Consider the following 56859-nt stretch of genomic DNA (forward strand, 5'->3'; position numbering starts at 1 on the left):
CGGTGCGGGACAAGCTGCCCGACGCGGACAAGAAGACGCTGGCCTTCCTCGACGAGGCCAAGGGCGAGCTGACCGACCCGCCCGCCGCCCCGCCGAAGGGCGCGAGCGCCATGGAGGACATCCTGACGCGCTACTCGGAGGAGGTCATGTTCGGCCGCATGACCCCCGATGACGCCGCGCAGAAGTTCATCACGGAGGCCAACGCCTCCATCGCAGGCTAAGGAGAGTCATGAAGTACGCGTTCGTCGGGCTCGGGCACCGCGCGCAGATGTACGTCGACGCGCTGCTTGGGGAGTGGCGCGACGCCGGCACCATCGTCGCCCTGTGCGACACGAACCGGACCCGCATGGACTACTACGTCGAGCGGATCGGCCGGCAGGTGCCGTGCTTCGCCCCCGATGAGTTCGGCAAGGTGCTCGAGCTCGCCGACGCGGTCATCGTCACCACCGTCGACGCCGCGCACGCCAAGTACGTGTGCGCGGCGCTCGACGCGGGACGTGACGTCATCGTGGAGAAGCCGCTCACCATCGACGCCGACGGCTGCGCGGCCATCGCCGCGGCCGCCGAGCGCAGCAGCGGCAAGCTGATCGTGACCTTCAACTACCGCTACTCGCCGCGCAACTCCGCGGTGCGCCGCCTGCTGCAGCAGAGCGCGATCGGCGAGGTCACGTCGGTGCACTTCGAGTGGACGCTGGACACCATCCACGGCGCCGACTACTTCCGCCGCTGGCACCGCGACAGGGTCAACTCGGGCGGCCTGCTGGTGCACAAGTCCACCCACCACTTCGACCTGGTCAACTGGTGGCTGGGCGCGGCGCCCGAGATGGTCTTCGCGCAGACCGGGCTGCGCTTCTACGGCGCCGGGAACGCCGGGAAGCGCGGGCTCGGTGAGCGGCCCGAGCGCGCCCACGGGGCGCCGGGGCTGGGCAGCGACCCGTTCCTGCTCGACATCTCCGCCGACGAGCGGCTCAAGCGGCTCTACCTCGACGCCGAGCACGAGGACGGCTACCTGCGCGACCAGGACGTCTTCGGCGAGGGCATCACGATCGACGACAACATGTCGGTCATGGTCCGCTACACCAACCGGGCCGTCATGACGTACTCGCTGCACGCCCACGCGCCGTGGGAGGGCTACCGGGTGGCCTTCAACGGCACGGCGGGCCGGCTGGAGCTGGACGTGGTGGAGCGCGAGTGGACGCCCGTGCACGCCGCCATCGACCCCAGCGCCGCCTCCAAGGAGCACGCCACCGGCTCGTCCGAGCGGCTGCTGCTGCGCCCCCACTGGGCGCCGCCGGAGGAGATCCCGATCGAGAACGGCGCGGGCGGCCACGGCGGCGGCGACCGCCTGTTGCTCGACGACGTCTTCCGCGGTCCGGGCGATGACCCGCTGGCCCGGCAGGCCGGCTACCGCGACGGCATCCGCAGCGTGCTGACCGGCCACGCCGCCAACGTCTCCGCCAGGACCGGCGCCCCGGTCCTGCTCGGGGACGAGGGGACCCGTGTTCTCTGAGCCGGCCCGCATCGACGGGCAGGCCGTGTTCTCTGAGCCGGCCCGCATCGACGAGGCGACCCGTGTTCGCTGAGCTGGCCCCCATCGCCGCGGCGCAGCGCGGGCTCTATCCGGCACTGCCGGGGCCCGAGCTGCGCGCGGCGGCCCGCGACGCCATCGGCGTGCTCGACCTCGCGGCGGACGACGTCCGCGTCGAGCGCACCTGGAACTGGGGCGACCTGTACGGCGAGGAGCTGTCCTGGTCGGTGGGCTTCGGCCCGCGCACGCGGGCGTACCTGCTGCGCCCGGCGAAGGCCGAAGGCCCGCTGCCGGGGGTGGTGGCGTTGCACTGCCACGCCGGCATGAAGTGGGCCGGCAAGGACAAGATCGCCGACGGCCCCGAGGAACCGGCCCCCGAGGTACGCCGCCTGCGCGACGAGCTCTACGGCGGCCGTGCCTTCGCCAACGAGCTGGCCAGGCGCGGCTTCGCGGTGCTGGCCCACGACGTGTTCGTGTGGGGCAGCCGCCGCTTCCCGCTGGAACTCCCCGAGGCGGACGGGCTGAGCGAGGCCGACCGCTACGACCTGGCCGCCCGCGACCACGAGCACGTCGTGGCCAAGCACTGCGCCGCGCTCGGCACCTCGTTCACCGGCGTCGTCGCGGGCGAGGACCTCGCGGCGGCGGCCTACCTGCGCTCGCGCCCCGACGTGACCGAGGTCGGCTGCGCCGGCCTGTCGGGCGGCGGGCTGCGGGCCGCGCTGCTCGGCGCGTTCGACCCGGAGATGCGCGCGGTCGTGGTCGCCGCGATGGCCTCCTCCTTCCGCGACATGCTCGGCGGGCACGTTGAGAAGCACACCTGGATGTTGTGGCCGCCGGGACTGCCGCGCCTCGGCGACTACCCCGACCTGGTGGCCGCTCGCGCGCCCGCGCCGCTCATGGTCCAGTACGCCATGCGCGACCGCCTCTTCCCCGAGCAGGGCATCAGGCGGGCGCACGCCATCATCGCCGAGCGCTACCGCGCCGCGCCCGGCGCGTACGAGGCCGTCTTCGCCGACGTGCCGCACAGCTTCGACGTGCCCATGCAGGAGCGGGCCTTCGACTGGCTGGCCGACAACCTCGCTAGTTCCCCTGCTTCCACGTCGCGATGAGCTTGTCGTAGTCCACGGTCTCCGGCTTGCCCCGCTCGTCGGCCAGCTTCGGCGCGGGCGCGCCCGGCTGGTCGAACCAGTACTGGGCCGGCTGCTCAGGGTTCAGCTTGGGCGCGCACTGGCCGCCGTAGCCCTCCCGCTCGCGCGAGAGCCGCTCAAGCCGGGCCATGATGTCGTCCTGCTGCTTGGCCAGGTTGTCCATCGACTGCTGCGGCGTGGTCTCGCCGGTCACCGCCGTTGCCACGTTCTGCCACCACAGCTGCGCCAGCTTCGGGTAGTCGGGGACGTTCGTGCCGGTCGGCGTCCACTGCACGCGGGCCGGTGAGCCGTAGAACTCGATCAGGCCGCCGTACTTGTCGGCGTTGTCGGCGAAGTAGTCGCTCTTGATGTCCGACTCGCGGATGAACGTCAGCCCGACGATCGACTTCTTCAGCGAGACCGTCTTCGAGGTGACGAACTGTGCGTACAGCCAGGCCGCGGCGCGGCGGTCCTGCGGGGTGCTCTTCAGCAGCGTCCAGGAGCCGGCGTCCTGGTAGCCCAGCTTGTGCCCGTCCTTCCAGTACGCCCCGTGCGGGCTCGGCGCGATGCGCCACTTCGGCGTGCCGTCCTCGTTGACCACCGGCAGGCCGGGCTTGGTCATGTCAGCGGTGAACGAGGTGTACCAGAAGATCTGCTGGGCGACGTTGCCCTGGGCCGGCACCGGGCCCGCCTCGCTGAAGTTCATCCCGGCCGCCTCGCGCGGCGCGTACTTCTTCAGCCAGTCCACGTATTTGGTGAGCGCGTAGACGGCGGCCGGGCCGTTGGTGTCGCCACCCCGGGTGACCGAGGAGCCGACCGGGCGGCAGTTCTCCACCCGGATGCCCCAGTCGTCCACCGGCAGGCCGTTGGGGATGCCGGGGTCGCCGTTGCCCGCCATCGACAGCCACGCGTCGGTGAAGCGCCAGCCCAGCGACGGGTCCTTGCGGCCGTAGTCCATGTGACCGTAGACCTTCTGGCCGTCGATCGTGCCGTTGCCGTCGACCTTGGTGGTGAAGAACTCGGCGATGTCCTCGTAGGCCGCCCAGTTGACCGGGACGCCCAGGTCGTAGCCGTAGGCGTCCTTGAACTGCTTCTTGATCGCCGGGTCGGTGAACCAGTCGTAGCGGAACCAGTAGAGGTTGGCGAACTGCTGGTCGGGCAGCTGGTAGATCTTCTTGTCCGGGCCGGTCGTGAAGCTGATGCCGATGAAGTCGTCGAGGTCGAGCGTGGGGGAGGTGACGGTCCTGCCCTCGCCGGCCATGTAGTCCGACAGCGGCACCACGTAGTCGCCGCGCGAGTGGGTGCCGATCAGGTCGGAGTCGTTGACGTAGGCGTCGTAGATGTTCTGGTCACCCTGGATCTGGGTCTGCAGCTTCTCGACGACGTCGCCTTCCTGGATCAGGTCGTGCTTGATGCGGATGCCGGTGATCTCGGTGAACGCCTTCGCGAGCCGGCGCGACTCGTACTCGTGGGTGGTGATCGTCTCGGAGACCACGTTGATCTGCATCCCCCGGTACGGCGCCGCGGCCTTGATGAACCAGTCCATCTCCGCGAGCTGCTGCTCCTTGCTCAGCGTGCTGGGGGTGAACTCCTGCGACACCCACCGCTCGGCCGCCGCCTTACCGCCGGCCTCCGTGTAGTCGGAGGCCGGCCGCTCGGCGCCCTGCGTGCAGCCGGCCGCCATCACCACCATCGCGGTGAGACCTGCGACCGCCGACCTGCCTGCCCGATGCCTCATCGTTCGGCTCCTTCTCTGTCATCCCCATATGCCGATCACGACCGCCACCAGCACCGCGCAGCCGAGCGCGAGCCACATGGACAGGTCGGTGATCGCGATCCAGCCGGCCAGCACGACGGCGGCGCTGATCAGGCCGATGTAGAGCCGGTCACCGCGATCGGTCTCGATGCGCAGGAACCCCCGCCTCGCGACGGGCGGCGAGATGCGCGCCCACACCGCCATGACGACCAGCAGCAGGGCCAGTCCGGCGAAGACCAGGGCGGTCGGGACGGTCCAGACCATCCACTCGAGCATCTAGACCCTCCCCAGCGCGAAGCCCTTGGCGATGTAGTTGCGCACGAACCAGATGACGACCGCACCCGGCACGATCGTGAGCACGCCGGCCGCAGCCAGCAGCGCCCAGTCCACGCCGGCCGCGCTCACCGTGCGGGTCATCGTCGCCGCGATGGGCTTGGCGTCGACCGAGGTGATCGTCCGCGCGATCAGCAGCTCGACCCAGCTGAACATGAAGCAGAAGAACAGCGTGACGCCGATCGCCGAGCGGATCATCGGCAGGAAGATCCTGATGAAGAAACGCGGCAGCGAATAACCGTCGACGGCCGCGGTCTCGTCTATTTCCCGTGGAATTCCGGACATGAATCCCTCCAGGATCCACACCGCCAGCGGGACGTTGAACAGCATGTGCGCGATGGCCACGCCGAGATGCGTGTCGAACAGGCCGACGCTCTGGTAGATCTGGAAGAACGGCAGCAGGAAAACCGCCGGCGGCGCCATGCGATTGGTCAGCAGCCAGAAGAACAGATGCTTGTCGCCGGCGAAGCGGAACCGCGAGAACGCGTACGCCGCGGGCAGCGCCACCAGCAGCGACAGCACCGCGTTCAGCGAGGTGTAAATGATCGAGTTGAGGTAGCTCGAATACCACGCCGGGTCGCCGAAGAAGGCGGCGTAATTGTCGAACGTCACCCGCTGCGGAATGAGCGAGAAACTGCCGAGGATGTCCTCGTTGGGCCTGATCGACATGCCGAACATCCACAGCAGCGGCAGCATGAGCGTGGCCACGTACAACCAGAAGACCGTGCGCGCCCAGGGGAGCCGCCGGCCGGTGGTCCGCGCCATCCACCTCACCTCCCCGACCTGGTGAGCACGGTGAAGAAGACGTAACAGAAGACCTGCACGATGAGGAAATAGAGCAGCGAGAACGCGCCCGCTGGCCCCAGGTCGAACTGGCCGACCGCGATCTTCGACAGCAGGATGCTGAGGAACGACGTCGCGTTGCCCGGCCCGCCGCCCGTCACCACGAACGGCTCGGTGTAGATCATGAAGCTGTCCATGAACCTGAGCAGGACCGCGATCGTCAGCACCCCGCGCAGCCGGGGGAGCTGGATGTGCCGGAACGTGGCCCACGCCGAGGCCGCGTCGATCTGCGCGGCCTGGAAGTACGGCTCGGGGATCGAGCGCAGCCCCGCGTACGCCAGCAGCGCCACCAGCGGCGTCCAGTGCCACACGTCCATGACCAGCACCGTGATCCAGGCGTCGGTCGAGTCGAGCGTGTAGTTGAAGTTGACGCCGAGCACGTTGTTGACCGTCCAGCCGCCCAGCCCGATGTCGCCGCGGGCGAAGATCTGCCAGATCGTGCCCACCACGTTCCACGGGATGAGCAGCGGCAGCGCGACCAGCACCAGCGCCACCGACACGCCGACGCCCCTGCGCGGCATCACCACGGCCAGCGCCACGCCGAGCGGGATCTCCAGCAGCAGCACCTGCGCCGAGAACAGCAGCGTGCGCAGCAGCGCCCCGCGCACCTCCGGGTCACGCGCGATCGACCGGAACCACTCCAGGCCGACGAACACCCGGTCGTGCGGGCCGAAGACGTCCTGCACCGAGAAGTTGACCACGGTCATCAGCGGGATCACCGCCGTGAACGCCACCGACACCACCACCGGCAGCACCAGCCACCAGGCCCGGTTGTCGCGGCGCTTGGGGGTGACGCGCGGCTCGTCCGCCACCTCCGTCCCGACCGCCGCCTGCTCGCTCACGCCAGGCCCCTCTCATGCAGGGGTGCGAGCGAGCCGCACCTGACCTGGTCCCTGAACAGGAACGTGCGTTCGGCGGGGAAGTGCAGGCGGACGCCGTCGTCCGGCCGGTAGGGCGCGCCCGCCTCGGTCTTGACGATCACGCGGTGCTCGCCGGCCACCGTGTGGACCAGGTCGTACGCGCCCATCCTGTCCACCCCGGTCACCCTGGCCGGCACGCCTGGCGACGTCTCAGGCCCGCCGATCTCCACGAACTCCGGCCGCACCCCGATCCTCACCGGCCCGGGCGGCAGGCCGTCGTCCGCCGCGCCCACGTCGCCGCCGGCCACGCGGACCACGCCGCCGGCGATCTCGGCCGGCACCACGTTCATGCCGGGCGACCCGATGAAGTGCCCGACGAACTCGTGCGCCGGCGACAGGAACAGCTCCGCCGGCTCTCCGGCCTGGACGATCTCGCCGCCGTTGACCACCACCACCTCGTCGGCGAACGTCAGCGCCTCGGTCTGGTCGTGGGTGACGTAGATGAGCGTGTGGCCGGTGTCGCGGTGGATCTCCTTCAGCTTGCTGCGCAGCGTCCACTTCATCGCCGGGTCCACCACCGTCAGCGGCTCGTCCAGCAGCACCGCGGCCACCTGGGAGCGGACGAGGCCCCTGCCCAGGCTGACGATCTGCTGGCGGCCCGGGTCGAGCCGGCGCGACCTGCGGCCCAGCACCTGGTCGAGACCGAGCAACTGCGAGACCTGCCGGACCCGCCGGTCCACCTCCTGCTTCGGCACCTTGCGGTTGCGCAGCGGGAAGGCCAGGTTGTCGTAGACCGACATCTCCTCGTACAGGACGGGGAACTGGAAGACCTGCGCGATGTCGCGGCCCGCCGTCGGCACGCCGGTGACGTCGCGGTCGTCGAAGTAGACGCGGCCCACCGTGGGGGTGATGAGGCCGGAGATGATGTTCAGCAGCGTCGTCTTGCCGCAGCCGCTGGGGCCGAGCAGCGCGTACGCCCGCGCGTCGCGCCACGTCCACGTCATCGGCTTCAGCGCCCAGGTCTGCCCGCCGTCGTAGCTGTGGCCCACGCCGTCGAGCCGGATGTCAGCCATGCCGGCCCACCTCCGCCGTGCTCGTGCCGACCAGCCGGCCGTCCTTGTCGAAGACGAGGACGTGGGCCGGATCGATGTAGGCGCGCGTGGTCTCGCCGGGCGTGAACCGCTGGGTGCCCGGCAGGTGGGCGACCAGGTGGCGGCCGCCCTGGAGGAGCAGGTGCAGGAACGTCGCGCTGCCCGTCACCTCGGCGAGCCTGATCTCGGCGGGCAGCTCCAGCGCGCCGGGCCGGCCCCGGCCGATCGTCACCTGGTGGGGGCGTACGCCGAGCACGACCTCCTGCTCGCCGGCGGCGCCGAGCACCTCGACCCGGCCGTCCCTGACGACGCCGGGCAGCACGTTGAGCGGGGGATCGCTGAGCGTGGCGGCCACGGCCAGCGTGGGCGGGCGGGCGTACATGTCGGCGACGTCGCCGACGTGCCGCACCCTGCCCTCGCCGAGCACCACGGTCGGCGCGGCGAACGTCAGCGCCTCGGCCGGGTCGGCGGTGGCGTAGAGCACGACGCCCGGCGAGCCGGCGAACATGCTCTTCAGGTCGGCGCGCAGCTGCTCGCGCAGCTTGAAGTCGAGGTTGGCCAGCGGCTCGTCGAGCAGCAGCAGATCGACGGGGCGGGCCAGGGCGCGGGCGATGGCGGTGCGCTGCTGCTGGCCGCCCGACAGCTCGGCGGGCCGGCGCCGCAGCAGGCTCTCGATGCCCATCAGCTCGGCCACCTCGCGCACCCGGCGGTCCACGCCGTCGCGCCGGAAGCGGGGGTCGAGGCGGAGCGGTGAGGCGATGTTCTCGTAGACGGTGAGCGACGGATAATTGATGAATTGCTGGTAGACGAAGGCCACCGAACGTTTGCGCACCGACATTCGTGTGACGTCTTTGCCGTCGACCAGCACGCGGCCCGCGTCGGGGGTCAGCAAACCGGCGGCGACCCGCATCGACGTCGTCTTTCCCGCCGTCATCGGGCCGATCAGGGTGGTCATTCCAGGGGATAATTCGAGGTTGACGTCGGCCAGCCAGACTTCGCCGCGCGAACGCACGGAGACGCCGTCGAGAATCACCGTCACGGTGCCCGGTCCTCTCTGCTTCCCTCCCTTCTAACATGATCTGAATGGGCCTGCAAAGGTTGCTGTCGTGGTCTGTGAGGCTGGTGTTACTGGGGTTTTCTGTTCATTGTCAAGGTCCATGAAATGGTGAACGGGAAGTTCTATCGCGGTGGCGATTTCTGCGCTGGTCATGTCGGCGGCGGTGGAAATTTCAGGACGTGTGGGCCATAGGGGCGCGGAGGGTCGGCCTTCGTGTTGTCAACACGTGTTGGCCTACGGGTGTTGACGCTCCCTGAGCGGCGGCGTAGCGTCTACAGGTGTTGGCCAACAGATGTTGGCTTCGTTCCGAGGAGGAGACATGAATGCCACGGAAGTGATCGTCGTCGGCGCCGGCCCCGTCGGGCTCACCGCCGCTCTGGTCCTCACCCAGCGCGGTCACCGCGTCGACATCGTGGACGGGCAGGCCGAGGGTGCGAACACCTCGCGCGCCGCCGTCGTGCACTCGCGCACGCTGGAGCTGCTGGAGCCGTACGGGGTGACCGGCGACCTGCTCACGCGGGGGGTGCCGACACCGCGCTTCACCGTCCGCGACCGGGACCGGGTGCTGGTGCCGGTGCCCTTCGACGGGCTCCCGACGCGGTACCCGTACACACTGATGATCTCCCAAGCCGACACCGAGGCGTACCTGCTGGCCCGGTTCGAGGAGCTGGGCGGGCGGGTGCTGCGGCCGGCCCGCGTCACCGCCGTCACCCAGGACGCCGCCGGCGTCACCGCCACCCTCGACGACGGGCGCACGCTGCGCGCCTCCTACCTGGTCGGCGCCGACGGGATGCACAGCACCGTCCGCGAGCAGGCCGGGATCGGCTTCGCCGGCGGCACGTACGCCGAGTCGTTCGTCCTCGCCGACGTGCGGCTGCACGGCGGGGTGCCCAAGGGCGAGGTCATCCTCTACTTCTCGCCCGACGGCCTGGTCGTCGTCGCGCCGCTGCCCGACGGCATGTACCGGATCGTCGCCACCGTGGACGAGGCGCCGCGCGAGCCCGGCGTCGCGTTCGTGCAGCGGCTGCTCGACACGCGCGGGCCGGAGTCCGAGCCCGCCGTCGTCGAGGAAGTCGTCTGGGGCTCCCGCTTCCGCGTCCACCACCGCATCGCCGACACCTACCGCGACCGCCGCGTCCTGCTCGCCGGCGACGCGGCCCACGTGCACTCACCGGCCGGCGGGCAGGGCATGAACCTGGGCATCGAAGACGCCGTCCAGGTGGGCGAGGCGCTCTCAGAGGTCCTGAACGGCGCCCCGGACGAACGGCTCGACGCCTACGCGGCGGCCAGGCGCCCGGTCGCGGAGAAGGTGGTCGCCCTGGCCTCCCGCCTCACCCGGCTGGCCACCGCCCGCGCCGCCGCCCGCCCCCTGCGCAACGCCGTCCTCGCCCTGGCCGGCCACCTCCCGGCGGTCCGCCGCCGCCTCGCCCGGCAACTGTCGGGCCTCGACCGCCGCTGACCCCGCCATCGTCGAGCCGGTCAAGGTCCTGCCCGGCTACGCCACCTGGGACATCGCAGGAGAGGCCGGACTGGTTCTGTTCGACAGAAGCCCGTCAGGGAAGGATCGAGTCCACGTAGCCGCCGTCCACCCGCACGGCCGCCCCCGTCGTGGCCGAGGCGAAGGGCGAGCTGAGATAGACGACCAGGTTCGCGATCTCCTCGGGCTCGATCAGGCGCTGGAGCAGCGACTGCGGCCGGTGCAGCCGCATGAACTCGCGCTGCGCCTCCTCCCACGGCAGGTCGCGGTCCACGAGCTGGTAGACGAAGTCCTCGACGCCGCCGGTGTGGGTCGGCCCCGCGATCACCGAGTTGATCGTGACCCCGCTGCCCGCCGCCTCCTTGGCGAAGCCCCGGGAGACGGCCAGCAGCGCCGTCTTCGACATGCCGTAGTGGATCATCTCGGCCGGGATGACGACGGCGGAGTCGCTCGCGATGTACTGGATGCGGCCCCAGCCCCGCTCCTTCATGCCGGGCAGGTACGCCCGGGTCAGCCGGACCGCGGCCAGCACGTTCACCTCGAAATAGCGCCGCCACTCGTCGTCCTCGATCTCCAGCGGCGGCTTGGCGCCGAAGATGCCGAGGTTGTTGACCAGGATGTCGACGTGCGGCAGCATCCGCAGCACCTGCTCGCAGCCCTCGTCGGTCGAGACGTCGCCCGGCGCGGCCACCAGGTCGTAGCGCAGGTGCTCGCCGGCTTCGCGCCCGGCGTCGATGCGCTCGTTGTCCATCCGTTCGATGGCCGCCGCCACCGAGCCCTCGCCGCGGCCGTTGATCCCCACGCGGGCGCCGGCCCGCGCGAGCCCGGTGGCGATGGCCGCCCCGATGCCCTGGGTCGAACCGGTCACGAGAGCGGTCTTGCCTGTGAGATCGATGCGCACTGTGGTGTACCCCCTTGCCGGCCATTCTCCGTGATCGCCGGTGATCGCCCGCATGCGGGGGTGGTGCGTAGTCTGGAGGGTGCGCGTGGAAGGGGTGTGGGTGCACCGGATCCTGTGGCTGGTGGTGGCGGCCGCCTTCGTGGCCGGCCTGGTCGTGCCTGACGCACCGGCGCAGAAGGACGACGAGTGCCCGCCGCGCGACCTGCGGGTGGCCGCGCCCTACGCGGTGACCGGCTATTGGGTGATGCCGCGCGCCGACCCGTGCGTCACCCGGCGGATGGTCGAGGCGATCCACGCCATCGGGGGCGACACGCTGATCACGTTCGGGCCCAGGTTCGCGGCCGGGCCGCCCGGTCCCGACTTCGCCGCCTGCCGGGTGGACGGGCGGCCGTGCGCCGAGGTGCCCGGGGTGCGGCGCGTCTACACGTACGTCACCAGCGAGGAGTTCGGCGAAGGGCTGCTGCGCTGCCCCGGCCTCGACCGGCGCGTGGAGAGCGACGGGCGGATCTTCTACCGGCTGACGCTGGCCGGCTCGTGCGCCGCTCCCGCCCATGACCTGGTGCTGGTCGCCACCGACGGTGACGGGCTCGGCAACCTGATGCGGGAGGCGGCCGCGTACGGGATGACCGTCTTCCCCGGGCTGCCCGCCGCTCCGCAGCGCGCGGGCAAGCCGTGGGAGCCGGACCTCGCCCACACCGCCGCGCTCAACGCGTTCACCGCGCGGGTGCTCGCCGACTACCGGGGGCGGTTCGGGGCCGCGTTCGGCGGGGTGTACCAGTCGTTCGAGCTGGCCGCGCGGGCGCGGTCCGAGCGCGATCCGATCATCGCCCTGTACGCCGCCCAGCACGCCGTCGTCGCCGACGCGCTGCCGGGCAAGAAGATCGTCGTCAGCCCGTACATCGACGCGCGGCGCGGGCGCGGGTTCCCGCCGTCGCAGGTGCCTGAGGGTATCGCGGACATCGCGGGCACCCGGCACGGGCTGCCCATGGCGATCGCCGTCCAGGACGGGCGGGGCACGGGCAAGGTGCCGGTGCACGGCCCGCACGAGACCGACGCGGCCGTGGCCGCGCGGCTGGTGCCCGTCGTGGGGGCGGTACGCAACGGGCAGGCGTATCACGGGTCCACCACCGACTACGTCGAGGCGGCGGCCCGCGAGGTGCCCGACGGGGTCGAGCTGTGGGTGAACGTGGAAGGCTTCGAGCCCACGCCCGTCGCGGGGGAGTGCGGCCGGGTGGACCCGCTGCCGCTGCGCGGGCGTACCACGAAGGCCCGGCTCGACCAGCAGGTCATGGCCGCCGGGCGGCACCCCGCCAAGATCATCTCGTACGGCTGGGATCCGTTCTTCACCTGCCAGGCCCGCCACGACACGCCTTCGCTGGCCGACGACATCGCGGCCGGGTGGCAGCAGCCGATCATCGTGGCGGCGTACCGGAAGGCCGTGAACGGGCGGCCCGGCGTGCAGGTGGAGGGCTACAACCTGCGGGGCGGCACGCTGACCTTCGGTGAGACGCCGGTGAAGCAGGAGTGGTACGCCCGCTCCCGCCTGGAGACGGCCTGGGCGCCCTACGAGCCCACGTCACCCTGGACCGCGATCACCGCTACGAACGCGGCCGGCCACACCAGCACCACCCCCTACGTGATGCCCTGAGGAGCCCCGGGTTTTGTCGGTGGGGCCCGCTAGTTTTCGATCATCCCCCGAACGATGGAGGTTGGTCGATGTACCGACAGGGCGACATCCTGCTCGTGCCCGTCCCAGAGGCGTCCGCGCCCGCCAAGATGCGTCCCGAGCCGCGTGACGCGCGCGGGCGGCTGGTGCTGGCCTACGGCGAGGCGACCGGGCACGCGCACGCCATCCCCGGTCCTGGCACGCTGTCCCACGGGTTCCTGCACCTGCCCGACGGCGGGCGGCTCGAGCACGAGGAGCACGCGGCGATCTCGCTGCCCAAGGGCTGGTACCGCGTGATCAGGCAGCGCGAATACGTGCCCGGCTCCTACCGGGTGGTGGCCGACTGATGGCCACGCTGACATGGGAGCAGGTCGCGCTCGCCACCGGGCCGGGCGAGGGGGCCGAGGCGGCGGTGCGTCAGGCCTACAGGGCGGCGGGGCTGGCCGAGCCCGAGCTGGTCCTGGTGCTGCCGTCTCCGGCGACGGGCGCGGTCACGGCGGCCTGGCTGGCAGGCGGCCCGCAGGCTCGCGCGGCGCTCGCCGCGGCGGGGCTGGGGCCGTCGAGCCGGGCCGGTGCTCAGCCCGGCACCGTGGCGGGGCTGGGGCCGGAGAGTCCTGCGGGGGCCTTTCCGATCCCGGACCTGCCCGCCCTGCTGCCCGACGGCCCCGGACGTTCGGTGCGCGACGACCTCCGCACCCAGCCGTGGGCGCGCGCCAGAGCGGCGGTCTACGCCGAGCGCGGCCCGGCCGGCTGGGCAGCCCTCTGGGCCGACACGGGCGGCCGCCTCTGGCCGCAGGCCGAACGCCTGATCAACGACATTCGCCGGGCGATCGGCGAGCTGAGCGGGCATGGCGAGCAGGACGGCGCGGCCCAGGGCCAGGGCGGGCGGGAGCTTGGGGCGGTGTTGCGCGAGGTGACGCTCGACGCCGTGTTCGGGCAGCACGACGCGCCCTGGCTGTCGGCCTTCGACGGGCACGACGGGCTCGACGGGCTGAAGCGGGTGGCCGAGCAGGCGGGATGGTGGTGGCCGTACGAACGGGTGGCCGTCGTCACCGAGCGTCCCGTGGAGCTGCACCTCGACGACCTCGGACGGCTGCACCGCGCCGAGGGCCCGGCCCTGGCGTACGCCGACGGGTTCGCCCTGCACGCCTGGCACGGCATGCCGGTGCCGGCCGGCTTCGGCGCCGCGATGACCGCGCTCACCCCCGAGCGCATCCGCGCCGAACCCAACGCCGAGCTGCGCCGCGCCATGCTGGAGCACTTCGGCCCCGAACGCTACCTCGCCGAGTCCGGCGCCGAGCCGCTCCACTCCGACGAGACGGGCGTGCTGTGGCGGGTCGAGCTGGAGGGCGACGAGCCGCTGACCATGGTCGAGGTGGTCAACTCCACCCCCGAGCCCGACGGCACCCGCCGCACCTACTTCCTCCGCGTCCCGCCGTGGACCGAGCGGGCCCGGCAGGGCGTCGCCTGGACCTTCGGCGTCGCCGAGGGCGACTACCACCCCGAGCGAGAGACCTGACCATCCTCACCAGGCGTGCGGAATGCGTTCGAGGACGCCGCCCGTGAAGACGTCGTACAGGCCCAGCGGTTCCAGGTGCACATAGCCGATGTGGCAGTCGCACAGGGCCGCGGGGCAGGGGCGGGGGCGTAAGGCGGCGCGGTACGACCCGTCGTACAGGTTGCCCAGGACCTCCGGGACGAAGTGGCAGCGGCGGACGGTGCCGTCGCCGTTCACCGAGATCACCGTGTCGCCGGTGCGGCAGGGGAGGCCGGCGCTGGCGTGGGGGAAGCGGCTGTGGCGGAAGAGGGGGTCGACGGCCGTCCAGTCGGCGGCCTCCTCGTCGGTGTAGCGGCGGCCCTCCTCGGCGTTGACCCACAGGTACGTCTCCGGCGGCAGGTCGGCCCGCAGCCGCCGGGCGTCCGGCAGGTGGGCGGGGTCGCCGACGATGCCCACGCTGTGGCGCACCGGGAGTGAGCGTACCTTGGTCAGGAAGCGCTCGTACGGCACCTGCGTCGGGTGATACGTCACCCACAGCGCGGCCCGCTCCGACGCCTCGGCCAGCCACTCGGTACGGCAGCTCAGGTTCGTCTGGATGGCGACCCTGGTGACGTTGGGCAGCCACGACAGCTCGACGAGCGCCCGCCGGTACCACGACCGGACCAGCCCCTCGCCCCACGGCGTGAACAGGATCGACAGCTCGCCGTCGTGCCCGGCCGCCCAGCGGGTGAAGCGTTCGAGCGCGGCCCGGTCGGCGCGCAACTGCTCGGGGGTGTCGCGGCGCTTGGCGAACGGGCAGTAGGCGCAGTCATAGTCGCAGCTGGCGAGGGGACCGCGATAGAGGATGGTCAGCATGCCTCGTACGCCTCCATGAGGGCCCGCACGCGCGGCGAGAACAGGGCGGGGCCGATCGCGTCGGAGTGGGCGAGCCCTTCGGGGGTGAGCGTGATGGCCTCGTCGGTGATCGTCAGCCAGGAGGCGAACGCGTCGAGCGGGAAGTCGTCGAGCACGTCGGTGCCGAAGCGGGCGGCGTACAGGGGGCGCGACATGCCCTCGGCGCGCAGCAGCGACTGGATGAGGTGGCGGCGCCTGCGCTCGTCGGGGGTGAGGGCGAAGCCGACGTTGGCGACGTCGAAGTCGGCCCTGGTCACGTAGTCGTCGATGATCGAGCGGACGTGGCGGGCGCCGACGGCGTACTCGAAGGAGTAGTGCAGGCCGCCGGTGTACGAGCGGGCGCCGCAGCCGAGGCCGACCATGCCGTCGGTCTGGCAGCAGTAGTCGGTGCCGGCGGACGGGGTGCCGGGCAGGCGGAACATGCGCATCGAGACCTGCTCGTACCCGGCGGCCATGAGGTGGTCGCGGCCCTCCCGATAGAGCTCCAGCCGCTGGTCGTCCCAGGCGCGGCCCTGCTTGCCCAGCCCGGTCAGCGGCCGCACGTAGAGCGGGTAGAGGTAGATCTCCTCAGGACGCCAGCCGAGCGCCGTGTCGAGCGAGTACCGCCACGATCGCGGTGTCTGCCCGTCGATGCCGTAGATGAGGTCGATGTTCAGGACGGGCACGCCGGAGGCCCTGATCGCGTCGAGAGCGGCGTCCACCTCGGCCCGTTTCTGGGGGCGTACGGCCGAGCGCGCCTCCTCCGGCACGAAGCTCTGCACGCCGATCGAGACCCGCGCGGTGCCCCGCTCCGCCAGCACCGACAGGCGGTCGGGGGTGGCCGTGGCGGGCGAGGTCTCGACCGACAGCGGCACCCGCGCCAGGTCCACGCCCATCGCCTGCTCGGTCAGGTCGAACAGCCGGGTCAGCTCGCGGGCGCTGAGGTAGGTGGGGGTGCCGCCGCCGAAGGCCGCCGTGCTGAACGCGGTCTCCTCCAGGCACTCGCGCACCTGGCGGGCCTGGCGTTCGAGCGTGTCGAGGTAGGCGGTCACCAGCTCCTCTGGGGCGCCGGTGCGGGTGAACAGGTTGCAGAAGCCGCAGCGCATCTCGCAGAACGGGATGTGCACGTAGAGGGCGCCGGGGCGCTCGCCGGCCCAGACCTTCTTGAGGTGCGGGCGCGGGTCGAGGGGGCGGTAGGCGGTCTTGTGCGGGTAGGCGTAGACGTAGCCCTCATACGGCCGCATGACTCTCCAGGACGAAGTGGGTGTAGGGGACGGTCCAGACGACCTCGTGGCCGATGCGGTGACCGGTGTGCCCGTCCTCGCCGTACGCGGTGCCGTGGTCGGAGCAGACGATGGCCAGGCAGGGACGGCGGCGGCGCATGAGGGCGTAGAGGCGGCCGATGTGCCGGTCGACGTAGCGCAGGGCGGCGGCGTGGCTGTCGAGGGAGTCTTCCCTGACGCCGGGCAGGTAGAAGTGGTTGGGCTGGTGCAGGGCCGAGACGTTGAGAAAGAGCATGACCGGGCCAGGCACGCGGTCCAGCACCTCGGCGGCGCGGTCGATCTGGCGTTCCAGCGACTCGGGGTTCGTCACGCCGAACTCCGGCTCCCAGTGGCTCTCCGCGAACAGGCCGGGCAGCGCCGACCCGAGCGGGGTCAGCTTGTTGAAGAACCCGACCCCGCCGATGCAGACGGTGTGATAGCCCGCCCGCGCCAGCCCGGTGGGCAGATCGGGCGCATCGAACACCCACGTGCCCTTCCCGGTCGTCTCGCTCCCGGGAAAGGTGGCCGCGAACAACCGCGGATGCGGCCCCGGCGTGACCGGCGTGGGCAGAAACCCGGCGAACATGGCGGCGTGGGCGGCGTAGGTGAAGCTGCCGGGACTGTGCCGGCGCTCCCAGTGCGCGCCGGGCGGCAGCAGGTTGGACAGCAACCCGGCCTCGGCCTGCGCGACGGCCACGTCGTAGCGCAGCGTGTCGAGGGTGACCATGAGCACGTCGTGCGTCCCCACGACAGCGTTCATGTCGATGCCGGCGTCGTCGCCGCCGGGGCGCGGACCGGTGTTCACGCCGGGGTGCGTGCTCAGGGCCGGGTCAGGGTGCGGGCTGTGCGACCCCTTTCGGTCAGTGGTGGCCATTCAGGACCGCCTCGACCTGTTCGGCGTACGTGTCGCGACCATGTCCGGAAATATCCCCCAGTCTCGGGAGAAGGTCGCCGAACGCGTTGACCTCCGCCACCACCACGGACCGCCAATCGGTCCCCACCATCACGTCGACCCCCGTACTCAAACTCCGCGGAAAGCAGCGCGCCGCAGCGGCGCACACCTCCAGCACCCGCTCCCACAGCCCGGCCCGCCGGCGTACGACATCGAGGTCGCCCCGCGCGCCCCCGAGGTGCAGGTTCGTCATGGGGAAGCGGCTCGTGCGGACGACGGCGTGCGTCGGACGGCCCGCCACCGTCACCACCCGCAGGTCGAACGCCCGCCCACCGGCCATCGCCTTGGGAAACCAGCGTTCGACGTGCAGCCCGTCGGGCGCCAGGACGTCGACCAGCCGCCGCACCTCCGCCTCCTCGGTCACGGTCCTGACCTGGAGCGAGTTGCACAGCACACCGTCCAGCCAGACGGCCGAGGTGACGGCGTGCACCCGCCCGGCGTGGGTCTGGAAGGCGATCACGCCGGCGGCCGACGAGCCGTGGGCGGGCTTGACGAACACCCGGTGCCAGCCCCGCCGGGCCATCTCAGCGCGCAGCTCGGCGTACGAACCGGCCTCGAACGCCTCCGGCACCGGCACTCCGGCCCCCGCCAGCACCCCGTGGCAGCGCCGCTTGTCGAACATCACCTTGATCTCGTCCACGTCACCCAGCAGCCGCACACCGGGGATCGCCGCCACCCGATCGAGCCCGGCGCAGAACGACGCGTACCAGGCCGCGCCGCCCCCGGTGCGCGCCGGATCGCCGGGACCGCGCAGCAACGCGTCGGCCCGCGCGTCCTCGCCGGGCGAGTCGATGCGCAGCAGCGAACCCGCGGGCACGCCGATCTCGTGCCCGGCGAGCACGTCGCGCCACGACACGACGTACGGCTCCGCGAGCCCCCGCGCCACGACCGCGTCGCGGAACATCGTGACCCGCCGGTCACCCGGCGTGCCGACCACCGCGAACCGCACGGTCATTCCGGCTCCCCGATGTCCAGCGTCCTGTCGCCCGGTGTGCTGACCACGGTGAGGTGCGACGTCACTCCCACTCCGCGAGGTAAGGCCGGCCGTCGAGTGGGCGTGTCAGGTCGAGGGTCACGCCGGGCAGCATCCGCTGTACCCGTTCCACCATGGGCTCGCTGAGGAAGTGGTGGTGCAGGTCGAGGACGCGCAGGTGGGTCAGCGGCTGGCCGGTGAGCAGCGCCTCCATGCCGTGGTCGGTGAGCGTGCCACGGCCCAGGCTCAGCTCGTGGAGCCCGGCCACCACGGGCGCGGTGGCGACGGCGGCGGCGATGTCGTCCTGGTATTCGCTGTTGCGCAGGCCGAGCCGCCTGAGTGCGGGCAGCCGGGCGCCGGACAGCGGCTCGTCGAGGTCGCCGATGGTGTTGTCGCCGAAGTAGGCGGGGGTGCCGAGCCACATCTCCAGGTGCTCCAGCGCGGGGAACGAGCTCGCGCCCACCGCCCTCACCACGGCGCCGGGCAGGCCGCCGCTCTCGAAGCGCAGCACCCTGAGGCGGTCGTGGGCGACCGGCCGCAGCGCCAGCTCGTCGGAGCCGCGCACCTCCAGCCGCTCCAGCAGCGGGTACGCCTCCAGGACCGGCGTGATGTCACCGTGGCCGATCCAGGAGATCTCCCACTGCTCGGTGGGCGTGAACCCCAGGAAGACGGCGCGCAGCGCGGGCAACCGGTCGGCGTAGCGGGCGAGCACCTCGGGCGCGTCGGACACGCTGCAGCCGCCGACCGCCAGGGCATGCACGCGCTCGGGCCCGACACGGCCGAGCAGCGCGTCGAGCTCGCCGGGCAGGGCGCTCTCGCCCCGCTCACCGGGCTCGACGGAGTCGAAGACGTGCCAGGCGACCAGCTCGGGGGACGAGGGGACGGCCTCACCCAGCTGCTCGACCGGCAGCCCGGCGAACCGATAACCGCTGTAGAGGTCGGGATCGGCGAGAAAGCTCGCCCCCGGGTCGGTGGCCCCCGCCGTGGTGGGGGTGGGATCGGTGGTCACGTCGGGGTTACTCGCTCACCGCGACGTAGCGCCAGTCCTCTTCGCGGCTGCGGCGGTCGTCGAGGCGGAGCTCGACGCCCGGCAGCGCCGCCGGCAGGCGGGCGGCCATGCTTTCGCTCAGGTAGTTGTGGTGCAGGTCGAGGCGGCGCAGGTGGGTGAGGGGCTGGCCGCTGAGCAGGGCCGTCGCGCCCTCGTCGCCGAGCGAGCCCATCGACAGGCTCAGCGTCTGGAGCCGGGTCACGACGGGGGCGGCCGCCACGGCGCCGGCCAGCTCGTCGGCGTAGGGGCAGTTCTGCAGGCCGAGGTGGCGCAGCGCGGGCAGGCGCTCACCGGCGAGGATGCCCGCGACGTCGGCCACCGTCGAGTCGCCGCCGTATTCGTCGACGCCGAACCAGAGCTCCAGGTGCTCCAGCGCCGGCAGGTCGGAGTCGCCGACCCCGCGGACGACCTCGGCGGGCAGCCCGCCGGTCTCGAACCTGAGCACGCGCAGCGACTCGTGCCGCACCGCCGGGAACTCCAGCCCCGTCCCGCCGCGCACCTCCAGCCGCTCCAGCCGGGGGAAGGCGGTCAGCAGCGGGGTGACGTCGGCCTGCTGGATCCAGGAGATCTCGGACTGCTCGGGCGACATCGCGCCGAGGAACACCGAGCGCAGCTCAGGCAGCCGATCGGCGTTGCCGGCGAGCGCCGTGATGACCGGCTCGCAGCTCTCCTCGTAGTTGTCCTCCCACTCGCCGAGGACGATCGCCGTGACCTTCGTGGTGTCGACATGCTCGAAGAACCACTGGACACTCGCGGCGATCTCCTCGGGGGCGTCGTCGTTCCACTCGCTCGCCTCGAGCTTCCAGGCGACCGCCCCCGGGTCAGGGGGCGGCGCCTCGGCCTCGCTCTCCTCGCACAGCACGGTGAACACCGGCAGCCCGGCGTAGGAGTCGTGGTAGGTGTCGTAGTGGCTGGGCTGCTCGTCGAAGGTCACGGACGGTCCTAGGTGTCGGGGGGATGCGGCGGCTCCTGTTCTACTAGATCCACCCGACAATTCCGCATCGGCTCAGCCCTGGAGGTTCGCGGACAGCAGGTCGAGCAGCGGCTGCCTGCGTACGCACCGCTCCAGCAGGAACGAGTCGGCCAGCTCGGCCAGCTCGTCGTCGCTCAGCCCGCGGAAGCGCTCGGCGTACTCCGGCAGCAGCGCCTGCGCCATCAGGATGTGCCTGATCAGGTCGTCCGTCTGGTAGCGGGCGCCCCACGGGTAGGGGTCCCAGCCGGGGAACTCGCTCTCGACGAGCGCGTGCAGCGGAGCCAGCACGTCGGCCGCCTCTTCCATGGTGGAGCCCCAGCGGTCCACGCCGAGCCGCCGCTTCTTGGCGATGACGTCGCCGAACCGGTCCAGGTACGCCCCCGAGGCGTGTACCAGGCCCTGCAGGCCGACGTCCTTGTACGTCCACAGCGACCAGCCCACGTCCTGCGCGTCGTAGATCGCGAGCTGGTCGCGCAGGATCTGGTAGCGCTGCCCGTCCACCTCGGGGTCGCCGGTGTAGACCGGCCCGAACTCGCCCACCCACAGCGGCGTGCCGGTCTCCCGCTGGAAGCGGGAGCGCTTGGCGAACGTGCGCTCCAGCTCGTCCCGGTCGCACCACTCACCGCGCGTGTAGCCGGGGTACGGGCCGCCGTGCGCGAAGCCGGCCAGCGCGTAGTCGTGCAGGACGAAAACCGTGTTCTCGTACACCTCCCGAAATATCGAGAAATCGGTGGCGTACGTGTTGCCGTCCAGGAACAGCACGTGCTTCGGATCCGCCGCCCTGATCGCCTTCACCAGCCGGTCGTAGAACGGCCCGATCACCTTCCCCGACACGTCCCCCGGCTCGTTGACCGGGTTGTACCCGGCGACCCACGGATGGTCGCGATAGTGGTCGGCGATGACCTCCCACAGATGCACCGCCCGGTCCTGGAAGTGCCGGTGCTGCCAGAACGCGGCGACGTGGGTGGGATTGTCGCTGTGCCAGTGCTGGTTCTGCGAGCCCGGCAGCGCGTGCAGGTCGATCACGCTGTAGATGCCGCGCTCGCCGAGCAGCCCGATCACCCGGTCGAGACGGCGGAAGCCGCGCGGGTCGATCTCCATCGGCCGGTCGTCGGACTCCCAGTGGCGGTAGTTGACCGGGATGCGCACGCAGTTCATGCCGAGCCCGGCCAGCAGGTCGGCGTCGCGCTCGGTGAAGAACGAGGTCAGCAGCCGGTCGAAGAACAGCTCCGCCCGGTCGTCGCCGAGCACGCCGCGCACGGCCTGCCGCATGGCGGACTCGTTCGCCGGGTAGCCGGTGATGAAGTTCTCCATGTTCATCCAGCCCCCGAGACCCACCCCCCGCAGTCGTACCGGTGCGTCGTCCTCGGTGACGAGCTGGGTTCCGGACACATGCAGCATGGACTCACCCCTTCGTCGCGCCGGCGGTGAGCCCACCGACCAGGTGTCGTTCGGCAATGGCGTAGAAACCGAGCGCGGGCACCATGGCCAGGATCAGGTAGGCCAGGATGCGCGCGGTGTCGGAGGCGTACTGGCCCTGGAACTGCTGGATGCCGAGCGGCAGCGTCCAACTCGCCTCCTCGCTGAACACCACCAGCGGGAGCATGAAGTTGTTCCAGCTCCCCACGATGGCCAGCACGGAGACGGTGGCGATGGCGGGCCTGGCCATCGGCAGCAGGATGCGCCAGAAGAACCCGAACGGCGAGCATCCGTCGATCGTGGCGGCCTCCTCGATCTCACCCGGGATGCTGCGGAAGAAGCCGCGCAGGATGATGATCGTCAGCGGCAGGCCGAAGGCCGCCTGCGTGAGGATGACGCCGAGCGGGCTGTCCAGCAGCCCGAGCGTGCGCAGCAGGACGAAGATCGGCAGGATCGCCACCGCGAACGGGAACATCAGCCCCGCCGTGAACAGCATGAAGAACAGCTCCCTGCCGCGGAAGGCGAACCGGGCGAAGACGAACCCCGCCAGCGCCGACACCGCCACGGTCAGCACGGTCGTGGCGACCGCGATGAACGTGCTGTTCCACACCTGCCGCCAGAACGCGCCCGAGGCGAGCACGTCGGTGTAGTTCGCGGTGATCCACGCCTCGGGCAGGCCGAACGGGTTCTCCGACAGCTCGCTGTTGTCCTTGAAGCCGCCGAGCAGCGCGTAGATGACCGGGGCCACCATGAAGGCGCCCACGATCACCGCGATCACGTGCAGGGGCAGCGTGTTGCGGCGCCGCTTGAGCGGCCTGCGGGTCCTGTGGTTCATCGCCGGCCTCCCATCGAGGTCGTCGCGCCCTCCAGGTCACGGCGCATCACGAAGCGCTGGTAGACGAGGGCGAAGATGAGGCTGAGCGCGAACATCACGACGCTGATCGCGCTGGCGTAGCCGACCTGGGAACGCTTGAAGCCCCACTCCATCATGGTGACCGCCATCGTCTCCGAGGAGTGCGACGGACCACCGCCGGTCAGGATCCAGACCAGGTCGAACAGCTGGATCGTGTAGATGACCGACAGGAAGACGCTGATCCTGATCGTCGGGCCGAGCAGCGGCAGCGTCACGTACCTGAAGGTCTTCCAGCCCGTGGCGCCGTCGATCTGGGCGGCCTCGATCAGCTCGTTCGGGATGTTCTGCCGCCCGGCGAGGTAGATCATCATGTGGAAGCCGAAGTACTTCCACGTCATCACCACGAACAGCGACGGCATGACGGTGTCGGGGTCGGCCAGGAACTCCGACTCCAGCCCGACCAGTCCCAGGATCTGGTTCGCCATGCCCGAGCCGGGCGAGAGGATCAGCGAGAACAGCACACCGGTGATGACCTCGCTGAGCACGTACGGGGCGAAGAACAGCACCCGGTAGAGCGCCCTGCCGCGGATGCGCTGGTTCAGCAGCATGGCGATGGCCAGCGAGAACGGCAGCTGGATGAGGATCGAGAAGAGCACCAGGACCAGCAGGTGCCACAGGTCCTGGGCGAAGATCTCGCTGGTGAACAGCCGGGTGAAGTTGTCCAGCCCGATGAAGTCGGTCGGCAGGCCGCCGAAGCCGTTCCACTTGAAGACGCTGGCGTACAGGGCCACCAGCATCGGGGTCACGACCAGCATCAGGAACAGCACGAGCGCGGGGAGCAGGAACAGCATGATGCCCACCCAGCGCCCGCGGCGCCTCCCGGCAGGGGCGGGGGCCGGAAGCTTGACCGCTTCCGGCCCTCTCGTGAGTGTCGTCATCCTTCGCTCTTGGCCACTTCGGTGATGGCGGCGCCGACCTCTTCCGGCGTCTTCGTCCCGGCGAACAGCTCGGCCACGCTGTCATTGACCTGCTGTCCGACGGCCGGCGGGTAGGCCTGGTCCAGGTAGAGCTGGTAGCCGGTGGCGCTGGCCAGCTGCGTGGCCACCTCCTTGAGGTTCGCGTCCTTGACCGCGCTCTCCTCGCCCTTGAGCACCGGCAGCACGCCGCCGGACTCCACGGCCTCGGAGTGCTTGTCCATCTGGGTCATGAACTTGACGAAGTCCACGGCCTCCTTCGGGGCGTCCGTGCCCACGGCCAGCCCGCCGCCGCCGCCGAACGCGTCGTCGATCGAGCCCTTACCGCCCTCGACCGCGGGGAACGGGAAGAAGCCGAGGTCGTCGCCGAGACCCTTGCCCGCGTCGTTCTGCGTGGCGGGCGCCCACTGGCCCATCAGCTCCATGGCCGCCTTGCCGTTGCTGACCAGCGCGGCCTGGCCGTCGGGGGTCGAGTAGGCCGCGCCGAGGAAGCCCTTCTGGAACGGCTGCAGGTCGGCCAGCGCCTTCACCTGCTGACCTGCGGCGATGAAGTCGGGCTTGGTGAAGTCGTGGTCGGTCTCCGCCTGCTTGAGCCCCTCGATGCCGGCGATGCGCAGCGCGAGGTAGGCCCAGTAATAGTGGCCCGGCCACTTCTCCTTGCCCGCGAGGGCGATCGGGGTGATCCCGGCCGCCTTCAGCTTCTTGACGGCGTCAAGGAACGCCGACCAGGTGGCGGGCGGCTCGCTGATGCCCGCCTGCTCGAAATGTTTCTTGTTGTACCAGAAGCCGACCAGGCCGATGTCGGTGGGCAGCCCGTACGTCTTGCCGTCCACCTGGTACGCGCTCAGCGACGCGGGGGTGAAGTTCGGCAGGACGTCGGCGACGTCGGCCGAGATGTCCTTGACCAGGCCGGCGTCGATCTGCTGCTTGAGCACGCCACCGCCCCAGGAGGCGAAGATGTCGGGCGCCTTGCCCGACTGCGTGATCGTGGTGAGCTTGGCCTTGTACGCCTCGTTCTCCAGGACCGTCGCCTTGATCGTGACGTGCGGGTTCGCGGCCTCGAACTCCTTGGCCCGCTTGGCCCACAGGGTCTTGAGCGGGTCCGCCGTCGACAGGTGCCACCACTCAAGCGTCACCTTCTGGGGAGCTCCGCCACTCTCCTGAGGAGCGGACTCCCCTCCACCGCCACCGCAACCGGCCACGAGCACGGCGGTTGCGATCACCACCAGACTGCGTTTCATGGGGTTCCTTCCTCAGCTGACTGTTGAAAGTTTCGAGAACCCCCCGATAGTTTCGCTGCCGCGATCGTAGGTAAACGCCAGGTAAAGCGTCAACACCCCCTATGGGAGCGATCCCAAACCGAAACTTTCGGATACACTCCCGATTTGTGTCAGCGAAGAGGCGGGTCACGATCGCACTGATCGCGGAAGAGGCCGGCGTATCCATCCCCACGGTCTCCAAGGTCATCAACGGGCGCCCGGAGGTCGCTCCGGCGACCCGCCATCGTGTCGAACGCCTGCTGCAGGAGCACGGCTACCAGCGGCGCATCAGCCAGGACGACACCCCGGCCGGCCTGGTCGACCTCGTCTTCGCCGAGATCGAGTCACCGTGGGCCATGGAGATCGTCCGCGGAGCCGAGAGCGCCGCCCACGACGCCGGCGCCAGCGTCGTCATCTCCGTCCTGCACACCCATGCCGGTCCAGGGCGCGACTGGCTCGAACGCCTCGCCGCCCGGCGGACCGACGGCGTCGTCATCGTCGCCTCCCGGCTGTCCACCGGCATCCAGGCCCAGCTCAGTGCCCGGTCACTGCCGTTCGCCGTCGTCGACCCCGAGGGCGAGCCCGCGCCCGGCGTCGTCTCCGTCGGCGCCACCAACTGGAATGGCGGGCTCGCCGCCACCCGCCACCTCATCGAGCTGGGCCACCGGCGCATCGGCATGATCAGCGGGCCGTCCGACATGCTGTGCAGCCAGGCCCGCATCGACGGCTACCGCGCCGCGCTCGAGACCGCCGGTCTGCCCGTCGAGCCCGAGCTGATCAGGCGCGGCACCTTCCTCGTCGAGTCCGGCCACGACGAGGGCCACGCCCTGCTGTCGCTGCCCGAGCCGCCCACCGCCATCTTCGCCGCCAGCGATTTAATGGCCTTCGGCGTCTTCGAGGCCGCCCGGCAGCGCGGGTTGCGCGTCCCGGAGGACCTGAGCGTCGTCGGCTTCGACGACCTGCCGCTGGCCAAGTCCGCCTGGCCGCCGCTCACCACCGTCCGCCAGCCGCTCCAGGAGATGGCCGCGCTGGCCACCAAGACGGTGCTCGCCATGGGTCATGGAGAGGTGCCGGAGACGAAGCGGGTCGAGCTGGCCACGGAGCTGATCGTCAGGGAGAGCACGGCCCACTACGGGTAGCCCTGTCGGGGTGCCGCGGAAAGCGTCGCGCGAAGACTCGATCATGTGTTTGAATCCTTCGCATGGACTTCCCGCGATACCTCGAGCTGCTCGACGCCGACTGCGCTCGCCTGCGGGCCGCCGCCGTGCGTGATCTCGCCGCGCCCGTGCCGTGCTGCCCCGGGTGGACGGCCTCCGACGTGCTCCTCCACACGGGGGAGGTGTTCCTGCACAAGATCGAGATCATGCGGACCGGCGCCTGGCCCGACCCGTGGCCGCCGGAGCCCGACCCCGCCGAGCCCGCCGGATACTTCGACCGCGCCGTGCGGGAGCTGAAGGCGGAGTTCGCCACGCGCAAGCCTGAGGATGCCACGCTCACCTGGTACGAACCGGACCAGACGGTCGGGTTCTGGATCCGCAGGATGGCGCAGGAGGTGGTCGTGCACCGGGTGGACGCCGAGCTGGCCGCGGGCGGCCCCGTCACGCCGATCCCCGACGACCTGGCGCTCGACGGCATCGACGAGGTGCTGGTGGCCTTCCTGGCCTACGCCTCGGCCTCCTGGCCCGACGAGCTGGGCGACGCGCTCAAGACCGCCGACGGCCGGTCGGTGGCGATCGAGGCGGGCGGGCGGCGATGGGTGGTCCGCATGGCCCCGTCCGGCGTCGAGGTCACCCCGGGCGACGGGGAGGCGCAGGCGTCGGTCGTGGGCGCTCCGCAGGAGACGCTGCTGTGGCTGTGGGGGCGCGGCGACGCCTCTTCGCTGAACGTTTCAGGCGACGAGCAGCTGATCGCCCGCCTGCGCGACCTGCTGCGAGCCGCGACGCAGTAGAGCGACCAGGGCGGGTGGTGCCGGCCGGCCGGCCGGCCGGCGCGGCGGTCGGAGATCGGCCGGGCCGAACAGGTGCGGCGGTCAGGTGCGGCGGTCAGGTGCGGCGGTCGGAGATCGGCCGGGGGTCAGGGGCGGCGGTCGGGGATCAGGTCGTCGGCGAGGGCTTCCAGGGTGGCGACCGTCTTGCGCACGTGTTCGGGGTCGTCCGTACGCAGGGCCGCCGCCAGCGCGTGGTCGATGGGGGTGTCGCGGACCCGGGTCACGCGCTCCGAGACCTCGGGGGCCTCGCGGATGATCGTGCGCCGGCGGTCGCGGGGGTCGGTGGCGGTCGTCACGGCGCCCGCCGTGCGCAGCCGGGCGATCGCGGCCGAGACGGCGCTCTGCGGCAGGCCCGTACGCGCGGCGATCTCGCCTACCGTCGTGTCCGGGTGCGCCCGCAGATCGCTCACCACGATCAGCACCGTACGCATGCTCGTCGGCTGATCGCCGATCCCCTCCGTCGGCATCGCCTCTTCGCCGATCTTCATCAGTGCCCGGCCCAACAGGAACAATTCCACCCCATTCACGCTCAGCAACATACAGGTACGGCTCGGTAGGGTCCTGAGACGTGACGAGCGAGTTGGAGTGCCTTGCCGCGCGGTTGCGCGAGTTCGCCCGGGTCAGGGAGTGGGAGCAGTTCCACACGCCGAAGAACCTCGCGATGGCGCTGGCCGGCGAGGTCGGCGAGCTGGTGGCCGAGTTCCAGTGGCTGACGGCGGAGGAGTCGGCGAGCCCCGATCGGGAGACGCTCGACCGCATGCGTACGGAGCTGGCCGACGTCACCCTCTACCTCGTACGCCTGGCCGACGTGCTGGGCGTCGATCTGATGGCGGCGGCGCAGGCCAAGCTGGAGGACAACGACCGCCGCTACGACGCCGAGCGTTACCGCGGCTCGGCCAGAAAGGCGCCACCGAGCGGAACGTGACCGCCCGGGAATTAGTTCCCAAAGGGGCATTTATGCCAACAGATATTTTTACGGCATATATCTGACCTTGGCGCTATAGGCTCGATCACATAAGTGCGACAGTCGGGATAGATCGTCAAGGCTGCGACACGCGGAGGCGCGACTTGAGTAGCCTCGTTCCACCGAGTCGCGCAGGCGAGCATCAATGGGGAGGATTGATCGCTCATGGCATATGCCCCCGCATATCCCCTGATAGTAGACGCCGTACGCCGCCCCTCCCCGCTGGTCAGAGAAGACGGCCGCCCGATTCTGGTCTTCACCGGCGACCTGCGCGCGGCCGACGAGGCCGTTGACGACGTCGACAAAATCGGCCGCTGGGCGCCCCACGCGCGCATAGAGGCGACGGCCGCCCCCGACGTCGCGGGCGTCATCGAGAAGCTGACTCTTCGCGACGGCCTTTTGACGCGCTGGGTCGGGGGCACGCTGCTCCCGCCGCCCCGTTTTCTGCTGACCCGATGCATTCTCTGGGCCTGGCGGGAAGCGCACCCAGCGGCGAGCGGAGAACACCGGGAAACGCCGACCCGCGAAGACTACGTACGCTCTCATACCGCGTGGCGGAAGGCGGAGACGTTCACCGGACCCGCGCTGCGCAGCTGGGCCGACTATGTCAGCCGCACCATGACCACGTGGCTGCCCGCCTCGGGGCTGACGGCCTTCGGGCTGCAGCAGTTCATGGACGGCGTCAATCTGCTGCTCTGGCTGATCAGCCCGGCAGTGGCCGTCGTCCTCGCCCTGCTGCACGCCACGCTGCTGGTCAGGGGCCTGCTCTCCTACCGCTGGTTCCGCCGGGCGCCCTACCTGCCGCGCCGGGCGGGCGAGCCGCTCGTCGACTACGCGATGCGCATCGCGGGCACCGAGCTCCCGCCTGGACACGAGGACGAGCACCGGGAGCAGGCAGAACGCCTGCTCGTCGCCGCGCTGCTGGAGGACCTCCGCCAGGCCTACCGGCGCCGCCTGTTCCCGTGGGCGTGGCCGGGCTGGGGCCGCCACACCTATCCCGTCGTGGGCATCAAGCACGCCGACCCCGGCACGGCGGGGCGCCGGTTCGTCGAGCTGGTCGAGGAGATCAGGGTCGGCACGGGCCAGCGGGGCCCGCTGCTGCTGGTCGTCTCCACGTCGGTGCCGCCGGCCGCCCACCATGCCCGGTTCGACGGCGGGGGCATCGACGCCCCGGCCGAGCTGTACGCCGAATGGGGCAGGGCCATGCGCCGGTTCCAGCCGAGCCCGTACCTCGTGATCGACACGACGCGTCCGGTGGAGCCGGCGACGGTGCGGCGGCGTCCCGAACGGCGGCTGCGTCCCGTGCGGGCGATGGTGTTCTGGGCGTTCGTGCTGACGCTGGTGGCCGCCCCGGTGACGGTGACGGCGGCGAACGCGCTGGGCTGCGGCTCCGGCCTGCACGAGCTGGCCGACCAGTGCGTGGGCCTGGGCTCGCTGGACAAGATCGCACCGCACGCGACCCTGCAGCCGGTGACGAACAAGATCGAGCAGCAGAACGCCGACATCCCCTTCGGCGCCAAGGTCATCAAGATCGCCTATCTGGGCCCCCTGACGACGCAGCCGGGCGCCCAGTTCAAGGACGGCCAGATGACGGCGGTCGCGGGCGAGCTGACCGGGCTCGGGGCCTACCAGGCGGAGTTCAACAAGAGCAAGTCCGACTGGAAGATGAAGGTGCTGTTCGCCAACACCGGCCAGGACTTCCTCGGAGCCGAGGTCGCGGCCGATGAGATCGCCGGGCACGCGAAGAGCGATCCCTCTCTGGCGGCCGTCGTCGGGTTCGCGTGGAGCAGGGACGAGGTGCGGCGGGCGGTCACGCGGCTGACGAAGGTCAACATGCCGATGGTCGGCACGGTCAGCACCGTGCACCAGATCGCGGTCGATGACGAGCGAGGGCGCTCGCCCTACTTCTACCGGCTGGCGGTCGTGGACACGCTGCAGGTGAAGGCCACCGTCCACTGGCTGGAGCGGATCGGGCTCGACCCTGCGGTGGGCAGGAGGCCCGGCGTGGCGGTCGTCTGGCAGAAACAGCGCGGCGAGCTCTACAGCAAGGACCTGCGGGACCTGTTCTGGGCGGCGTACCAGGGGGACAAGACCGAGCACCCCTTCACCGACGACGCCTCGCTCGAAGCGGCCGTGCGCGACGCGTGCCGCACCGAGGCGAAGGTGCTCTACTACACCGGCAGGGCCGACTTCCTGGCCATGGTCCAGCGCGCCTGGGGCACGTCGTGCCAGCGGGCCGGCGTACGGCTGCTGGCGTCCGACGACGTGACCGGCGCGATCGCGAACGACGTGCGCGGCAACCCCGGCAAGCACACCGTGACCATGTCGTTCGTCTCCCTGACCGACGCCAGGAACCCCTCCGACAACCAGAGCCAGGAGGTGCTGTGGCGATGGGCCGACAAGACGTCGCGGACCTTCTCGTACGTGCACGCCGCCTTCGGCTACGACGCCGTCCAGGCCGTCGCCATGGCGTTCAACACCTACCGCAACCAGAGCCCCGACGCCCTCGCCGTACGCGCCGGCGTGCACTACAACCTGCGCGGCCTCAACTTCGACGGGGCGACGGGCGCGGTGGCCTTCTCCTCCGACGCCACCGACCACGACGCCCAGGGCCGCGCGATCTGGCTCATGACCGTCGAGGCGGGTGAGGAGATCAAGGCGGTACGCGAGTGCCACCCCACCGCCAAGACGCACGGATGCGGGGAGTCACGCGTCGCCGGGGACACGACCTGACGGGGCCCGCTCCCGCGTAGGGTGACGGGCATGCGATTCGGCGTGCTCGGCCCGCTGGCCGTGTGGACGGATGCCGGGCAGAGCGTCACGATCCCCGGGCTCAAGGTACGCGCGCTCCTCGCGGACCTGCTGGTCCACGAGGGGCACCCCGTGTCGGTCGACCGGCTGGTCGACGACCTGTGGGGCGAGGACCCGCCCGCCAACCCGGCGGGCGCGCTGCAGGTGCGCGTGTCGCAGTTGCGCAAGGCGTTCGAGGACGCCGAGAGCGGCGGCAAGAACCTCGTCGTCTCCCGCGCGCCCGGCTACCTGCTGCGCGCCGACGAGGGGGCGGTGGACGCCGTACGGTTCGCGGAGTCACTGGCCAGGGCCGAGGCCGCCGACAGCCCCAGGACCAAGGCGGGGCTGCTGGCCGACGCGCTGGCGCTGTGGCGCGGCCCGGCGTACGCGGACTTCGCCGACGAGGAGTTCACCAGGGCGGCCGTGCACCGCCTGGAGGAGCAGCGGCTGTCGGCGCTGGAGCAGCACGCCGAGGCCCGGCTGGAGCTGGGCGAGCACGGGCTGCTCGTGGGCGAATTGAGCGACCTCGTACGCCGCCATCCCCTGCGCGAGCGGCTGCGCGCCGTGCACCTGCGGGCCCTGTACCGCGCCGGCAGGCAGAGCGAGGCCCTGGCCGGTTACGCCGAGCTGCGCGACCGGCTGGCCGACGAGCTGGGCCTCGACCCCGGCCCCGAGCTGGTGGCGCTGCACCAGGCGATCCTGCGGCAGGACCCGGCGCTGAGCGTGCCGGCCGAGCGGCCGTCCACCAACCTGCCCGCCCCGGTCAGCAAGCTCATCGGACGTGACGCGGCGCTGGCCGAGATCGGCGCCCTGCTGGGCGAGGAACGCCTGGTGACGCTCACCGGCAGCGGCGGCGTCGGCAAGACCAGGCTCGCGCTCGAGGTGGCGAACCGGCTGGCGGAGGAGTTCGCGGGCGGCGCCTGGCTGGTGGCGCTCGACCAGGCGTCCCGCACCCCGGCAGAGGCGGTGATGGCCGCGCTGGACATCAGGGAGGACGCCGGCCCCGAGGCCGCGTCCGCCAGGCTGGCCACGGTGCTGCGGCAGCGGCGCACGCTGCTGGTGCTGGACAACTGTGAGCACCTGGTCGAGCAGGTGGCCGAGCTGGCGGAGTCGTTGCTGCGCTCCTGCCCCGACCTGCGGATCCTGGCCACCAGCAGGGAGCCGCTGGCGGTCGAGGGCGAGGTGCTGTGGAATGTGCCGCCGCTCGGCGTGCCCGCCGGGGAGGACCTCGCGGCCATGGCCCGCTCCGACGCCGTACGCCTCTTCGTGACCAGGGCCGCCGCCTCCGCCCGCGGGTTCGTCCTCGACGCCGGCAACGCCCCCGCCATCGCGCAGCTGTGCCGCAGGCTCGACGGCATCCCGCTGGCGCTGGAGCTGGCCGCCACCCGGGTGCGCGCGCTCGGCGTGCACGGCGTGGTGGCGAGGCTCGACGACCGGTTCAGGCTGCTGGCCTCGGGGCAGCGAGGCGCCCCCGCCCGCCAGCAGACGCTCACCGCGGTCATCGACTGGAGCTGGGACCTGCTGTCGGACGACGAACGCGTGGTCCTGCGCCGCCTCGCCGTCCACGCCGACGGCTGCACGCTGGAGGCCGCCGAGTCCGTCTGCGGGCTGGACCCGCTCGACGTGCTGGACCTGCTGGCCAGGCTGGTCGACCGCTCGCTGGTGACGGTCGTGGACACTCCTGGCGGGGTGCGCTACCGGCTGCTGGAGTCGGTGTCGGCGTACTGCCTGGCCAGGCTGGCCGACGCGGGCGAGCTGGACGAGGTACGCCAGGCGCACCTGCGCCACTACCTGGAGCTGGCCCTGCGCGCCGAGCCGGAGCTGTACGGCCCCGACCAGCGCGACTGGCTGCTGCGCCTCGACGCGGAGTCGGCCAACCTGCGCGCGGCGCTCGACACCGCCGCGGCGGCGGGCGACGCGGACGGCGCGGCCCGGCTGGTCAACGCGCTGACCTGGTACTGGTTCCTGCGTGGCCGCCTCACCGAGGGCAGGCGGGCCCTGACGACGGCGCTCGCCGTGCCGGGCGGCGAGCAGGGGGATGAGCAGGGGGATGAGCAGGGGGACGAGCGGGCCAGGGCGGCGGCCTGGGAGGCGGGCTTCGCGCTCATGATGGGCGAGGAGCCCGACTGGCCGCCGGTCGTGGCGGCGATCGCCGACCCGGGGGCGCGGGCCAGGGCGGAGCTGTTCATGTCCCTGCACGTCGCCGACATGACGACGGGACAGGAGCTGGGAGAGCGGGCGCTGGCCACGTTCAGGGAGGTCGGCGACCGCTGGGGCGTCGCCACCGCGCTCACCAGGCAGGCCATGGACGCCTTCACCCTGCGCGACACCGAGGCGCTGCGGCGCGTCGCGGGCGAGAGCGCCCGGCTGTTCACCGAGCTGGGCGACCGGTGGGGGCTGCTGCGCGCCACCGAGTGGCTGGCCTCGCTGGCGCAGATGGAGCACGACACCGAGGAGGCCAATCGGCTGTTCGGCGCGAACCTGCGGATGGCCGAGGAGCTTGAGCTGTGGCCCGAGGTGGTCACCTACATCGCCTGGCTGGGCTGGACCGCGCTGGAGAGCGGCGCGTACGAGCGCGCCATCGAGCTGGGCGAGCGCGCGCTCGCCCAGGCCACCGCCCAGGGATACAGCAAGGCCGCGACGATGGCCGAGATGGGCCTGGCCTTCGCCGCGCGCCGGTCGGGCCGGCTCGACCTGGCGGAGCGGCACCTGCGCCACCTGCTCGACGGCGTCTCCCGGGACCCCGCCGCCGAGCCCGCGCTGCACCTGCCGGACGTCCTCGTCGAGATGGGCCGGCTCCTGGAGCTGCGCGGTGATGCGGCCGGGGCGCTGGAGCTGCACGCCGAGGCGCTGGCCGCGGTGCGCAGGATCGGCGACCCCTGGACGGCTGTGGGCGCCGTGGAGGCCGCCGCGTCCGCCGCCGCGTCCACCGAGCGGGGGGCACGGTTGCTGGGTATGGCCGCCGCCGCCCGGCGGCACCACCGGCTGCCCGCCGCGCCGATCGAGCAGCAGGACATCGACAGGACGGCCGCGCGGGCGCGGGAGGCGCTGGGGGAGGAGGCGTACGCGGCGGCGTACGCGGAGGGGGAGACGTACAAGCTGGAAGACGCGCTCACCCTGCTAGAGCTCTAGGTACGCGGCCAGCCGTCCGCAGAACTCCTCCCACCCCTCACGCCCGACGCCCACGCCGATCTCGCGTACCCGCAGCTCGGTCCGCGCGCCCGCCGCGACGAACACCACCGTCACCACGGACGCGGCCCGCTCGCCCGCACCGGTCGTGAACACCAGCCGCTCCGGCGCCACCACCTCCCGATACCGCCCGCCCACCACCATCTCGAACCCCTCGTCCCCGACCAGCGTCACCCCCCACGCCCCGCCCGCCCGCACGTCGAGGGTGACCCGCCCCAGCGGCGTGGCCATCCAGGCGGGCCCGAACCAGCGGCAGAATCGCTCGGGCTCGGTCCAGGCGGCCCACACCAGCGGGCGCGGCGCGCCGAGGAGATGGACGAGGTCGTAGGCGACGGTCACGGACATGCGCTCTGCCCTCCGGAGGTGACGGATGCTCCCAGAGTGCGACGCCGTCCTTACGATCCCCTTCTCGCCGCCTTCAGGCCCGTGGCACGCTGGGACGCATGCGGATCATTCGGGCGGCGAAGGTGCTCACCGGACGTCCAGGAGAGGTGATCGAGAACGGCGAGATCCTCATCGACGGGCCCCGCATCGTCTCCGTGGGGCCACGCGGCAGCGCCGGCGAGGCAGACGAGGTGCTCGACCTGCCGGAACACACCGTCCTGCCAGGACTGGTCGACGCGCACGTGCACCTGGGCTTCGACGCCAAGGTCGACCCGGTGACGCGGCGCAGCGCCGAAAGCGACGCCCACCTGCTGCTGCGCATGGCCGAGAACGCGCGCAAGCTCGTCTCCGCCGGCGTCACCACCGCCCGCGACCTCGGCGCGCGCGGCTTCCTCGACCTGGCGCTGCGCGACGCCGTCGAGGAGGGCCTGGCCGTCGGCCCGCACATCGTCGCCGCCACCAGGCCGATCACCATCACCGGCGGCCACTGCTGGTACATGGGCGGCGAGGCCGACGACGAGGCCGCCATCCGCCGCGTGGCCCGGGAGAACCTGCGGGCCGGCGCCGACTGCCTCAAGGTGATGGCATCCGGCGGCCAGATGACGCCGGGCGCGCCGCCGAGCTGGGTCCCGCAGTACGGCACCGAGCAGCTCCGCGCCGTCGTCGAGGAGGCCGCCACGCGCGGCAAGGGCGTCGCCGCCCACGCCCACGCGCACGCCGCCATCCGCAGCTCCGTCGAGGCCGGCGTCACCACGATCGAGCACTGTACGTTCTTCACCCCGTCGGGCCACCGCTACGACCCGAAGCTGGTGGAGCTGGTCGCGGCCAGCGGCACGTACGTCTGCCCGACCGTGCACGGCGTCTTCGACCGCATCAGGAAGGTGCACGGGCAGGAGATGCTCGACGCCTGGCTGTCCGGCGTCGCCCGCATGCGGGAGGCGGGGGTGCGGCAGATCGCGGGCACCGACGCCGGGTTCGCGGTGGGCGAGGTGGCCAACCCGACCGACGGGTACGTGGGCGGGCTCGAGGTGTTCGCGATGGCCGGCTACCGCAACGCCGAGATCATCGAGCTGGCCACCGTGCTGGCCGCCGACGCCTGCGGGGTGGGCGAGGTGACCGGCAGCCTCGACCCCGGCAAGCGCGCCGACCTCATCGCGGTCGCGGGCGACCCCCTCGAACGCCTCGCCGACCTGCGCAACCTCTCGCTCGTGCTGGTATCGGGCCGGGCCGTGACCCAGGCGGGCGTCGACACCACCACCTTGTCGGTCGGCTGAACTGTCGGTGCCGTACGGCATCCTGATCTGGAATCTTGGGCGCAGACCCCCGGCTTCAGCCGTGGGGAGGAAGTCAACTCACCACACGTCCCCCGAGGAGAGCCCGCATGCTGCCCTGGTCCGCCGACCTCGCCGGTCGCCTCGACCACCACGTCGTCGACAGCGCGCTGCTGCGCGGCAACCCCCTCGGCGACCCGCACGAGCGGCCGCTGGTCGTCTACGTCCCGCCCGGCTACGACGACGCGCCCGACCGCCGCTACCCGACCATCTACGTCCTGCTCGGCTACACCGGCCACGTCGCGATGTGGTTCAACAGGACCCCGTTCCGCCAGCCCTACCCCGAGCTGACCGACGCCCTGTTCGCGGCGGGCGACGTGCCGCCCGCGATCGTCGTCTACGTCGACGCCTGGACCTCGCTCGGCGGCAGCCAATATCTCGACTCGCCCGCCACCGGCCGCTACCACTCCTACCTGCGCGACGAGATCGTCCCCTACGTCGACGCCCGCTACCGCACGCTCGCCGACCGCGACCACCGCGCCATCACCGGCAAGTCGAGCGGCGGCTACGGCGCGATGGTGACCGCCATGCTGGCGCCCGACGTGTTCGGCGCGCTGGCCACCCACGCCGGAGACGCGCTGTTCGAGGTCAGCATGCGGCGCACGTTCCCGGTGCTGGCGCGGCGGCTGCGCGACACGTACGACGGCTCCTACGACGCCTTCCTCACCGACTTCCGCGGCCGGCTGGCCGGCACGAAGGAGGGCGACCTGGAGCTGCTGGAGATGTACGCCTACGCGGCCGCCTACTCCGCCGACGACGACGGCACCGTGCGGCTGCCGTTCGACGACACCGGCGCGGTCGTGCCCGAGGTGTGGCAGCGCTGGCTCGCCCACGACCCGGTCGTGATGGCCGGCGAGCCGCGCCACGCCGAGGCGCTGCGCTCCCTGCGGGCGATCTGGATCGACGCGGGCCGCCGCGACGAATACTTCCTCGACTTCGGCGCCGTGGCGTTCCGCCGCGCGGTGGAGGCGGCGGGCGTGCCTGCCGACCGGGTCGCCTTCGAGCTCTTCGACGCAGGTCACGGGGGCATCGAATACCGCTATCCACTTGCCCTCGCCTGGCTCGCCCGCCGCCTCACCGCAGGCGAGGTCCAGTAGGCTGCCGCAATGGAACTGAAGGACCAGGTACGCGAGCTGCGCGAGCAGGGCATGTCGCCCAAGCAGATCGCGCGGGCGCTCAAGGTCTCACCGTCGGTCGTCGCGCCGCTGGTGCGCGCCATCGCCGAGGAGACCGCTCAGGCCACCGGCCCCGGCGAGGCCGAGGTGATGGGCTGCTGGATCAACGTCGGCTGGAGCGAGGGGCTCGGCGTCGATCCGGCGCGCGGGTGGGTCGACGAGGCCCCCGGCTCCGGCGGCGGCGGCAACGTGTGCGTGCTGGTCGCCCGGCGCTACAACTGGGACCGCCTGACGGTCTGCGGCTACCTGGCCGACGTCTACTGCCAGGGCGTCAAGGCCGTCATCGGTCCCGACGTGCTCGACGACCGCGACCTCGCGCGCTTCCGCGAATACTTCTTCGGCGAATACGCGGGCTGGCAGGAGGCCCCGATCGAGCTGGCCAGGCACCTGGTGTTCGGCTCCATCGACTACGCCCAGTCGCTCGGCTTCGAGCCCAACGACCTGTTCTCGCTCGGCGCCGACGTGCTGGGCAAGTGGGAGGAGGAGCCGGCGATCACGTTCGGCCGCGACGGCAGGCCGTTCTACGTCGAGGGCCCCGACGACGACACCGCCAAGGTGCTGCGCACGCTGCGGCGCCGCTTCTCCGACGACGAGTTCGGCTACGTCCCCGCGAGCCAGTGACGCGAGGCTGCGTCACCTGCCTGCGCTGACGCGAGGCTGCGTCACCTGCCCGCGCTGACGCGAGGGCGCGTTGCCCGCTTGCGGTGGCGCGGGGGCGCGTCAGCCCAGGCCGGTGACGCGCATCGTGAGGTTGAGCCGGCCGGCGGCCAGGCCCGTGGCAGGGTCGCCGGTGCCCGGATAAACCTTCGGCACCCCGTGGTAGGCCAGCCGCGACGGCCCGCCGAACACGAACAGGTCACCCGATTCGAGCCGCACGTCGGTGTAGGGCTTGCCGCGCGTCGCGGTGTTGCCGAAACGGAACAGGCAGGCGTCGCCGATGCTGAGCGAGACCACGGGGGCGTCCGCGCGCTCGTCCTTGTCCTGGTGCATGCCCATCCGCGCCTGGCCGTCGTAGAAGTTGATCAGGGCGGTGTCGGGGTCGTACGGGGTCTCCTTCCCGTACGCGTCGGCCAGGGCCCGCCGGCCCAGCTCCTTGAGCCACGCGGGGAACTCCGCCACCCGGCGGCCGTTCACGTCGTGGGCAAGGCGGGTGTAGCGGTAGGGCTGCCAGTGCCAGCCGACGCAGACCGTCTGCACGGACATGAGGCCGCCGCCGGGCAGCACGGTGTGCCGGATCGGCACGGGGCCCTTCGCCCATTCCCGGCATGCTTGGACGAGGTGGCGTTGCTGGTCGAGGGTGAGCCATCCGGGCACGTGCACCGCACCCGGGGCGATCTCTCGGAACGGCAGCGGGATCACGATATTTCCTGATCTGGGGTCGTTACTCGGTGGAGGATCGTGCACCACATGCCCCCATTCTCGAGGACGGCCCATGCGCCCCGCTCGGCCTCGGGGACCCGCTCGGCCTCATGGAGCCCGTCCCATCGGGGTAAGGCGTGACGGACCTATTTGGCGTCGTGGAGGACGAGACCGAGAGTGTGGCGCAGGCCGGAGCGTACGGTGCTGACGCCGTGCCGCACCGGCGCGGCCGACCAGCCGCGCGCCGACCGCACCGGCCGGTCGCGCGTGGTGAAGACCAGCCCGTGCCCCTGAGGCAGCAGCGTCACCGTGCCCCGCGACTGCGCCCGCGGACGCTGCTCCACCAGCAGGAACTCGCCGCCCGTGTAGTCGTGACCGGGCCGGTCAAGCCCGATCACCACCTGCAGCGGGAACACCAGGTCGCCGTAGAGGTCGCGGTGCAGGGCGTTCCAGTCGTTCTCGCGGTAGCGGAGCAGGATCGGGGTCGGCCTCGTCTGCCCGGCGCGGTGGCACATGTCCAGCCATTCACCGAAATCGTCCGGCCAGGGCGCGGGCTGCCCCAGCCGGGCCGCCCAATCCCGGGCGATCGGCAGCAACCGGGCGTAGAACGCGGCCCTCAGCCGTGCGATCAGGGGAGGGATCGGGTGACCGAAATATCGGTACTGTCCGGCGCCGAAGCGGTGCCGTTCCATGTCGATGGTGGCGCGGAAGTGCCCGGGTTCGTCGTACAGGCCGGCGATCTGCGCGCACTCCTCCGGAGTGAGCACCTGCGGGGTCAGCGCGCAGCCGTACGCGTCGAGCTCGCGCGCCAGCCGCTCGTCCGTCACGATGTCCATGCCTTTCCCAACACCGCCGCCTCGCCGGAACTCGGCAGTTTCAGACCTCGCGCCCGGCTATTTGATCGCGGGGGCCGGACGTCGTACGCTCACCGCACTCCGGACCCAGGAGTGAGCACACAGGGAGTAGGCATGGCCGCGTCGCGCGAGTACACCTTCACCGGCACCCGAGTCGTCAACCACGTCCGCGAATGGCCCAACGACCGGCCGCGCTACGCCGCCCTCCTCGTGCACGGCTACGGCGAGCACATCGGCCGGTACGAGTACGTGGCCGACCGGCTCGTCCGCCACGGCGCCGCCGTCTACGGGCTCGACCACATGGGCCACGGCAGGTCCGGGGGCGACCGGGTGCTCATCGCGGACTACGAGGACGTGGTGACCGACGTGCACACCATCGAGGAGCAGGCCAGGGCGGCGCATCCGGACGTACCGGTGGTGATGATCGGCCACTCCATGGGCGGCCTCATCGCGGCCCGCTACGCCCAGCGCTACGGCAGCGGCCTGGCCGCGCTCGTCCTGTCGGGGCCGGTGCTCGGGGAGTGGGCGGTCGTGCCGCAACTGCTGGCCTACCCCGAGCCGCCCGACACGCCCATCGACCCGGCCACGCTGTCCCGCGACCCGGCCGTGGGGGAGGCGTACGCGGCCGACCCGCTGGTCTGGCACGGCCCGTTCAAGCGGACCACGCTCGAAGCCCTCGCCACGACCCTCGACATCATCACCAAGACCGGCACTCTCGGCCCCCTCCCCACCCTCTGGGCCCACGGCGAGGACGACCAGCTAGTCCCCCTGGAAGGCACCCGCACCGGCATAACCGCCATCCGCGGCACAAACCTGACCGAACGCATCTACCCAGGCGCCCGCCACGAGATCTTCAACGAAACGAACAAGGACGAGGTCCTGGAGGACGTCACCACATTCATCGACCAGTCCCTGTCGTAACAAGATCACCTTCCGGTGCGAACAGTCGCCATCACGCGAGGGGCGACGCTCCACGCCGGGACGCGGAGGCGATCGGGCATCGCCCGCGCTTTGTCGTGACATGCCTGGCCAGGGTCGGACATTCCCGTGCCTTGCCGTGGGATGCACACCGGACTGTGGCGGCGGGTCGAGCATCACCCGCGCCCTGCCCTGACTGGACCTGCGGCCTGATCAGCGGTTGGCCGTGGGCCGAATGGCGGAGTCGGGCCTTCATTCCACCGGAAGCCAGACGTGTCCTGAGCCACGCGTGCGGCTGAGTTCGATCTTCCAACACCCCGCCTTCGGGAACACGAACCCAGTGCCCCACTCCTGCCCCGGCCTGCGCCAAGTGGACCCGCCATGCTCCTCGGGCCCCCAGATCGGCTTGGCCTGAGTACCGTCGCCCAGACCGGCCCGAACCTCCAGCGGCCCCTCCCCGGTCATCCGCCACACGATCTTGACCTCGTCCCCACGCTGCAACGGAGTCTTCGCCACGAACAATAACCCCCACAACTCAGCCCCCTGAGCGGTCCCTTGCACCTCCGGAAACCCGTCACCAAGGAACACCGGCGTCCCCTGACACCCCACCCCGGTCCGCGCCGGACTCGCCCCCACCCGCCCCGACTCCTCCTTCTCCGCCGTAACCCCCGCAGCCGGAGGACCGCCACCAGCCTCACCACCCGGAGCGGAACCCGGCCCCGCACACGCACTCGTCACCATGGCGATGACAACACCCGCAACCGCGCACCACACCTTCACCCGGGCCTCCTCCACCTCGCTGCTTCGCGTCCCACCTCCACTACTCCGAATCCCGGCACAAGGTTCCACGACCCTCACAGGCAGGAGGGAGGCCGTCGGCGGAGACCGGAGCGGAGAAGCTGTCGCGAAAGGGCCGCAGCTCAGACGCTGCCGGCAGAGGTCTTCCGTGGGTCTTCCGTGGGGTCTTCCGGGGGAGGTCAGTGGAAGGGGGTCCAGGTGGGGTCGCGGCCGAGGTAGGCGAGGAGGTGGTCCTGGGCGGAGGCGTGTGGAGGGACGATGAGGGGTGGGGCGAAACGGTCCGGCCGCTCTTGAGCGGTGACGAACAGCCTGGCCAGGTCGAGCAGCTCTTCGGCCAGGAGCGGCGGCAGCGGGCGACGTTCACCGCACGCCATGGCCACGTCCCAGCCGTGGACGGCGACCTCGATCGCGCCCACCGCCGCCACCATCGGGCGGGTCAGGCGGCGGTCGCCGACGACGACGAGGTCGTCCCCCGACAGAGCAACCCACCGACCGAGCACCTCGGTGGTGCTGTCCCTGAGCAGCAGAGCCGGATTGACGGGCACAGGCTCAGACCCGACTCCCGGCCCGCGCCCAGAGCCATCCCCAAACTCGCATCCAAGCCCGAGCCCGAGCCCGAGCTCAAGTCCGGGTCCGAAGCCGGGGCCGTGACCGGGGCCGTGGCCGGGGCCGGGGAGTGGGGTCAGGCGGTGGGGGATGGTCGGTGTGGGGGTCAGGGGTGGGCGTTCGCGTTGCTTGGTGGCGTTGCCCTGGGATGTGAGCGGGATGGTGGTTTCTGCTGCTTCGGCGAGGGTCTGGAGGGAGTCCGCCACGTGAGTCAGTAGGTCGTGCAGGGTCCAGCCACTGCACGGAGTGGGGCGGCAGAGGGTGGCCGGGGTGACCAGGCGCAGGCTGCCGAGGGCGTACGTGATGGCTCTTTCCAGCAGCGCCACCCCTGCTTTCAGCGCCTGCTCATGCTCGCTCATATCGCCTCCTCGTAGATGGAGACCCTTGGCGAGGCGAGAACTCATCGGGGACCTGACAGGGCGGGTCGTACGCCGGGCTCGGATCGGGAGACCGGCTCGGAGCGGGGGGACCGGCTCGGGGCGGGCGTCGGCTGGCCGAGCTGTCATGAGAGGCGCTGGAGGATGCGAGCTGAGAAGGGCTCGTGGTGGTGGCGACGGCCGCACGAAGAACGGTCGTCGCCACCACGTTGGCCGGCCTGTCCGCGGTGGACGAAGGAGTCGCCTCGCGGACTCAGACCGGACGGGTTACCGTCCCCCCGGCACGGTGTGGCTTGGGCGGCCTTCCAGCCGTGGCTGGATACCTTAACCGATCTTCTCACCGTATCGGTCGGAACGTCGCCGGGTTCTACCAAGAGCCGCGTCACGGTGTGCGGTTTGACATTTCCGTACAAAGTGATCGTACGACGTGTGGGGTGGTGTTGTGCAGCCGGGTTCCGGCGGCTGAACGCTCCTGAGGGGAGGTCACTGTCCGTGGTGAGGTCAGTTGGTTGGGCGATGCGCTGGTGGTCGGCCTAGGGGCTCGTCCCCCGAGTGTTGTAGCCGCATGGCTTCCGGGCGCGCTTGCGGTTACGGGGCGGGGGTGTCCTCCTGCAGGACTTCCAGGACTTGTTCGCCGTACTTCGCGAGTTTGTTCTCGCCTACGCCGTTGACCTTGCTCAGCTCTGCCAGGGTCGTGGGGCGGGCGGTGGCGATTTCGCGGAGGGTCGCGTCGTGGAAGATGACGTAGGCGGGGACGCCCTGCTCCTTGGCGGTGGCGCCGCGCCACCCGCGGAGGCGTTCGAAGAGGGGGGCGGCTTCGGCGGGCAGCTCGACGGCGGCCTTCGCGGACTTCGCCGAGCCGGCCACCTTGGCGCGGGCCGGGCGGAGGGTGTCGCGGCGCAGCCGCACCTCGCGCCGGCCGCGCAGCACGTCGGCGCTGGCGTCGGTGAGCACCAGGGCGCCGTAGTCGGACTCCACCGCCAGCAGGCCCTGGGCGAGGAGCTGGCGTACGACGCCGTGCCACTCCGCGTTGCCCAGGTCGGTGCCCACGCCGAAGACCGTCAGCGTGTCGTGGTCGTGCTGGATCACCTTGGCGGTCTTCTTGCCGAGCAGGATGTCGACCACCTGCCCCACCCCGAACTTCTGCCGCCGCTCACGCGCCAGCCGCAGCACGGTGGACAACACCTTCTGGGCGGGGACCGTGCCGTCCCACGACTCGGGCGGAGCCTGGCAGGTGTCGCAGTTGCCGCAGGGCTGCGAGCCCTCCTGGCCGAAGTAGTCGAGCAGCATCGTGCGGCGGCAGCCGACCGTCTCGCACAGCGCGAGCATCGCGTCGAGGTGAAGCACCTGGCGGCGGCGGTGGGCGTCGTCGCCCTCCATGGCCATGCGCCGGTGCTGGACGACGTCTTGCAGCCCGTACGCCATCCACGCCGTCGCCGGCAGCCCGTCGCGCCCCGCCCGCCCGGTCTCCTGGTAGTAGCCCTCCACCGACTTCGGCAGGTCGAGGTGGGCCACGAAGCGCACGTCAGGCTTGTCGATGCCCATGCCGAACGCGATCGTGGCCACCACCACGAGCCCGTCTTCGCGCAGGAAGCGAGCCTGGTGGTGGGCGCGCGTGCGCGCGTCGAGGCCCGCGTGGTAGGGGACGGCGGCGATGCCGTTGTCGGCCAGGAACTCGGCGATCTTCTCCACGGACGAGCGCGACAGGCAGTAGACGATGCCGGAGTCGCCGTCGTGCTCGGTGCGCAGGAACTCCAGCAGCTGCCGCTTGGGGTCATTTTTGGCGGTGATGCGGTAGTGGATGTTGGGGCGGTCGAAGCTGGCCACGAAGTGGCGGGCCTGGTCGAGGTTGAGCCGGGAGGAGATCTCGCGGTGGGTGGCCGGCGTGGCGGTGGCCGTGAGCGCGATGCGCGGCACCTCCGGCCACAGCTCGTGCAGCCGGGAGAGCTCCAGATAGTCGGGACGGAAGTCGTGGCCCCACTGCGCCACGCAGTGCGCCTCGTCGATCGCGAACACCGAGATGTCGCCCTTGGCCAGCAGCCGCTGCGTCGCCTCGACGCGCAGCCGCTCGGGGGCGAGGTAGAGCAGGTCGAGCTCGCCGGCCAGGAACTCCGACTCGACGAGCTGGCGTTCGTCGAAGTCCTGCGTCGAGTTGAGGAACCCGGCGCGTACGCCCAGCGCTCTGAGCGCGTCCACCTGGTCCTGCATCAGGGCGATCAAGGGGGAGATGACCACGCCGACGCCTCGGCGCACCAGGGCGGGAATCTGGTAGCACAACGACTTGCCGCCGCCGGTGGGCATCAGGACGAGCGCGTCACCCCCGGCGACCACGTGATCGATGATCTCCTGCTGGCCCTCGCGGAAGGAGTCGTAGCCGAACACGCGGTGCAGGACGTCGGTGGGGGTATCCATGCGGCTACCTTACGTGTTCGGCGGCGGGCGGATGGCCGGTTCCGCCGACGGCGGAGCCGGGCAGCAGCCTACGAAACCGCCCAGATGTGGGGCTCTCGACCTCTCCGGAGGACGACGCCGTCACGAGGGCCGGTACGACCCCACCTGTCGACTAGGAGGTGGCCGAGGGATCGTGCTGCACGTCTACCGTACTCAAGCGGTCGCCTCTCCCGTACGCCCTGCGGCGGTCGATGCGTGTGATTCGGCGCGCCGTAGCCGGCCGTCCGAGTGATCGCTGGTGTGCCGATCAATCGTTAGTGGAACGTCCCCCCGGTGATCGCCAACTACTGCGTTCCCGGCCATTCTCGCGGGAATTGCGGGAATCACGTGACGCGTATCACTTTGCGCACTACAAATGATCGAATGGCCGCATAGCGTAAGCATTATGAGCATTTCCTACGTAGTGACTGGTGGCGGACGAGGCATCGGCAGGGCCGTGGCCGAGCGGCTCCTGCGCGACGAGGAGGCCACCGTGATCGCCGTCGAACGTGACAAGGAGGCGCTGTCCTGGGCGGACGGCCGGCGGATCGTGCCCGTCATCGGGGACGCGGCCGACGAGGAGGTCGCCGGCTGGGCCGCCGACCTGGCGCAGGAGTCAGGCACGCTGGCCGGGTGGGTCAACAACGCGGCGATCTTCCGTGACGCCTCCGTGGACTCGTCGCCGATCGCCGAGGTCAGGGCTTTGATCGCGGCCAATCTCGATCTGGCGGTGGTGGGGTGCGCGACCGCCGTGCGCCACTTCCTGGCCGCCGGCGCCCCCGGCGCCCCCGGCGCCATCGTGAACGTCACCTCGCACCAGGCCGCCAGGCCCGTGCCCGGCAGCCTGCCGTACGCGACGGCCAAGGCCGCCACGGAGGGGCTGACCAGGGCGCTGGCCGTGGAGTACGGCCGGCGCGGCATCCGGGTGAACGCGGTGGCGCCCGGCTCGGTGGCGACCGAACGGTATGAGCGGTTCCTGGCGGAGCAGAGTCCCGAGGGGGCTGCGGCCGTGGAGGCCGAGCTGGCCCGGCTGCATCCGCTGGGGCGGGTCGCCACGCCGGCCGAGGTGGGGTCCGTCGTGGCGTACCTGCTCTCGCCCGACGCGTCCTTCGTCAATGGGGTGACGGTGCCGGTGGACGGGGGTCGTGCGGTGCTGGGACTCGACCCTGAGGCTCGGGAATGAAAACCGTTGCCATCGGGTTGCAGGGGGCATGAAGAAGAACCTGCACCCCGCGTACCGCCCGGTCGTCTTCCGCGACCCGAGCGCCGGTTACGCCTTCCTCACCCGCTCCACGCTGACCAGCGACAAGACGGTCGAGTGGGAGGACGGCAGGACCTACCCCGTCATCGACGTGGACGTGTCGTCCGCGAGCCACCCCTTCTACACGGGCAAGGGCCGCATCCTCGACACGGCCGGCCGCGTCGAGCGCTTCAAGCAGCGCTATGGCCGCGCCACGTCCTGAAATATCCGTAGAAATCGTGATGGCGCCCGCGCGTCCTGGGCCACACCCCAGGACGCGCGGGCGCACTGCGTTCCGGGGCGGCGTAGGGGCGGCGATGGGGCGGGTGGTCTCTGAGGCGTCGGTCAGCGGTGTCGGTGGGCTTCCGGGCGGCGGGAAACCCGGCGATGGCGGATGATCAGGAGGTCGATGGCGGCGACGACGGCCACTGCGGCGGCGATCGCCGCCTCCCACACCCACACCTGCTCGCCCGTCCGCATGGCTTGGACGGCGAAGAACACCGCAGCCACCACCCCCAGCACCAAGGCGATGATCGACAGCACCCGCCGCACGCCCAGCGCGCTGCGGGCCGTCACCGGTTCGGTGCCCTCGCGATCACGCAGCCACATGGGGATCCGTCCTCTCCGCGTAAGGTTCAGGCCAGGCAGCGCAGGGCGGCCGCCAGCCGTGGGTCGAGGTCGTGGCCGGTGGGGAGCCGGCCCACGGTGGCCTCCACGAAGTCCGAGGAGGGGAGCGTCGCGCTGACCCCGTTCACGGACGCCCTGACCTGCCCGTCAGCAGGCTCCACCTGCACTTTGGACTCCTGCTCGGCCAGGACGAAGCGGCCCACCGCCACCCGCCACGCCGTCCGCCCGGCGGCCTCGTCGGACGAGACGGGCGCGCCCACGTCGTCGGCGTGGGTGGCGTACTCGGAGTCGTAGTGGAAGGTCTGGTGCCCCACCGGGTAGGGCCCGGCCAGGGTGTCGAGGGTGCCGTCGTAGCCCAGTGCCCGCATGCGCGCCCGGGTCTCGCCGTTCTTGGTGCGCCACTCCTCCAGCACCTGCCCGATCGGCAGGCTCCTGCGCTGGCGTACGGACAGCTCGTTGAAGTCGTTGTAGTCGCTCACGCCCTCGGTGGCCAGCCGCGCCATGAGGTCCGGGACGGTCCCGTCGAGGCAGGCGTGGTTGTAGAGCTCCTCGCCCGCGAGGTGCGCGAGCACGTCGCGGACCGACCAGCCGGAGCACCGCGACGGCCGCGCCCAGCCGGCCTCGTCGAGGCCGGAGAAGAAGCGGTCGAGCCTGGCGGCCTCGGCGTCGAAGATGTCGAACGGGTTGAAGTCTTTGAGCAGGTCCTCGGACATACCGGGGACGCTACCCGTCAGATCCGACGATTCACGGCCCGGTACGGACGGCGCCCCCGATGGCCGACCTGACCCGCTCGTACTCGGCGGGGCAGGAGGGCGCCCGCTCCGGCGGCACCCAGCCGCCCTTGGCGATGGGGGCGTACTTGGCCGGGTCGGAGCCGTAGAGCAGGCAGGCGAACGTCGCCGACTCCTTCATGCCCTCCAGATGCTCGGCGCCGTCGTGGCCGGCGAGCAGGTGGCGGGCCTCGGCGGCGGCCACGACGTGCTGGGGGTCGTCGGCGAGCAGCGTGAGCGCGGCGAACTGGTCGGCCTGTGCGACGCTGTCGGGCAGGCCGTTGAGCGTGGTGAGCGCGTGGCCGAGCTGGCGGTGGAAGAGCATGGCGAGCGCGCCGTCGGTGCGGGCGCCGGTGGCCTTCGCGTCGGCCTCCTCGGTCTCGGAGATGCCCTTGATCGTGCGGTGCACCTTGTCGACCAGCGAGTAGCAGATGGTGATGCGGCGCTCGCCGGAGCTCCAGGTGGCCTCGGGGGAGTCGCAGTCGCGGGCGACGACCTTCACGTCGCGCGGCGGCATGATGTCGGTCTTGAGCGCCTCGCTCTTCTTCAGCAGCCGTTCTGCCTGTTCGGCGCTGTTGGAGGAGGGCTGCTCGTAGCGTACGGACACCTCGGGTGAGGGTGCCGCTCCCAGGGCGCTCGTGATGCTCAGGACGAGGGCGATCACGGAGTGCGGCATCCGGGGAGCTCCTTCGGGGGTCGGCCGTCGCAATGGGTGGTCCCATGCGGCGATATCAAGATCGCTAAACCTCCCGGACGGTAAAAAAGCCGGAAGCCCGGCCCCCGAGGGGGACCGGGCTTCTCGGCCTGGAGTCACATGAGCGGGACCTTCACCAGGCCCTGCCCACGTGGTCAGTGACGGTGCCAGGTGTACACGCGCACGTAGTCGCTACGGCTCGTGGTGTCCTCAAGCTGGCGGTCGCCGCTGAAGACGGCGCGGAAGGAGCCGCTCCTGTACGCGCGGGTCTTGGCGTAGAACTTGCCACCCCACGACGTACGGTCGGTGGCGACCCACTTCCAGGTGCTGGAGCCGAAGGCCTTGTAGTAGATGTTCACCCGCTCGTTGCGGACGCCGTCCCAGTCACGGCCGTCGCGGGCTTCGAGACGACCGGTGAAGGTGATGGACTTGCCCTTGCGCACCTTGCCGGGGCTGGCGTAGAAGCGCGAGATGCGGGTGTCGTCCTTGCTCTTCACCTGCTTGACGTAGAAGTACGCCGAGTCCGTGGCGATCCGCTTGCCGTCGCGGTCGAAGGCCACGGCGGTGGCCCTCCACTTGCCCTGCGGGTCGTTCTCGTTGAAGGCGGCGCTGAAGCGCCAGCCCTCGAGGCCCTTGACGTCCTTGGCGACGAGCGTGCGCACGCCCGCGGGGGCGACGCTGAGCTCGACGCGCTCGACGTTGCGGCTGGCGAGGACGTTGAAGTGCGCCGTGGTCTCGGCACCCTTCTTGACCAGGACCGGGTTCGGGCTGACGTCCTTGATGTAGAGCTTGGTGTGGGGCCTCGCGGCGGTGGACGCCGAAGCGACGCCCGCGCCCGAAACCAACATGGTGCCGCCGACCATGGCGGTCAGGATGCCTACTGCGAACTTCTTCATGAGGGTGCTGATTCCTCTCCCCGTATTGACTTCAGAGCGTGGCCTGGGGGTGCCGCGCTCCCTCTACTACTTTGAGGCACGGGATCGGGAAAAGGTTGGGCCAAAGTTCCGAAAAAATTTCGATCAAGCTTTAACCAGGACTTATACGGGAAAATGGGATTTAGGACACGTGATCGACTACGCTCGGGCGCCATGACGGACGTCTACACCCTGGGAGAGCCACTGGGCGTCGTCTCCAGCGGCAGAGTCCGCCATGAGAGCGAGGCCAGGCTGGACGTCTGCGGTCCCGAGTTCACCCTCGCCGTCGCACTCGCCAGGCTCGGCCACGACTGCGCCTACCTGGGCAAGGTCGGTGAGGACGAGCTGGGCGCAAGGGCGCTGACCGTGCTGCGGGGCGAGGGCGTGGACGTCTCCGACACGCGGGTGGTGGCCGGCACGCGCACGGGGATGCTGCTCCGCGACGCCCGCGTGGCCAGGCCGACGGGCGTCTCCCACTACCGCGCGGGCTCGGCGGGCTCGCTGCTCGCGCCGGGCAACGTCCCGATCGACCGGATCGGCGCCGCGAAGATGGTGCACGTGACCGGCATCACCGCCGCTCTGGGCAGGGACCCGCTCGAAGCCGTGCGCACGGCCGTCAACGCGGCGCGCAACGCCGGGGTGATGATCTCCTTCGCCGTCGAGTACGTCCCCGAGCTGTGGCCGTCCGTACGCGAGGCGGAAGAGGTGCTCGGCGAGCTGGCCCGCGCCTCCCACCTGCTCTTCCTCCGCCAGGACGAGCTCGACCTGGTCAAGCCCGCCCTCACCCCCGAGCGCGAGGTCATCGTGGACCGGGGCGCGAAGGGCGCGAGCGTGCGCGCCGACCGCATGCGCTACGACGTCCAGGGCTGGCAGGTGCCGATCGTGGACACCTGCGGCGCGGGCGAGGCGTTCGCCGCCGGTTACATCAGCGCCGCGCTCGACGGGCTCACCCCGCAGGAACGCCTGCACCGCGGGGCGCTGCTGAGCGCCGCCGCGGTGACCAGCGTGAGCGACTGGCAGGGCATGCCCACCAGGGCCGAGCTCTAGTCGATGGTGAGGGTGAACGTCGAGGTCGTGTTCCTGATGTTCTGGTGGTTGTCGCTGAAGCGCAGGTCGTTGAAGGTGGCCGACCCGATCGCCGGGCCCTGACCGGGCTCGGGCAGCTCGTTCACCCAGATCCCGAAGCCGGACTTGGCGTCGAAGGCGTCACCGCTCTTCCTGGCCCCGCTGATCGACACGTTCGTGAAGACCGTGTCCTGCACGGGGTTGAGCGGCGTGCTCGGGTTCTGGTAGCCGGTCTGGAACATGATCCCGCTGTACGTCGGGTCCACGATGTCCAGGTTGCTGACCCGGATGCCCTGGAACACCTTCGAGGAGGAGAACAGCCACATCGCCGGGAACGTCTGCTGCCCCCAGAAGTGACCACCCGCCCTGACCAGCGAGATGTTGTCGAACCGCGTCGGCGGGGCGGCGCCGAAGCCGTGCATCGGGTAGCCGAAGTCCAGCGAGGAGATCGTGACGCCGGAGTACACGAGCGTGTCCGCCACGTAGATGTTCCTGAAGGTGTTGTCGTAGCCGCCATAGACCGCGAGGCCGGCCGCCCGCCAGGTCAGCAGCGAGGTCAGGTTCTCGTAGACGTTGCCGAACTGCTCGCCCGGGTTGTTGTCGGTGGCCGAGAACAGCGCGAAGCTGTCGTCGCCCGTGGATCTGGTCTCGATGTTGCTGACGCGGTTGCCGGTGCTGCCGTTGGTGAGGTTGAGGCCGTCGGCGAACACGTTCCTGATCCTGGAGTTCGTGATGGTCAGGTTGTCCACGTTCGTGCCCCACAACATGCAGACCTGGTGCTCGACCCAGATGTCGTCGATGGTGAGGTTCGCGACGTTGGTGAGGTCGAAGACCTTGCCGGGGCCGTTGATGCGGTCCACGTAGTTGCCGAAGGAGGCGAAGCCGGTGAACGACGAGCCGTTGGCGGTGGCGTCCGCGCGGAAGCCGATGTCGGTGTTCTGCTGTCCGGCGGGCGCGTGGAAGCGGGTGAACCACGGTCCCGCCCCGACAACCTTGATCGCCTTGCCGTACACCTGGAACTTGCTGCTCGTCTGGTAGTCGCCCGCGGGGAGGTAGACGCCGGTCAGGTCGGTGTCCATGCGGGCGCGGTCCAGCGCGTTCTGCACGTCCTGGTGGGTGAAGCCGGCCGGTACGGCGTACTTCGCCGGGTCCGGGTTCGGCACCTGCGCGACCTGCTCGAAGTCCACGAAGTCGATCGCGTACGTCGAGGAGTTGGCCGCGTCCTTCTGCAGCCTGATCGTGCTCCCCGCCGGGACGGTCGTGCCGAGCATCAGGTTCGCCTCGTCGTAGATGTGGCGGGGCGGGCCGGCGCCCGGGCTGTTGGTCGGGCTGTCCTCGGGGCCGTACAACCAGGCGTAACGCGAGGTCAGGGGGATGGCCTTGCGGAACGTGCCGTCCACGTAGACGTTGAGCGTGGTGTCGATGCCGCCTCCGCCCGGCGCGTCGGGGATCGAGAAGCGGGTGACCAGGGTGTTCGTGGGGGCCTTCGCGGTGAACTCGACGTACGCGCCGGTCTGGCCGAGCGTCACCGCGCGCCGTCCCGACGCCTCGCCGGCGATCGTGCCGATCTCCCTGCTGGGGCCGACGCGGGTGGCGCCGCCGCCGATGGCCGCGTCCTCGGCCTCGTACGTGTCGTACGGCATGTTCGCGCCACGCCCGACGAACAGCGGCAGCGTGCTGGTGTTGTTGTCCCGCTTGACCGGCAGCTCGTTGGCGTCGGCGGCGAGCACGGTCTTGACCGTGTACCTGCCGTCGGCCGCCGTCCACGTGCCCAGATTGACGGGGTTCGTGGTGGCGCCGGGGGCGATCGTGCCGCTCACGGAGCCGGTCAGCGTCCTGACGACGGTGCCCGACGCGTCGGCGACGGTGAGTGTGACGCCGTGGGGGCCGCCGCCGGAGGCGACGGTGCCCTGGTTCTTGATGGCGACCGAGAACGTCACCGTGCCGCCCGCCGCCGGGTTCCCCGGCGTCCAGGCGACGGGGGAGGCGATGAGGTCGGCGGTGTCGACCGGCCGGACCGTGAGGGTGCCTGTGGCGGTGTTGTTGGCCTCGTTCTGCTCGGGGACCTCGCCGTCCTCGTCCACCTTGGCCGACAGCTCGTACGTCCCCGCCTCCCGCGCGCCGATGTCCGCCGACACGGTCGCCGAGGCTCCTGCGGCCAGCGCGCCCACAGCGGCGGTGCCGACCTTGGTGCCGCCCGCGTAGAAGGTCACGGAGGTCGCGGCGGAGCCGGTGCTGCCCGCGTTCCTGACCGTCGCCGACAGCCGCACGTCGTCGGTCTCGACCGGCGAGGCGGGCGAGGAGGTCAGGCCGGTGATGGTGAGGTCGGGGTTGGGCGCGGGCGTGCCGAAGATCTGGAACTCGGCGATCTGCCCGCCGGGCGCGCCGGTGTTGGCCGTGACCTGGAGACGGACGTCGGCCGCCCGGCCGCTCACCGGGATCGTGACGCTGTTGCCGGTGGCTGGGTCGAAGGTGTAGGCGGCCTGGGGGGCGAGGGTGGTGAAGGCGGTGGCGCCCTGGGCGCGGCCCTGGACGGTGAGCGTCTGGGTGCGGCGGGCCCAGACGGCGTCGGGGTTGAGCTTGAGGGTGATGGAGGTCAGCGTGGCGTCGGCGCCGAGCTGGGCGGTGAGCGTGGCCGGGTAGGCGGCGCTCTCCCAGTAGGTGCTGAGGTTGTCGTCGCCTGCGTTCGCGGCGACGTACGAGTGCGTGTGCGACGACGCGGTCATCGTCTTGCCGAGCGCGAGGTTGGCGCCGTCCTGCGGGGTGCCGGGAGCGGTGCCCCAGACCTCCAGCTCGGAGAGCTGCCCGGCGGGCCAGCCGCTGTTGGCCGTGATGTGCAGCCGCACGTGGCGGGCGGTCGTACCGGCGGGGAGGGTGATCGTGGTGGCCGGGTTGACGGCGTAGGTCGCCTGGGGCACGACGGTGGTGAAGGTGGTGCCGTTCGTGCCGGTCTGGACGGCGAGCGTCTGCGTACGGTTCGGCCAGCCGCTGGGGAGCTTGAGCACCAGGCGGGAGAGGGCGGCCGTGGCGCCGAGGTCGACCTGGACCCATTGCGGGAAGGCGTTGCCGGCCGACTCCCAGTAGGTGGCCTGGTCGCCGTCGGTGACGTTGGCGGGCCGGTAGACGTCGGTGTGGCTGCTGGCCGTGGCGGGCCGGCCGGCGGCGAGGTTGCTCTCTGCGGCGGCCGTGCTGCCCGCGGCGGCCGGATGCGGGACGACGAGGAGCGCGGTGAGTAACGTGAGGGCGGCTGACAGTGCTCTCATGAGGGGTGGCCCTTCGAGGGTGGGGCGGTTGGCCGAACCATAAGATGTCGAGCAGATGGCCGCAATATTTCGACGACATTGCGCAAACGCTGGACTGACTAGCGTTGTCGAATTCCGCGAAGCCGCGCTGGTCAGCGCACCGCCGCAGGCGTGAAGCCGCCGTGAGGGCCGCGCAAGGCCCGACGTACGGTCTACGTAAGCCGTTGCAAGCGCTTGCGCTGAAGGCCGTATAGTTTGCGCATGACTCGACGACTCGCAGAGGTGGCCAAGAAAGTCGGAGTGAGCGAGGCGACCGTGAGCCGCGTGCTCAACGGCAAGCCCGGGGTGTCCGACGCGACCCGCGAGGCGGTGCTGACGGCGCTCGACGTGCTCGGCTACGAACGCCCCACCCAGCTGCGCGGCGACCGCGCCAGGCTGGTCGGCCTGGTGCTTCCCGAGCTGCAGAACCCGATCTTCCCCGCCTTCGCCGAGGTCGTCGGCGGGGCGCTGGCCCAGCAGGGGTTCACCTCGGTGCTGTGCACCCGCACGGTCGGCGGCGTCTCCGAGGCCGACTACGTCGATCTCCTGCTCCAGCAGCAGGTCAGCGGCGTCGTCTTCGCCGGCGGCCTGTACGCCCAGGCCGCCGCCTCCCACGGACACTACGAGCTGCTGCACGAGCGCAAGCTGCCCACCGTGCTGGTCAACGCCGCCGTCGAGCACCTCGACTTCCCCCAGGTCTCCTGCGACGACGTGGTGGCCGCCGAGATGGCCGTCGCCCACCTGCGCGCCCTCGGCCACGAGCGCATCGGCATGGTGCTCGGGCCGAAGGACCACATGCCGTCGCGGCGCAAGCTGGAGACGTTCCTCGCATCGGGTGGCGACGCCGAGCTGGTCGAGCACACGATGTTCTCGCTCGAAGGCGGGCACGCCGCCGCCGCGCGGCTGGTCAGGCGCGGAGTCACCGGCGTCGTCTGCGCCAGCGACCTGCTCGCGCTCGGCACCGTACGCGCCGCGCGCCGGGCGGGGCTCGCCGTGCCCGCCGACATCTCGGTCATCGGCTTCGACGACTCGGCCCTGATGAACTGCACCGAGCCGCCGCTCACCACCGTCCGCCAGCCCATCGACGCCATGGGGCGGGCGGCGGTCGACCTGCTGGTCGCGCAGATCGACAAGGCCGTCGTCCCGGCCGACGAGCTGCTGTTCGAGCCCGAGCTGGTCGTCCGCGCCTCCACGGCCCGCGCGAAGGACTGACCTGCCATGTGATGCAGTCGTTATCTTGCAACTTGAAGTCGAAATCTTGCGCCCTTCGGTCGAGGAACCTATGGTGTGGGCACCTCGCATCAAGAAGGGTCAGACCATGCAGAGATCCACCGGACTCCTGCTCGTAACCGCGCTGAGCCTCACGGCCACCGCATGCGGCTCGGGCGGCGAGCCCGCCACCCCGTCCGCCGGCGGCGCCAAGGCCGTGTCGATCACGGTGGCCTGCCAGCCGGCGAAGTCCGCGCCCAAGGAACGCCAGGCGTGGGACGACGACGTGGCGACGTTCATGAAGGAACACCCCGGCGTGACGGTCAAGAGCACGGACCAGCAGCCGTGCTTCGACCCCAAGACGTTCGGACCCAAGCTGGCGGGCGGCCAGATGGAGACGGCGTTCATGGTGCCGATGACGAACTACGCCGACGTGATCTCCAAGGGCCAGGCGCTCGACATCACGCCGTACACGAACCTGATCAAGAACTGGAACGACCTGCGCGCCGACCACAAGGAGCTGCTCACCAAGGACGGCAAGGTCTACGGCGTCCCCAACGTGCACTACAGCGTGGGCCTGGTCTACAACCGCGCGCTGTTCACCAAGGCCGGCCTCGACCCCGACGCCCCGCCGCAGACCTGGGCCGAGGTGCGCGAGGCCGCGAAGAAGATCGCCGGGCTGGGCGCCGGCCACATCGGCTACGGCGAGTACTCCGGCGGCAACACCGGCGGCTGGCACTTCACTCAGGCCCTCTACGGCCGCGGCGGCGACATCCTGACCCCCGACGACAAGCGCGCCGCCTTCAACTCGCCCGAGGGCAAGGCCGTGCTGCAGACGCTGCACGACATGCGCTGGACGGACGACAGCATGGGCACCAGGCTCCTGGTCGGCTGGGAGTCGCTGATGGTCGCCATGGGCAGCGGCAAGGTCGGCATGATGCTCGGCGCCCCCGACGTCGTGACCGACGTCGTCACCAAGTTCAAGGGCAACGTCGACGACTACGGCATCACCGGCTTCCCCGAGGCCAAGGCGTCGCTGAGCGGCGGCGAGGCGTTCATGATCAACCCGAAGGCGACCCCTGAGGAGGCCAAGGCCGCGCTCCAATGGCTCGACTTCCGCTACAACACCGTCGGCAAGGGCCGCTTCGACTTCGCGCGCGGCAAGAGCATCGGCAACCCGGTCGGCGTGCCCGACAACGCGGTGTACGGCGACTCGCCCACCGGCCAGGCGCTCCAGGAGGACCGGGTGAAGAACGCGACGCTGCCGGTCGCCAACTACGACTCCTACGTCAAGGCCGCCGGCACCGTCCCGCCCAAGGCCGAGCCGGCGCACGCCCAGGAGCTGTACGCCGTCCTCGACGTGCCGATGTCGGGCGTGCTGAGCCGTAAGGACGCCGACATCGACCAGCTGCTCTCCGACGCCGAGTCGAAGGTGAACTCGCTGCTGGCGGCCAAGGGCTGACCTCCATGCAGATCTTGAGGCGCAACCTGACGGCCTACGGGTTCTTGTGCGCGGCGCTGTTCTGCTTCACGGTGTTCGCCTGGTATCCCATGGTCAGGGAGTTCATCCTGAGCTTCCAGAAGACCGACCTGATCAACGAGCCGATCTGGGTCGGGCTGCAGAACTTCACGACGGCCTTCCTCGACCCGGCCTTCGGCGAAGCCTGGCTCAACACCCTGGAGTTCACGCTCCTCGCCCTGCTGTGCGGCTACGCCGTGCCGTTCGTCGTCGCGCTCGTCCTGAACGAGCTGCGCCACGCCCGGGCCTACCTGCGGTTCGTGGTCTACCTGCCGGTCATGCTGCCGCCGATCGTGGCCGTGCTGCTGTTCCGGTGGTTCTACGACCCGGGGCCCGGGCTGTTCAACCAGGTGCTCGACTTCTTCGGCCTGCCGGGCCTCGCCTGGCTCGACAGCTCCTCCACCGCGCTGATCTCCCTCGTCATCGTCTCGACCTGGATGAACATGGGCAGCGCGACGCTCATCTACCTGGCCGCGCTGCAGAACATCCCGCCCGAGCTGTACGAGGCGGCCGAGCTCGACGGCGCCGGCATCTGGAAGCGGATCAGGCACGTCACGATCCCGCAGACCCGGCTGATCCTGCTGCTCATGCTGATGCTGCAGATCGTGGCCACCATGCAGGTGTTCATCGAGCCGTACATGCTGACCGGCGGCGGGCCGGAGAACGCGACGGTCACGGTGGCGTACCTGATGTTCCAGAACGCCTTCACGTTGCAGGACTACGGCTCGGCGGGGGCGCTCGGCATGATGCTGATGCTCGTGCTGCTCGTCTTCGCCGCCTTCCAGCTCCGTCTGACCAGGGAGGACAAGGCGTGATCTCCGTCGGAGCCGGGGCGGCCGCCCGCCGCGCCCGGGGCAGGAAGCGCGCGCCGAAGCCGATCGAGGTGCAGTTCCGCACGATCGTCTCGCCGCACCAGCTCAACAGCAGGTGGGGCCGGCGCATCTACTGGCTGGTGCTGGTCGCGGTGCTCGTGCTGTTCACCCTGGCGTTCGTCTTCCCGCTGTACTGGATGGCGACCGGCGCGCTGAAGACGCCGGAGGAGCTGGCGCAGATGCCGCCCACGCTCTTCCCCGCCGACCCGTCACCCGAGGCGTTCTTCGAGGCGTGGGACCTGTTCGACATCGGGACGCTGCTGGCCAACACCGCCTACTACTCGCTGGGCGGCTGGGTGGTCTGCATGGCGGTGGACGTGTCGGCGGCGTACGCGCTGTCGAAGCTGCGGCCGATGTTCGGCAACGTCATCCTCGGCATGATGCTCGCCACGCTGATGATCCCGGCGATGGTGGTGCTGATCCCGCTGTACGTCACGGTCGTCGACCTCGGCCTGCTCAACAACCCGTGGGCGCTGTGGCTGCCGGCCGCCGCCAACGGCTTCAACATCTTCCTGCTCAAGCGCTTCTTCGACTCGATCCCCAGGGAGCTGATCGAGGCGGCGCAGATCGACGGGGCGGGGGCGGTGCGGATCCTGCGTTCTGTGGTCCTGCCGGTCTCCCGGCCCATCCTGGGTGTGGTCTCCATCTTCACGATCGTCACCTCGTTCAAGGACTTCGTCTGGCCGCTGCTGGTCATGACGGACAGCGACAAGATGACGATCAGCGTGGGCCTGTCGCAGACGGCCGGAGCCGTCACCCAGAACCAGGTCATGGGCGGGCTGC

At 70.9% G+C, this 56859-nt stretch carries 51 protein-coding genes (2 of these 51 running past the window's edge); 23 read left to right on the forward strand and 28 right to left on the reverse strand.

Annotated elements, in window-relative coordinates; genetic code table 11:
• The 3 genes from AB0K12_RS03935 to AB0K12_RS03945 form a co-directional block, all read left to right on the forward strand.
• A protein-coding gene (locus tag AB0K12_RS03935) for an extracellular solute-binding protein (protein ID WP_364555329.1) crosses the window boundary here: on the forward strand, positions 1-221 show its 3' end. The gene continues 1066 nt to the left of window position 1, outside the view; only the last 221 of its 1287 coding nucleotides appear in the window; its start codon lies off the left edge, out of view; its stop codon occupies positions 219-221.
• 8 nt (positions 222-229) lie between these two features.
• On the forward strand, positions 230-1510 hold the full coding sequence (locus AB0K12_RS03940) for a Gfo/Idh/MocA family oxidoreductase (protein WP_364555330.1): 1281 nt from the start codon (positions 230-232) through the stop codon (positions 1508-1510).
• A 62-nt stretch (positions 1511-1572) separates the two neighbouring features.
• Complete coding sequence (locus AB0K12_RS03945) at positions 1573-2637, forward strand: hypothetical protein (protein ID WP_364555331.1); 1065 nt, start codon at positions 1573-1575, stop codon at positions 2635-2637.
• On the opposite strand, the gene AB0K12_RS03950 is transcribed toward AB0K12_RS03945, so the two are convergent.
• Genes AB0K12_RS03950 through AB0K12_RS03975 form a run of 6 tightly spaced genes read right to left on the reverse strand, consistent with a single transcriptional unit; the run spans position 2609 to position 8577 of the window.
• Entirely contained in the window at positions 2609-4393 is a 1785-nt protein-coding gene (locus AB0K12_RS03950; RefSeq protein WP_364555332.1) for an ABC transporter substrate-binding protein, read from the reverse strand. The genes AB0K12_RS03945 and AB0K12_RS03950 overlap by 29 nt on opposite strands.
• Positions 4394-4411: 18 nt before the next feature.
• The gene (locus AB0K12_RS03955; protein WP_345397202.1) at positions 4412-4687 is read right to left on the reverse strand and encodes a DUF2160 family membrane protein; all 276 of its coding nucleotides are present in this window, start codon (positions 4685-4687) and stop codon (positions 4412-4414) included.
• A complete protein-coding gene (locus AB0K12_RS03960) occupies positions 4688-5509 on the reverse strand; it encodes a carbohydrate ABC transporter permease (RefSeq protein ID WP_345397205.1) in 822 nt (273 codons plus the stop codon). It lies immediately after the preceding gene.
• Between the two features lie 5 nt (positions 5510-5514).
• Positions 5515-6429 carry a sugar ABC transporter permease gene (locus AB0K12_RS03965; protein WP_364555334.1) on the reverse strand — a complete coding sequence of 305 codons (915 nt, stop codon included), beginning with the start codon at positions 6427-6429 and terminating at the stop codon, positions 5515-5517.
• Entirely contained in the window at positions 6426-7520 is a 1095-nt protein-coding gene (locus tag AB0K12_RS03970; protein WP_364555336.1) for an ABC transporter ATP-binding protein, read from the reverse strand. Before AB0K12_RS03970 ends, AB0K12_RS03965 begins: the two co-directional genes overlap by 4 nt.
• Positions 7513-8577: an ABC transporter ATP-binding protein gene (locus AB0K12_RS03975; RefSeq protein WP_364555338.1), complete on the reverse strand. Its 1065-nt coding sequence runs from the start codon at positions 8575-8577 to the stop codon at positions 7513-7515. The genes AB0K12_RS03970 and AB0K12_RS03975 overlap by 8 nt, the downstream gene beginning before the upstream one ends.
• Positions 8578-8914: 337 nt before the next feature.
• Here AB0K12_RS03975 and AB0K12_RS03980 point away from each other — a divergent pair, with 337 nt between their 5' ends.
• Complete coding sequence (locus AB0K12_RS03980) at positions 8915-10054, forward strand: FAD-dependent monooxygenase (protein ID WP_364555339.1); 1140 nt, start codon at positions 8915-8917, stop codon at positions 10052-10054.
• Positions 10055-10148: 94 nt separating this feature from the next.
• Here the strand turns inward: AB0K12_RS03980 and AB0K12_RS03985 are convergent, their stop codons facing one another.
• Entirely contained in the window at positions 10149-10973 is an 825-nt protein-coding gene (locus AB0K12_RS03985) for an SDR family oxidoreductase (RefSeq protein ID WP_364555341.1), read from the reverse strand.
• A gap of 85 nt (positions 10974-11058) precedes the next feature.
• On the opposite strand from AB0K12_RS03985, the gene AB0K12_RS03990 reads away from it, so the two are divergent.
• The 3 genes from AB0K12_RS03990 to AB0K12_RS04000 all read left to right on the forward strand — a co-directional run bounded on the left by AB0K12_RS03990 (position 11059) and on the right by AB0K12_RS04000 (position 14158).
• On the forward strand, positions 11059-12621 hold the full coding sequence (locus AB0K12_RS03990) for a hypothetical protein (RefSeq protein ID WP_364555343.1): 1563 nt from the start codon (positions 11059-11061) through the stop codon (positions 12619-12621).
• 68 nt (positions 12622-12689) lie between these two features.
• A complete protein-coding gene (locus tag AB0K12_RS03995; RefSeq protein ID WP_364555345.1) occupies positions 12690-12986 on the forward strand; it encodes a hypothetical protein in 297 nt (98 codons plus the stop codon).
• Positions 12986-14158: a DUF6745 domain-containing protein gene (locus AB0K12_RS04000; RefSeq protein ID WP_364555347.1), complete on the forward strand. Its 1173-nt coding sequence runs from the start codon at positions 12986-12988 to the stop codon at positions 14156-14158. The genes AB0K12_RS03995 and AB0K12_RS04000 overlap by 1 nt, the downstream gene beginning before the upstream one ends.
• 6 nt (positions 14159-14164) lie before the next feature.
• On the opposite strand, the gene AB0K12_RS04005 is transcribed toward AB0K12_RS04000, so the two are convergent.
• The 10 genes from AB0K12_RS04005 to AB0K12_RS04050 all read right to left on the reverse strand — a co-directional run bounded on the left by AB0K12_RS04005 (position 14165) and on the right by AB0K12_RS04050 (position 24705).
• Entirely contained in the window at positions 14165-14992 is an 828-nt protein-coding gene (locus AB0K12_RS04005; protein ID WP_364555349.1) for an STM4011 family radical SAM protein, read from the reverse strand.
• A complete protein-coding gene (locus tag AB0K12_RS04010) occupies positions 14986-16254 on the reverse strand; it encodes an STM4012 family radical SAM protein (RefSeq protein ID WP_364555351.1) in 1269 nt (422 codons plus the stop codon). Before AB0K12_RS04010 ends, AB0K12_RS04005 begins: the two co-directional genes overlap by 7 nt.
• Positions 16241-17032, reverse strand: coding sequence for an STM4013/SEN3800 family hydrolase (locus tag AB0K12_RS04015; protein ID WP_364555747.1), 792 nt, complete (start codon positions 17030-17032; stop codon positions 16241-16243). The genes AB0K12_RS04010 and AB0K12_RS04015 overlap by 14 nt, the downstream gene beginning before the upstream one ends.
• Before the next feature lie 100 nt (positions 17033-17132).
• Positions 17133-18179 carry an STM4014 family protein gene (locus tag AB0K12_RS04020; RefSeq protein ID WP_364555353.1) on the reverse strand — a complete coding sequence of 349 codons (1047 nt, stop codon included), beginning with the start codon at positions 18177-18179 and terminating at the stop codon, positions 17133-17135.
• 61 nt (positions 18180-18240) lie between these two features.
• Positions 18241-19206: an STM4015 family protein gene (locus AB0K12_RS04025; RefSeq protein ID WP_364555355.1), complete on the reverse strand. Its 966-nt coding sequence runs from the start codon at positions 19204-19206 to the stop codon at positions 18241-18243.
• Between the two features lie 7 nt (positions 19207-19213).
• Positions 19214-20179, reverse strand: coding sequence for an STM4015 family protein (locus AB0K12_RS04030; protein ID WP_364555357.1), 966 nt, complete (start codon positions 20177-20179; stop codon positions 19214-19216).
• A gap of 72 nt (positions 20180-20251) precedes the next feature.
• Positions 20252-21619 (reverse strand): cellulase family glycosylhydrolase, encoded by a 1368-nt coding sequence (locus AB0K12_RS04035; protein WP_364555359.1) that lies wholly within the window; start codon positions 21617-21619, stop codon positions 20252-20254.
• 4 nt (positions 21620-21623) lie between these two features.
• Positions 21624-22472 (reverse strand): carbohydrate ABC transporter permease, encoded by an 849-nt coding sequence (locus AB0K12_RS04040; protein ID WP_355411816.1) that lies wholly within the window; start codon positions 22470-22472, stop codon positions 21624-21626.
• Complete coding sequence (locus AB0K12_RS04045) at positions 22469-23341, reverse strand: sugar ABC transporter permease (protein WP_364555362.1); 873 nt, start codon at positions 23339-23341, stop codon at positions 22469-22471. Before AB0K12_RS04045 ends, AB0K12_RS04040 begins: the two co-directional genes overlap by 4 nt.
• Before the next feature lie 83 nt (positions 23342-23424).
• On the reverse strand, positions 23425-24705 hold the full coding sequence (locus AB0K12_RS04050) for an extracellular solute-binding protein (RefSeq protein WP_364555364.1): 1281 nt from the start codon (positions 24703-24705) through the stop codon (positions 23425-23427).
• A gap of 146 nt (positions 24706-24851) precedes the next feature.
• On the opposite strand from AB0K12_RS04050, the gene AB0K12_RS04055 reads away from it, so the two are divergent.
• On the forward strand, positions 24852-25862 hold the full coding sequence (locus AB0K12_RS04055; RefSeq protein ID WP_364555366.1) for a LacI family DNA-binding transcriptional regulator: 1011 nt from the start codon (positions 24852-24854) through the stop codon (positions 25860-25862).
• Between the two features lie 62 nt (positions 25863-25924).
• Complete coding sequence (locus tag AB0K12_RS04060; protein ID WP_364555368.1) at positions 25925-26671, forward strand: maleylpyruvate isomerase N-terminal domain-containing protein; 747 nt, start codon at positions 25925-25927, stop codon at positions 26669-26671.
• A 125-nt stretch (positions 26672-26796) separates the two neighbouring features.
• Here the strand turns inward: AB0K12_RS04060 and AB0K12_RS04065 are convergent, their stop codons facing one another.
• On the reverse strand, positions 26797-27228 hold the full coding sequence (locus AB0K12_RS04065) for a MarR family transcriptional regulator (RefSeq protein WP_364555370.1): 432 nt from the start codon (positions 27226-27228) through the stop codon (positions 26797-26799).
• 50 nt (positions 27229-27278) lie between these two features.
• On the opposite strand from AB0K12_RS04065, the gene AB0K12_RS04070 reads away from it, so the two are divergent.
• The 3 genes from AB0K12_RS04070 (at position 27279) to AB0K12_RS04080 (ending at position 33596) form a co-directional block, all read left to right on the forward strand.
• The gene (locus tag AB0K12_RS04070; RefSeq protein ID WP_364555371.1) at positions 27279-27635 is read left to right on the forward strand and encodes a nucleotide pyrophosphohydrolase; all 357 of its coding nucleotides are present in this window, start codon (positions 27279-27281) and stop codon (positions 27633-27635) included.
• Positions 27636-27839: 204 nt separating this feature from the next.
• Positions 27840-30407 carry a hypothetical protein gene (locus tag AB0K12_RS04075; RefSeq protein WP_364555373.1) on the forward strand — a complete coding sequence of 856 codons (2568 nt, stop codon included), beginning with the start codon at positions 27840-27842 and terminating at the stop codon, positions 30405-30407.
• A 30-nt stretch (positions 30408-30437) separates the two neighbouring features.
• Positions 30438-33596, forward strand: a complete 3159-nt coding sequence (locus tag AB0K12_RS04080) for a BTAD domain-containing putative transcriptional regulator (protein WP_364555374.1) — start codon at positions 30438-30440, stop codon at positions 33594-33596.
• On the opposite strand, the gene AB0K12_RS04085 is transcribed toward AB0K12_RS04080, so the two are convergent.
• Complete coding sequence (locus tag AB0K12_RS04085) at positions 33585-33998, reverse strand: SRPBCC domain-containing protein (protein WP_364555376.1); 414 nt, start codon at positions 33996-33998, stop codon at positions 33585-33587. The genes AB0K12_RS04080 and AB0K12_RS04085 overlap by 12 nt on opposite strands.
• A 98-nt stretch (positions 33999-34096) precedes the next feature.
• Here AB0K12_RS04085 and AB0K12_RS04090 point away from each other — a divergent pair, with 98 nt between their 5' ends.
• From AB0K12_RS04090 to AB0K12_RS04100, 3 genes are all read left to right on the forward strand, one after another.
• Entirely contained in the window at positions 34097-35311 is a 1215-nt protein-coding gene (locus AB0K12_RS04090) for an amidohydrolase family protein (RefSeq protein ID WP_364555378.1), read from the forward strand.
• A gap of 107 nt (positions 35312-35418) precedes the next feature.
• The gene (locus AB0K12_RS04095; protein WP_364555381.1) at positions 35419-36465 is read left to right on the forward strand and encodes an alpha/beta hydrolase-fold protein; all 1047 of its coding nucleotides are present in this window, start codon (positions 35419-35421) and stop codon (positions 36463-36465) included.
• Between the two features lie 9 nt (positions 36466-36474).
• Positions 36475-37164, forward strand: a complete 690-nt coding sequence (locus tag AB0K12_RS04100) for a helix-turn-helix domain-containing protein (RefSeq protein ID WP_345397291.1) — start codon at positions 36475-36477, stop codon at positions 37162-37164.
• A 99-nt stretch (positions 37165-37263) separates the two neighbouring features.
• Here AB0K12_RS04100 and AB0K12_RS04105 read toward each other — a convergent pair whose 3' ends face one another.
• Together AB0K12_RS04105 and AB0K12_RS04110 are read right to left on the reverse strand one after the other, a co-directional pair.
• Positions 37264-37905 (reverse strand): alpha-ketoglutarate-dependent dioxygenase AlkB, encoded by a 642-nt coding sequence (locus AB0K12_RS04105; RefSeq protein WP_364555749.1) that lies wholly within the window; start codon positions 37903-37905, stop codon positions 37264-37266.
• Between the two features lie 143 nt (positions 37906-38048).
• On the reverse strand, positions 38049-38738 hold the full coding sequence (locus tag AB0K12_RS04110; RefSeq protein WP_364555384.1) for a 2OG-Fe(II) oxygenase: 690 nt from the start codon (positions 38736-38738) through the stop codon (positions 38049-38051).
• Between the two features lie 132 nt (positions 38739-38870).
• Between AB0K12_RS04110 and AB0K12_RS04115 the strand changes: the two genes are divergently transcribed.
• A complete protein-coding gene (locus AB0K12_RS04115) occupies positions 38871-39677 on the forward strand; it encodes a lysophospholipase (protein WP_364555386.1) in 807 nt (268 codons plus the stop codon).
• A 974-nt stretch (positions 39678-40651) separates the two neighbouring features.
• Here the strand turns inward: AB0K12_RS04115 and AB0K12_RS04120 are convergent.
• Both AB0K12_RS04120 and recQ read right to left on the reverse strand, forming a co-directional pair.
• Positions 40652-41437: a maleylpyruvate isomerase N-terminal domain-containing protein gene (locus AB0K12_RS04120; protein ID WP_364555388.1), complete on the reverse strand. Its 786-nt coding sequence runs from the start codon at positions 41435-41437 to the stop codon at positions 40652-40654.
• 606 nt (positions 41438-42043) lie between these two features.
• On the reverse strand, positions 42044-43867 hold the full coding sequence (gene recQ / locus AB0K12_RS04125) for a DNA helicase RecQ (RefSeq protein WP_364555390.1): 1824 nt from the start codon (positions 43865-43867) through the stop codon (positions 42044-42046).
• Positions 43868-44291: 424 nt separating this feature from the next.
• Between recQ and AB0K12_RS04130 the strand changes: the two genes are divergently transcribed.
• Entirely contained in the window at positions 44292-45068 is a 777-nt protein-coding gene (locus AB0K12_RS04130) for an SDR family oxidoreductase (protein ID WP_364555392.1), read from the forward strand.
• A 28-nt stretch (positions 45069-45096) separates the two neighbouring features.
• A complete protein-coding gene (locus AB0K12_RS04135; protein WP_364555395.1) occupies positions 45097-45348 on the forward strand; it encodes a type B 50S ribosomal protein L31 in 252 nt (83 codons plus the stop codon).
• 122 nt (positions 45349-45470) lie between these two features.
• On the opposite strand, the gene AB0K12_RS04140 is transcribed toward AB0K12_RS04135, so the two are convergent.
• The 4 genes from AB0K12_RS04140 to AB0K12_RS04155 all read right to left on the reverse strand — a co-directional run bounded on the left by AB0K12_RS04140 (position 45471) and on the right by AB0K12_RS04155 (position 48112).
• A complete protein-coding gene (locus AB0K12_RS04140) occupies positions 45471-45734 on the reverse strand; it encodes a DUF6343 family protein (RefSeq protein ID WP_364555397.1) in 264 nt (87 codons plus the stop codon).
• A 26-nt stretch (positions 45735-45760) separates the two neighbouring features.
• Positions 45761-46465 carry a maleylpyruvate isomerase family mycothiol-dependent enzyme gene (locus AB0K12_RS04145; protein WP_364555399.1) on the reverse strand — a complete coding sequence of 235 codons (705 nt, stop codon included), beginning with the start codon at positions 46463-46465 and terminating at the stop codon, positions 45761-45763.
• A 31-nt stretch (positions 46466-46496) separates the two neighbouring features.
• Positions 46497-47198 carry a DUF4344 domain-containing metallopeptidase gene (locus AB0K12_RS04150; protein WP_364555401.1) on the reverse strand — a complete coding sequence of 234 codons (702 nt, stop codon included), beginning with the start codon at positions 47196-47198 and terminating at the stop codon, positions 46497-46499.
• A gap of 173 nt (positions 47199-47371) precedes the next feature.
• On the reverse strand, positions 47372-48112 hold the full coding sequence (locus tag AB0K12_RS04155) for a hypothetical protein (RefSeq protein WP_364379009.1): 741 nt from the start codon (positions 48110-48112) through the stop codon (positions 47372-47374).
• 192 nt (positions 48113-48304) lie between these two features.
• On the opposite strand from AB0K12_RS04155, the gene AB0K12_RS04160 reads away from it, so the two are divergent.
• Positions 48305-49177: a sugar kinase gene (locus AB0K12_RS04160; RefSeq protein WP_364379007.1), complete on the forward strand. Its 873-nt coding sequence runs from the start codon at positions 48305-48307 to the stop codon at positions 49175-49177.
• Here the strand turns inward: AB0K12_RS04160 and AB0K12_RS04165 are convergent.
• Entirely contained in the window at positions 49174-52458 is a 3285-nt protein-coding gene (locus AB0K12_RS04165) for a discoidin domain-containing protein (RefSeq protein WP_364555404.1), read from the reverse strand. The genes AB0K12_RS04160 and AB0K12_RS04165 overlap by 4 nt on opposite strands.
• A gap of 240 nt (positions 52459-52698) precedes the next feature.
• On the opposite strand from AB0K12_RS04165, the gene AB0K12_RS04170 reads away from it, so the two are divergent.
• The 4 genes from AB0K12_RS04170 to AB0K12_RS04185 all read left to right on the forward strand — a co-directional run.
• The gene (locus AB0K12_RS04170; RefSeq protein ID WP_364555406.1) at positions 52699-53688 is read left to right on the forward strand and encodes a LacI family DNA-binding transcriptional regulator; all 990 of its coding nucleotides are present in this window, start codon (positions 52699-52701) and stop codon (positions 53686-53688) included.
• A gap of 106 nt (positions 53689-53794) precedes the next feature.
• Positions 53795-55147 carry an extracellular solute-binding protein gene (locus AB0K12_RS04175; protein WP_364555407.1) on the forward strand — a complete coding sequence of 451 codons (1353 nt, stop codon included), beginning with the start codon at positions 53795-53797 and terminating at the stop codon, positions 55145-55147.
• Between the two features lie 5 nt (positions 55148-55152).
• Positions 55153-56019, forward strand: a complete 867-nt coding sequence (locus AB0K12_RS04180) for a sugar ABC transporter permease (protein WP_364378997.1) — start codon at positions 55153-55155, stop codon at positions 56017-56019.
• Positions 56016-56859, forward strand: partial view of a carbohydrate ABC transporter permease gene (locus AB0K12_RS04185; RefSeq protein ID WP_364555409.1) — the 5' portion only. The gene runs 89 nt beyond the window's last position; the window shows 844 of its 933 coding nt (coding positions 1-844); its start codon is at positions 56016-56018; its stop codon lies beyond the right edge, outside the window. Before AB0K12_RS04180 ends, AB0K12_RS04185 begins: the two co-directional genes overlap by 4 nt.

It is taken from the genome of Nonomuraea sp. NPDC049419 (assembly GCF_040676995.1).
Lineage (GTDB): Bacteria > Actinomycetota > Actinomycetes > Streptosporangiales > Streptosporangiaceae > Nonomuraea > Nonomuraea salmonea.

Excerpts from the sequence above, each read along its gene's own strand:
- AB0K12_RS04015 (WP_364555747.1), bottom strand. The coding sequence starts at position 17,032 with ATGAACGCTGTCGTGGGGACGCACGACGTGCTCATGGTCACCCTCGAC.
- AB0K12_RS04035 (WP_364555359.1), bottom strand. The coding sequence starts at position 21,619 with ATGCTGCATGTGTCCGGAACCCAGCTCGTCACCGAGGACGACGCACCG.
- AB0K12_RS03980 (WP_364555339.1), top strand. The coding sequence starts at position 8,915 with ATGAATGCCACGGAAGTGATCGTCGTCGGCGCCGGCCCCGTCGGGCTC.
- AB0K12_RS04010 (WP_364555351.1), bottom strand. The coding sequence starts at position 16,254 with ATGCGGCCGTATGAGGGCTACGTCTACGCCTACCCGCACAAGACCGCC.
- AB0K12_RS04080 (WP_364555374.1), top strand. The coding sequence starts at position 30,438 with ATGCGATTCGGCGTGCTCGGCCCGCTGGCCGTGTGGACGGATGCCGGG.
- AB0K12_RS04100 (WP_345397291.1), top strand. The coding sequence starts at position 36,475 with ATGGAACTGAAGGACCAGGTACGCGAGCTGCGCGAGCAGGGCATGTCG.
- AB0K12_RS04150 (WP_364555401.1), bottom strand. The coding sequence starts at position 47,198 with ATGCCGCACTCCGTGATCGCCCTCGTCCTGAGCATCACGAGCGCCCTG.
- AB0K12_RS04130 (WP_364555392.1), top strand. The coding sequence starts at position 44,292 with ATGAGCATTTCCTACGTAGTGACTGGTGGCGGACGAGGCATCGGCAGG.
- AB0K12_RS04090 (WP_364555378.1), top strand. The coding sequence starts at position 34,097 with ATGCGGATCATTCGGGCGGCGAAGGTGCTCACCGGACGTCCAGGAGAG.
- AB0K12_RS04050 (WP_364555364.1), bottom strand. The coding sequence starts at position 24,705 with ATGAAACGCAGTCTGGTGGTGATCGCAACCGCCGTGCTCGTGGCCGGT.
- AB0K12_RS04165 (WP_364555404.1), bottom strand. The coding sequence starts at position 52,458 with ATGAGAGCACTGTCAGCCGCCCTCACGTTACTCACCGCGCTCCTCGTC.
- AB0K12_RS04005 (WP_364555349.1), bottom strand. The coding sequence starts at position 14,992 with ATGCTGACCATCCTCTATCGCGGTCCCCTCGCCAGCTGCGACTATGAC.
- AB0K12_RS04180 (WP_364378997.1), top strand. The coding sequence starts at position 55,153 with ATGCAGATCTTGAGGCGCAACCTGACGGCCTACGGGTTCTTGTGCGCG.
- AB0K12_RS04120 (WP_364555388.1), bottom strand. The coding sequence starts at position 41,437 with ATGAGCGAGCATGAGCAGGCGCTGAAAGCAGGGGTGGCGCTGCTGGAA.
- AB0K12_RS04160 (WP_364379007.1), top strand. The coding sequence starts at position 48,305 with ATGACGGACGTCTACACCCTGGGAGAGCCACTGGGCGTCGTCTCCAGC.
- AB0K12_RS04155 (WP_364379009.1), bottom strand. The coding sequence starts at position 48,112 with ATGAAGAAGTTCGCAGTAGGCATCCTGACCGCCATGGTCGGCGGCACC.
- AB0K12_RS04145 (WP_364555399.1), bottom strand. The coding sequence starts at position 46,465 with ATGTCCGAGGACCTGCTCAAAGACTTCAACCCGTTCGACATCTTCGAC.
- AB0K12_RS04040 (WP_355411816.1), bottom strand. The coding sequence starts at position 22,472 with ATGAACCACAGGACCCGCAGGCCGCTCAAGCGGCGCCGCAACACGCTG.
- AB0K12_RS04110 (WP_364555384.1), bottom strand. The coding sequence starts at position 38,738 with ATGGACATCGTGACGGACGAGCGGCTGGCGCGCGAGCTCGACGCGTAC.
- AB0K12_RS03950 (WP_364555332.1), bottom strand. The coding sequence starts at position 4,393 with ATGAGGCATCGGGCAGGCAGGTCGGCGGTCGCAGGTCTCACCGCGATG.
- AB0K12_RS04170 (WP_364555406.1), top strand. The coding sequence starts at position 52,699 with ATGACTCGACGACTCGCAGAGGTGGCCAAGAAAGTCGGAGTGAGCGAG.
- AB0K12_RS03960 (WP_345397205.1), bottom strand. The coding sequence starts at position 5,509 with ATGGCGCGGACCACCGGCCGGCGGCTCCCCTGGGCGCGCACGGTCTTC.
- AB0K12_RS04020 (WP_364555353.1), bottom strand. The coding sequence starts at position 18,179 with ATGACCGTGCGGTTCGCGGTGGTCGGCACGCCGGGTGACCGGCGGGTC.
- AB0K12_RS04140 (WP_364555397.1), bottom strand. The coding sequence starts at position 45,734 with ATGTGGCTGCGTGATCGCGAGGGCACCGAACCGGTGACGGCCCGCAGC.
- AB0K12_RS03995 (WP_364555345.1), top strand. The coding sequence starts at position 12,690 with ATGTACCGACAGGGCGACATCCTGCTCGTGCCCGTCCCAGAGGCGTCC.
- AB0K12_RS04135 (WP_364555395.1), top strand. The coding sequence starts at position 45,097 with ATGAAGAAGAACCTGCACCCCGCGTACCGCCCGGTCGTCTTCCGCGAC.
- AB0K12_RS03940 (WP_364555330.1), top strand. The coding sequence starts at position 230 with ATGAAGTACGCGTTCGTCGGGCTCGGGCACCGCGCGCAGATGTACGTC.
- recQ (WP_364555390.1), bottom strand. The coding sequence starts at position 43,867 with ATGGATACCCCCACCGACGTCCTGCACCGCGTGTTCGGCTACGACTCC.
- AB0K12_RS04060 (WP_364555368.1), top strand. The coding sequence starts at position 25,925 with ATGGACTTCCCGCGATACCTCGAGCTGCTCGACGCCGACTGCGCTCGC.
- AB0K12_RS04095 (WP_364555381.1), top strand. The coding sequence starts at position 35,419 with ATGCTGCCCTGGTCCGCCGACCTCGCCGGTCGCCTCGACCACCACGTC.
- AB0K12_RS03970 (WP_364555336.1), bottom strand. The coding sequence starts at position 7,520 with ATGGCTGACATCCGGCTCGACGGCGTGGGCCACAGCTACGACGGCGGG.
- AB0K12_RS04045 (WP_364555362.1), bottom strand. The coding sequence starts at position 23,341 with ATGCTGTTCCTGCTCCCCGCGCTCGTGCTGTTCCTGATGCTGGTCGTG.
- AB0K12_RS04075 (WP_364555373.1), top strand. The coding sequence starts at position 27,840 with ATGGCATATGCCCCCGCATATCCCCTGATAGTAGACGCCGTACGCCGC.
- AB0K12_RS03955 (WP_345397202.1), bottom strand. The coding sequence starts at position 4,687 with ATGCTCGAGTGGATGGTCTGGACCGTCCCGACCGCCCTGGTCTTCGCC.
- AB0K12_RS04175 (WP_364555407.1), top strand. The coding sequence starts at position 53,795 with ATGCAGAGATCCACCGGACTCCTGCTCGTAACCGCGCTGAGCCTCACG.
- AB0K12_RS04085 (WP_364555376.1), bottom strand. The coding sequence starts at position 33,998 with ATGTCCGTGACCGTCGCCTACGACCTCGTCCATCTCCTCGGCGCGCCG.
- AB0K12_RS04000 (WP_364555347.1), top strand. The coding sequence starts at position 12,986 with ATGGCCACGCTGACATGGGAGCAGGTCGCGCTCGCCACCGGGCCGGGC.
- AB0K12_RS04115 (WP_364555386.1), top strand. The coding sequence starts at position 38,871 with ATGGCCGCGTCGCGCGAGTACACCTTCACCGGCACCCGAGTCGTCAAC.